The organism is Nonomuraea rubra (assembly GCF_014207985.1).
GTDB lineage: Bacteria > Actinomycetota > Actinomycetes > Streptosporangiales > Streptosporangiaceae > Nonomuraea > Nonomuraea rubra.
In genome coordinates this window covers 7,281,830-7,337,457 of the sequence record NZ_JACHMI010000001.1, presented here as the reverse complement: position 1 = coordinate 7,337,457, position 55,628 = coordinate 7,281,830, and the positions used below count along the sequence as shown (strand labels likewise).

Sequence of the window (55,628 nt, the reverse complement as noted above, 5' to 3'; positions counted from 1 at the left end):
GTGTGGGCGGCGTTCGGCGTGAGCGCCGCGGTGGCCCCCGAGGACGCCCCCGACGCGCTGCCCGCCGACCTGCTGCGCGAGAGCCCGTACCTGACCCACCCGGTCTTCCACAGCCACCGCTCCGAGACCGCGATGCTGCGCTACCTGCGCAAGCTGCAGGACAAGGACATCGCGCTGGACCGCTCGATGATCCCGCTCGGCTCGTGCACGATGAAGCTGAACGCGACCACCGAGATGGAGCCGATCACCTGGCCCGAGTTCGCCGCGATCCACCCGTACGCGCCGGACGACCAGTCCGAGGGCTACCGCGAGCTGATCGGCACGCTGGAGGGCTGGCTGGCCGAGGTGACCGGCTACGACGCCGTCTCCATCCAGCCGAACGCCGGCTCGCAGGGCGAGTTCGCCGGGCTGCTGGCCATCCGCGCCTACCACCGCGCCAACGGCCACGGCGAGCGCGACGTGTGCCTCATCCCGTCCTCCGCCCACGGCACGAACGCCGCCAGCGCCATCATGGCCGGCATGCGGGTCGTGGTCGTGGCCTGCGACAGCGACGGCAACGTGGACCTGGCCGACCTGGACGCCAAGATCGACAAGCACCGCGACGCGCTGGCGGCGATCATGGTGACGTACCCGTCCACGCACGGCGTGTACGAGGAGACGATCACCGAGGTGTGCGCCAAGGTGCACGAGGCCGGCGGCCAGGTGTACGTGGACGGCGCCAACCTCAACGCCCTGGTCGGGCTGGCCAAGCCGGGCGAGTTCGGCGCCGACGTGTCCCACCTGAACCTGCACAAGACGTTCTGCATCCCGCACGGCGGCGGCGGCCCCGGCGTCGGCCCGGTCGCGGTCCGCGCCCACCTGGCCGGCTACCTGCCCGGCCACCCGCTCCACAACGGCACCCCGGTCGGCCCCGTCTCGGCCGCCCCGTACGGCTCGGCGGGCATCCTGCCGATCTCGTGGGCGTACGTCAGGATGATGGGCGCCGACGGCCTCACGGCGGCCACCGAGCAGGCCATCCTGTCGGCCAACTACCTGGCCAGGCGCCTGGCCCCGCACTATCCCGTGCTCTACACGGGCCGCGGCGGCCTGGTGGCGCACGAGTGCATCGTCGACCTGCGGCAGATCACCAAGGAGACCGGCGTCACCGTGGACGACGTGGCCAAGCGCCTCATCGACTACGGCTTCCACGCGCCGACCATGTCGTTCCCCGTGGCCGGCACCCTGATGATCGAGCCGACCGAGAGCGAGGACCTGAACGAGCTCGACCGGTTCGTCGACGCCATGATCGCCATCCGCGGCGAGATCGCCAAGGTGGCCTCCGGCGACTACGACAAGACGGACAACCCGCTGCGCAACGCGCCGCACACGGCCGAGGCCGTCACCGCCGACGAGTGGCCGCACCCGTACAGCCGCTCGGAGGCCGCCTACCCGCTGCCGTCGCTGCGTGACGGCAAGTACTGGGTGCCGGTGCGCCGCATCGACCAGGCCTACGGCGACCGCAACCTGGTGTGCTCGTGCCCGCCCCTGGAGGCGTACGAGGACTGAGGCCGACACGCGCGGGGCGCGGCATCGCGCCCCGCTTCGCCGGGCTTGTCCTGGAACGTGTTCGGGCAGGTCCGGGCGGGCACGGCGATCGGGGGCCTGGTGCGGGCCAGTCCTTCGGTGTCAAGTGAGCAGACATGATCGCCGTTAGTCGTTAGGCTCGGTGCGACCGCCGCCCCAAGGAGCTCTCTTGACGTCCTCAGAGCTGGAGACCCCGCCCCTCGACACCGCCCGCCTGCTGGCCGAGCGCGGTGACCTCGACGCCGCCGCCCGCATACTCGGCGAGCTGGCGGCGGACCCCGACGGGCCCGACAGGGCGCAGGCCGCGGTCGGCCTCGCCGTGGTGCTCGAACAGAGTGGCGACGTCGAGGGCGCCAGGGCCGCGGCCAGGACCGCGCTGGCCACCGGCCACCCCGAGTACGCCGCCCAGGCCGCCTGCCACCTGGCGCAGGGGTTCGAGCGGGAGGGCCGCGAGGAGCAGGCCAGGGGCGCCTGGCAGGCCGTGCTGGGGGTCGGGACGGCCGCGTACGTGCCGCTGGCCCACCTGGCGCTGGCCCGGCTGGCCACGCGGGCCGAGCACCTGGAGGAGGCGGAGAAGGAGTTCCGCGCCGCGATGGAGACCGGCGCGCACGGCGGTGAGGAACGGATCGGGGCGCAGGCCGCCGCCGAGCTGGCGGAGCTGATGATGGACCACGCCGAGCCCGGCGCGGCGGCCGAGGTGCTCCTGGACGCCCTGGAGTTCGCCCCCGGGGACGAGGTGCCGGGGCTGCGGGTCCAGCTCGGCATCGCGCATCTGGAGCTGGCCTGCGCCGAGTTCGCCGAGAGCGTCGAGGGCGGGGCCGACGCGGGGACCAGCGCGCTGGCGATCGAGCTGCTGGCCCGCACGCTGCCGCTGCGCGGGCGCGCCGAGGACGCCGGACGCGTCTGGTCGTACGGGCTGGAGCACGAGGACGAGACGCTGGCCGCCGAGGTGCGCCTGCGCTACCACCGCGACGCCTGAGCCGGGGGCTCAGGACCTGCGCATGATCGCGACGGCGGCGGCCACGTTGATCAGCACGATCGACAGCCACGCGACGAACAGCCCCTCGCCGCCCGCGCTGGCCGCGATGGCCGTCAGCGGCACGCCGATGCCCAGCGAGCCCAGCACGATCGGGACCATGGGCGCGGTCGGGTGACGGCGCTTGACCCGCACGGGGTCCGCATGGTCCAGCTCGGCCCGCACGCGCGCGGCGATCGTGGCGTCGAGGCGTTCCACGAACGAGTCGACGAGCGCGGTCTCGTACTCCGGCCCGAGGTCGCGGCGCGCGTCGAGCGTGGCCTGCAGATCATCCCGGAGGCGTTTGTCTGGCATAGGAAAATCATCCTCGCCGCGCGGCGCGCCGTCATCCGCCCTGAGGGCTAGGGGCCGATCCTCCCCAGGTACGGTGCTGCCATGCAGGTGATGACGCCGAGAGGGCCGGCGCTGGTCGAGTTCGACGAGGCCGCGGACCCGCGGCTGCTGCTGGTGCTGACCCACGGATCGGCCGGGGGAGTGGAGGCTCCCGACCTGCTGGCGGTCCGCGACGCCGCGCTCGCGGCCGGGGCCAGCGTGGCCAGGGTGACGCAGGCGTTCAGGGTGGCGGGGGCGCGGGCGCCCGGCTCGCCGGTCAAGCAGGACGAGGCCTGGGAGATCGTGCTGCGGGAGGTGCGCGCGGGCCGGTCCGGGCTGCCCCTCGTGCAGGGCGGGCGGAGCAACGGGGCGCGGGTGGCGTGCCGTACGGCCAGGGCGGTCGGCGCGGCGGCGGTGGTGGCGCTGGCCTTCCCGCTGCACCCGCCGGGGCGGCCGGAGCGTTCCAGGGCCGAGGAGCTGCGCGGGGCCGGGGTGGACGTGCTGGTCGTCAACGGGGATCGGGACCCGTTCGGGATCCCCGACGCGGCGGACGCCGCGGAGCTGGTGGTGCTGCGGGGGGAGAACCACGACCTGAAGCGCGACCCCGCCAGAGTGGGCGAGGTCGTCGCCGGATGGATCATGCGCTACGCGTGACCGGACGGCCCCGCGCAGGAACGCGGGCGGCGGTCAGGCGGCGCCGACCACGGGCCGGTGCGGTGCGATGGCGGTGCCGCTGGGCAGGAGCTCACCGGTGTCCTCGAACAGGACGACTCCGTTGCAGAGCAAACTCCACCCCTGCTCGGGGTGGCAGGCGAGGGTGCGTGCCGCCTCGCGGTCTGGCGCCTCGGCATCCGGACAGGCCGGGTCGTGCGGGCACATCGGCGTGCCTCCGATATCTCGTGGGATGCTCCCGTTCTGGAGGGGCGGGAGCCGGCTCGGGTAGTTGTGCTGGCAAGTGTGCGACGTGTGTCACTCGTTCCGACATAGCCCGTTCGGACTGTTACAGGAGGATCCCTGGATCGTGTGACCTTCGACACAGCGTGCCTTATGCAGGATAACGGTCCAAGCGCGACACGCGCATCACGTTTGCAATCCCTTGAGAAGAGCGTCGAGTCCGCGCTCGAAGTCCACATCCGCTCTTTCGTCCCGCCTGACCCATTCATCAACTTCCGGGTCGGCCCATCCCGAATGTTGCACCTCGACCGCCACGCTGCCGAACACGAAGGCCCGCAGCGCGCGTACGGCCTCGGCGGCGCCCTCCAGGCCCCCGTCGGAGAGCTGCTCGACCTGCTCCCTGATGGCCAGGGCGGTGGCGCCCTTGGGCGGCTTGGTCAGCGCCAGCGCCAGCACGCCCGGATGGTCGCGCAGCAGCTCCCTGCTGGCCCGGCACCACGCCTTGGCCGTCTCCTGCCAGGTGGGGCCCTGCTCCACCTGTACGGCCGTGACGTGCTCGGCCAGCGCGTCCATCAGCGCCTCCTTGCCGCGCGGCAGGTGGTGGTAGATGGCCATGGCCTCGACCTGCAGGGCATCGCCCAGCCGGCGCATGGTCAGGCGGCGCAGGCCCTGGCTGTCGGCGATGTGCAGCGCGGCCTCGATGATGCGCTCGCGGGACAGGGGCACGGGCGGTCTCTTGGCGGGCATGGAGATCATCTTACTATGTAAAGGCGCTCGCTCCGGGGCGATTTCCGCCCGTGTCGCGGGACGGCGTACTCTTGGCGGTTGAACGAGTACCGACAGCTTGTGAAGGGGCCGGGTCGATGGCGTTTTTCCGTCCGCGGGTGAGCCGGGAGGCAGAGGTCCGCTACCACGCGGACCAGGAGATCTCCAAGAGCTTCCCCGAGTTGCTCGAGAAGGCCAGGCAGGCCGAGCAGACGCTGCGCGAGCTGCGTGCCGCCGCGGCCGACGAGATCGAGCTGCTCGCCGCCGGGCGGGCGTTCGACAAGGCGCTCACGGAGGCGCTCAGGGCCGCCGAGGCGGGGCAGCGGGCCACGTTCGGGGTGAAGGCCTACGATGACCGGATCGCGCGGCGCAAGGCCAAGGCCACGCCCGCGGGGGCCATGTGGACGTCCGAGGTGGAGCGCCTGCGCACGCTGCGCGAGGACAACCGGATGTGGGGCATCCCGCGGGTCCCGCGCCCGCTGCCCGCCACCGCCTGAGCCGCGGATCGGACACGAAAAAAGCCCCGGCACCACGCGGTGCCGGGGCTTTCACGTTCAGCTGGCCCAGTCGAGCAGCGGGCGGGTGTTGCTCGGGTGACGCAGCTTGGACAGCGACTCCTTCTCCAGCTGGCGGATCCGCTCCCGGGTCAGCCCCAGGTGCTTGCCGATCTCGTCCAGCGTGTGCGGCTTGCCGTCCACCAGGCCGAAGCGCAGTGCCATGATCTTGGACTCGCGCGGCGACAGGTTGTCGAGCACGCCCCGGAGCTGGTCGCCCAGCAGCTGGCGGTCGACGATCTCCGACGCCTCGGGGGAGTCGACGTCCTCGATGAGGTCGCCGATCGTGGTCTCCCCGTCCTCGCCGATCGTCGCGTTCAGCGAGATCGGCTGGCGGCTGGTGCGCAGCAGCTCCTCGATCTGGTCCGGCGTCTTGTCGAGCTCGACGGCCAGCTCCTCGGGCGTGGGCTCGCGTCCCAGGCGCTGGTGCATGTCACGCTCGACCCGCGACAGCTTGGAGAGCATCTCCAGCACGTGCACGGGCAGCCGGATCGTCCGGGCCGAGTCGGCGAAGCCGCGCTGGATGGCCTGCCTGATCCACCACATGGCGTACGTCGAGAACTTGAAGCCCTTGGTGTAGTCGAACTTCTCCACGGCCCTGATCAGCCCCAGGTTGCCTTCCTGGACGACGTCCAGCAGGGACATCCCGCGGTCGGTGTACTTCTTGGCCACCGAGACCACGAGCCGCAGGTTGGCCTCCAGCATGTGGTCCTTGGCCTGCCTGCCGTCCTCGATGACCAGGTGCAGGTCCTCCTGGACGGACGGGGGCAGGTCGGGCTGGGTCTCCAGCTTGTACTCGGCGTACAGGCCGGCCTCGATCCGCCTGGCCAGCTCGACCTCCTGGGCGGCGGTGAGCAGGGTGCGGCGGCCGATGGACTTGAGGTAGGTGTGCACCGAGTCGCCCATGACGGACTGCGTGTCGTCCAGGTCGAGCGGCTCGTTCTCCAGCTCGGCGTCCTCGCTCAGCAGGACGTCGTCAGGCACGTCCTCCTCGTGCTCGGGCTTGGCCTCGGACGGCGTCACGGCCTTGGCGGCGGCCGAGGCGGAGGTTTTTGCCTCGTCGGCCTTGCGGCCGGTAGTCTTTGCCCGCGAGGTCGTCTTCTTGGCGGTGGACGTCTTCTTCTGGGTCTGGGTCTTCTTCGGGGCAGTGGCGGTGAGGGACGGCTCACCCTCGGCGGCCAGGCTCACGCCAGCCTCTGACAGTTCACGCAGGATCGTGCGGCCTTCAGAGGGGCTGATGCCGGCCTCGGCGAACGCGTCACGCAGCTCGGCCAGAGAAAGGTGACCCTGGGCTCGCCCTCGTTCAATCAGCTGGTCGAGAGTTGCGGGTGGGGTCGCCACGGCGGTTCTGGGCATGAGGACACCTCCTCCGTACGGAGTGGAAGCGATCAGGCAGGTTGTGGTGGGGCGGTTTCACGTCCGCACGGCGCACCAGTATCAATAACGCCAATCGCCGTCATTTGTTCCCGTACGCCCCTGCGGGAGGAAAAGGGGGCGGATCGCCCCATATGCCCAACCGACCTGGCAGTCGAACTATTCCGGCGGGGCCTGCCCCTGCTCCACCTGGCCCTGCTCAACCTGGCCCTGCTCCACCTGGCCGGGGCCGACCTCGACCTGTCCAGGTCCGACCTCGAACTGGCCCGGTGTCACCTCGGGCATCGGCATGGGCTGGGCGTCTTCCATCCGCTCGTCCGTCCAGTACTCGAGGACCTCGCGGGGATCGGGGTTGACCTCGGTGGAGACCACGATGTCGTCGTCCGACGTGGTCCCCGGGGCCGGAACCTGCCCCTCCTGCGGCTGACCGGACGGTGACGCCTTCTCCACCACGGCTCGGGTCTCCCTCGCGACCTGGTCGAGCTTGCCCGCCGAGGCGGCCGCCGCGACTGAGGCGCCCCCGACGACGATGACGCCGACGACGGCCGCGGATGCCCACATCTTGCGGGTCTGGTCCATGAAGGCTCCCTCCTTCTCCCCAATTTGACGCAGCCGCAACTCGTCAGGTTCCTGCCCTCAGGCGTACCAGATCGGTCTTGCCGTTCGGCAGCAGCGGCAGCCGGGAGACGAACCGCAGCTCGCGCGGGGCGGCATGAGGGGGAAGCCTATCGCGGCAGTACGCCCTCAATTGCTGAAGTGTGAGGGGTGTGTCGGGATTGGTGGGGACCACGATGGCGGTGACCAGCTCGCCCCATTCGGGGTCCGGCGTGCCGATCACGGCCGCGTCGGCGATCTCCGGATGGGCGCACAACACGTCGGTGACGGCGGCCGCCACGACCTTCTCGCCGCCGGTGTTGATCACGTCGTCGGCCCTGCCCAGCACGCGCAGCCGGCCCTCGCGCAGCTCGCCCAGGTCGGAGGTGACGAACCAGCCGCCGTCGAACGGGGCGGGCGGTACGCCGAACCGGTAGCCCGAGAACAGCACCGGGCCCGCGATCCTGATCAGGCCGTCCTCGCCGATCTTGACGTCCACGCCGTGCAGGGGCCGCCCGTCGTACACGCAGCCGCCGCTGGTCTCGCTCGACCCGTACGTCGTCACGATGCGCGCCCCGCGCCGCCTGGCACGCTCCAGCAGGCCCGGACGGGCCGCGGCGCCGCCGAGCACGATCGTCCTGAACACCGACAGGTCCGCCCCCGTCTCGACCAGCCGGTGGAGCTGGGTGGGCACGAGGGAGACGTGATCGGCGCCCGAATCGAGGACCGCGCGGGGGTCGAAGGCCGCGTGGATGATCGGCTCGCTGTCCGACAGCAGGGCGCGTACCAGGACCTGCAGGCCGGAGACGTGGGAGACGGGCAGGCAGCACAGCCAGCGCTCGCCCCTGGACGCCTCCACGCGCCGCAGCGAGGCCGCCGCGGAGGCGCGCAGCGCGCCGGCGGAGAGCAGCACGCCCTTGGGCGCGCCGGTGCTGCCGCTGGTGGCGATCACCACCGCCACGTCGCCGGGGACGCCCTCACCGCCGGCGAGCGGGGCGCCGCCGAGGTGCGTGGGGCGCAGCGCGGCCAGCGCGGGCTCCGCGTGGCCGGGGGACAGCGGGAGGACGGCGGGCCCATCACCGGACAGGGCGTCACGCACCGCCACGAACAGGGCAGGTCCCGGAGGCTGCACAATGGCATGCAGCGGACGGTCCGGATGCGACGGGTTCCTCCACATGCTCGTAAGGTTAATGGCGACAGGTCGGACAGCGGCGCAGGGGAGGGTCGTGACGCGTTCTCCCGGGGCTCCCGTGGTCTTCCGGATCCCGATGCGCACACGGTTCCGGGGGCAGACCGTCAGGGAAGGGGTGCTGCTGCACGGCCCGGCGGGGTGGGGCGAGTTCTCGCCGTTCCCCGGGTACGGCCCGCGCGAGTGCGCCCGCTGGCTGGCGTGCGCGCGCGAGGCGGCCTTCGAGGGCTGGCCCGAGCCGGTGCGCGACAGCGTGCCGGTCAACGCGACCGTGCCGGCCGTGGACCCGGAGCGCGCCCACGAGCTCGTACGGAGCTCCGGCTGCGCCACGGCGAAGGTCAAGGTGGCCGAGCCCGGGCAGGAGTTCGGCGACGACCTCGCCAGGGTGGAGGCCGTGCGCGACGCGCTCGGGCCCGCCGGGCGGCTGCGCGTCGACGCCAACGGCGCCTGGGACGCCGGCCAGGCCGTACGCCGGCTCAAGCGGCTCGACCGGTACGACCTGGAGTACGCCGAGCAGCCGTGCGCCACGCTGGAGGAGCTCGCCGCGGTGCGGCGGGCCTGCGACGTGCCGATCGCCGCCGACGAGTCGATCCGCAGGGCCGAGGACCCGCTGCGGGTGCGCGCGGCCGAGGCCGCCGACGTCGCGGTGGTCAAGGTGCAGCCGCTGGGCGGGGTGCGCGCCGCGCTGCGCGTGGTGGAGGCGTGCGGGCTGCCGGCCGTGGTGTCCAGCGCCGTGGAGACGTCCGTGGGGCTGGCGGCCGGGTTAGCACTGGCGGCGGCGCTGCCCGCGTTGCCGTACGCGTGCGGGCTCGGCACGAGGTCGCTGCTGTCGGGCGACGTCGTGGCGGACCCGCTGGTGCCGGTGGGCGGCCGGCTGGCGGTCCGGCGACCACCGGTAGATTTTCAGCATTTGTCGGATTTTGAGATTGAATCTCCCCAGTGGCTTCGCCGGATGCAGGAGGCGTCACGTTGAACCCCGCTACCGCGCTGGCCACCGTACTGGTCGACGAGCTGGTGCGCTGCGGCCTGACCGACGTGGTGCTGGCCCCCGGCTCCCGCTCCGCCCCGCTCGCGCTCGCCCTGCACGCCGAGTCCCGGGTGCGCCTGCACGTGCGCGTGGACGAGCGCTCGGCGTCGTACCTCGCGCTCGGCCTCGCCAAGCGCTCGGAACGGCCCGTCGCGCTGATCTGCTCCTCCGGCACCGCCACCGCGAACTTCCACCCGGCCGTCATCGAGGCGAGCGAGTCCGGCGTACCGCTGCTCGTCCTCACCGCCGACCGCCCGCCCGAGCTGCGCGGCACCGGCGCCAACCAGACGATCGACCAGATCAAGCTGTACGGCACCGCCACCCGCTGGTTCGCCGAGGTCGGCGTGCCCGAGGACCGGCCGGGGCAGGTCGCGTACTGGCGTTCCCTGGCCTGCCGCGCCTACCAGCGCGCCGCCGGCGCGGGCAACCCCGGCCCCGTGCATCTCAACCTGGCCTTCAGGGAGCCGCTGATCCCCGACGGCGACACCGGCTGGTGCGAACCCCTCGACACCGGGGCGGGCGGCCCCTGGGTGCGCGCCCGCGTCGCGCCCCCGCCGATCGCCCTGCACATCCCGCCCACCAGGCGTGGCGTGCTCGTGGTCGGCGACGGCGCCGCGAACGTGCGCCGCTACGTGGCGGCGGCGGGCATGGCCGGCTGGCCCGTCCTGTCCGAGCCGAACGGCGGCGGCCGCTACGGCGACCACGCCATCTCCGCCTACCACTACCTGCTGGGCACGCCCGAGTTCGCCGACGCGCACCGGCCCGACGTGGTCGTCACGCTGGGCCGTCCCGGGCTGTCGCGGCCGCTGCTGTCGTGGCTGCGGCGGGCCGGCGAGCACATCGTGGTGTCGCCCGACCTCGACCGCTGGCCCGACCCCACCCGGTCGGCCACGCAGGTGGCCCAGGCCGTCGAGATCCCCGTCGCCTCCGGCGACGACTCCTGGCTGCACGCCTGGCGCCAGGCCGACCTCGCGGCCCGCGCGGCCATGGACGAGGTGCTCGACCTGTCGGGCACCAGCGAGCCGCGCCTGGCCCGGGACCTGGTGGACGCGCTGCCGAACGGGGCGCTGCTGTTCTGCGGCTCCTCCATGCCGATCCGCGACCTCGACCAGGCGATGCGGCCCCGGCGCGGGATCCGGCTGATGGCGAACCGCGGGGCCTCCGGCATCGACGGGCTCGTCTCCACGGCCATGGGGGCCGCACTGGCGCACAACGGGCCGTCGTACGCGCTGCTGGGGGACCTGTCGTTCCTGCACGACCAGAACGGGCTCATCCTCGGGCCCCGCGAGCCGCGGCCCGACCTGTGCTTCGTGGTCGTCAACAACGACGGGGGCGGCATCTTCTCGCTGCTGCCGCAGTCGGCCGTGCGGGATCCGTTCGAGCGGGTCTTCGGGACGCCGCACGGGGTGGACCTGGGGTATGTGGCGGCGGCCACGGGGACGCCGTACACGCTGGTGGGGGATGTGGGGGAGTTGCCCAAGGCGTTGCGGGGGGAGGGGCCGCGGGTGGTCGAGGTGCGTACGGACCGGGAGGAGAACGTGCTGGTGCACGCCCGGTTGCGGGACGCGGCTCAGGACGCTGTGCGCGCTTACCTGGCGGGCTGAACGGGCCTGGCCCTGGCGTGCTCGGGTCCCGGTTGAGCGCCGCGATGTGCGCCGGGCCCCGCCGCACCACGTCTCGCCGACGCGGCGAGCCGGGAGCGCCGGTGCGGGTCGGGAGCCGGGTCAGCGGGCGAGGGTTTCCAGGAGGCGGTTGAGGGGGCTGTCGAGGCCGTAGCGGTCGGCGAGCTGGACGAGGGCCTCCGGGTCGCGGGGTTTGGCGGGGAGCGTGAGGTCGGCGGGCGGGAGCGGGGCGTCCGGGGCGACCTTGACGACGGCGGGGGCCGCCTCCAGGTAGTCGCGGGCGGCGGCCAGGCGGGTGCGGCTGCCGGCCGGGAAGCCGTCCGTGACGCCCGCGTCCAGGGCCTCCAGGAGGGCGGGCAGGGAGCCGAAGCGGGTGATCAGCGCGGCGGCGGTCTTCTCGCCGACCCCCGGCACGCCCGGCAGCCCGTCGCTGGGGTCGCCGCGCAGGGTGGCGAAGTCGGCGTAGGAGCGGCCCGGCACGCCGTACTTGGCGGCGACGAACGCCTCGTCCACGATCTGCAGGTTGCGGATGCCGCGCGCGGTGTAGAGGACGCGTACGGGACGGGAGTCGTCGACGAGCTGGAACAGGTCGCGGTCGCCGGTCACGATGTCCACGGCGCCGTCGCCGGCCTGATGGGTGAGGGTGCCGATGACGTCGTCGGCCTCGTAGCCGGGCGACTCCAGGCGGGCGATGCCGAGGGCGTCGAGGACGTCCTGGATGACCGCGATCTGCGGCACCAGCGCCTCCGGCACCTCTTCGGTGTCGCCGTGGGCGACGCGATGCGCCTTGTACGTCGGGATCGCCGCCACCCGGAACGCGGGCCGCCAGTCGGCGTCCATGGTGGCCGCGAGCGCCGTGGGGGAGTGCTGGCGCACGAGGGTGGCGATCATGTCGATGAGCCCGCGTACCGCGTTGACCGGCGAGCCGTCGGGAGCCTTGATCGACTCCGGGATGCCGAAGAAGGCGCGGAAGTAGAGGGATGGGGTGTCCAGAAGCATCAGCACCCGTCTATGGTCGCACTCCGCCGGGGTCCTCGCAGGTCCTCGTCGTGCCGGTTCATGACCGGCGCACCCGGTTGCGTCACTCCGGGCCGAGCACGCCCACCACCAGCAGGCACGCGTCGTCCTCCGGGTTGGGGCCGCCGATGTCGGCGAGCAGGCGGTCGAGGCCCGCGTCCAGGTCGTGGCCCTCCAGCTTGCGCGCCGCCGCCATGGCCAGGTCGAGGCCGACGTCGATGTCGCGGGTGCGCCGCTCCACCAGCCCGTCGGTGAACATCAGCAGCAGGTCCCCCGGCTGCAGCCGGGTGGTGGCCAGCTCGTACGGGCTGCCGGACGCGGCCCCGAGCAGCACCCCCCTGGGCTGGGGAAGCTGGCTGGCCATGCCGCCGCGGACCAGGATGGGCGCCAGGTTCCCCGCCTGCCCCCAGGCGAACACCCGGGTCTGCGGATCGAAGTGGCCGATGATCGCGGTGGCGGTGGTGTCCTTGAGCTGGTGCAGGACGAGCTCGTTCAGCCAGTCGAGCAGCCGGTTGGCGGCCTGCCCGGTCATGGCGAGGCCGACGAGGGCGTGACGGAGCTGGGCCATGCGGGAGATCGCGGGCAGGCCGTGGCCGGAGACGTCCCCGATGGCCAGGAGCTGGCGGCCGTCGGGGGCGGGTGCCGCCTCGAACCAGTCGCCGCCGAGGTTCGCGGTCTTCTCGGCTGGTACGTACCTGACGGCGATCCTGGTCTGCGGCAGGTCGAGGCAGCCGTCGGGCTCGGGCAGGATCGCCTCGCGCAGCGCGAGCATGACGTGGCGGTCCTCGGCGGCCCGCTCGCGGGCCTCCAGGAGCTGGCGGCGCGACTCCGAGACCATGCGTTCCGCGCGGCGGCGGCCGGTGATGTCCTGGATGACGCCGTGCATGCCGATCGTGCCGCCGGGCCCGGCCAGCGGCTCCAGGACGACGCGCAGGTCGCGCAGGTCGCTGGAGCCGCCGCCGCGGCGGATGCGGAACTCGGCCTGCACCGGCTCGACACCCTGCACGACCGACCACAGCAGGCGGTCGAGCGTGGCCACGTCGCCGGGCTCGACGTGCTCGGCCAGGTCGGGCAGGGCGATGGGGCCCTCGCCCGGGTCGCGGCCGAAGATCACGTACACCTGGTCCGACCAGATCGTCTCGCCCGTGTGCAGGTGCCATTCGGCCCAGCCCATGTTGCCGAGTCGCTGGGCGTGTGCCAGCCGTACGGCGAGCACCTCGGCGTCGCTCTCGTGCCCGAGCAGCTCGGCCCCGCCTATGACGTCGACCATGTGTCTCACTCTCGACGCGCGGTGGAATCCGACAATTGGCCCCACACTATGTGATCGACCGTGAACGGTGTGTAGTGGAAGCTTGGTGCGTGGTGAGACCTTTCCCCGGATTTTAGGAGGGGTGGCCCGGAGTAGATTGGGCCTGTGACGTCCTCAGACCTGTATCCCGTGTCCCGTCTCGCCGCCGTCCAGGAGGCCACCGCCAAGGCCGGCCTCGACGCCCTGCTGCTCACCCCCGGCCCCGACCTGCGTTACGTCAGCGGCTACGACGCCAAGCCGCTGGAGCGGCTGACGTGCCTGGTGGTGCCCGCGTCCGGGGAGGCGTACATGATGGTGCCCCGCCTGGAGCTGCCCGCCGCGCAGGCGTCGCCCGCCTCGCGGCTGGGGCTGGAGTTCGTGGCGTGGGACGAGACCGACGACCCGTACGCGGTCGCGGCGGCTCGGCTGGGCCGCGTGAGCAAGGTGGGGCTGGCCGACCGGATGTGGGCCATGTCGTCGCTGCGCTTCCGCGAGGTGCTGCCCGAGGCCGAGCAGGTGCTGGCCGGCAGCGTGCTGCGGGAGCTGCGGATGCGCAAGTCGCCCGCCGAGACGGCGGCGCTGCGCGAGGCCGGGCAGGCCATCGACTCCGTGCACCGGCAGGTGCCGGAGCTGCTGCGGGCCGGGCGCACCGAGCGCGAGGTGGCCAGGGACATCGCCGAGGCGATCCTGGCCTCCGGGCACGACACGGTGGACTTCGTGATCGTCGCCTCGGGGCCCAACGGCGCCAGCCCCCACCACGACGTGTCCGACCGGGTCATCCAGGCGGGCGAGCCGGTCGTGGTGGACATCGGCGGGCAGCTGCACAACGGCTACTGCTCCGACTCCACGCGCACGTACAGCGTGGGCGAGCCGCCGGCCGAGTTCGCCGCGTACTACGAGGTGCTGCGGCAGGCGCAGGAGGCGGCCTGCGCGGCGGTGCGGCCGGGGGTGTCGTGCGAGTCGATCGACGCGGCCGCCCGCGAGATCATCGCCGAGGCGGGCTACGGCGAGTACTTCATCCACCGCACCGGGCACGGCATCGGCATCGAGACGCACGAGGAGCCGTACATCGTCTCCGGCAACGGCGAGCCGCTGGAGCCCGGGTTCGCGTTCTCGGTGGAGCCGGGCATCTACCTGCCGGGCCGCCACGGCGCCAGGATCGAGGACATCGTGGTGTGCGCCGAGAGCGGCGGCGAGCGGATGAACGACACGCCCCGCGAGCTGGTGATCGTCTAGGCTCCCCGCCCGCCACCGGCGATCGGGTACGCGTTCTGGAAGGCCAGCCGGGCGTCTGCGCCGTCGGCGAGGCCGGTGAGCAGGTCGTCCAGCTCCATGAACACCTGCCAGCCGGGCGCCCGGCCGGCCAGCCGGTCCGCCACGAGCTGCTCCAGGTCCGGCACCCGGCGCGCCTTCCACACCTTGTCCGCCAGGCTCACCAGGTGGTCCTCGAACGTGGTGCCCTCCCGCGTCCAGGAGCCGTGCGTGCGGGCGAAGCGGGCCAGGCGTTCCGGCACGCCATGGGCCAGCAGCAGCCGGTGGCCGGCCGGCTCGTGGGCCGAGCCCGGGCCCGACAGCTCGCCCGGGTGCAGGACCTTGCCGATGTCGTGGGTGGCGGCGCCGTACAGGACGGCCTCCGCGTCCACCTCCACCGCCGGATGGCGGGCGGCCAGCCACTCCAGGACGCCGGCGGCCACGTCGTGGACGGCGCGCAGGTGGGCGGCCAGGCGCGGCGGCGCGTCCAGCGAACGCAGCAGCGCCTCGGCCGCGCCGGGCAGCAGGCGCGGGGGCGGGTCGGTCAGAGCACGCTCCAGAGGGGACACGCTGCCACGATAGGGCGTGCGGCTGTGACACAGTCGCTGTCATGTTCGCGGAGATCACGTACGCCACCAGGCCGGGCTCGCGGCGGCCGAACGAGGACCTGGTGATCGCCGGGCCCTCCTGGATCGTCGTCCTCGACGGGGCCACGGCCGCGGACGGGGTGGACAGCGGGTGCGTGCACGACGTCGCCTGGCTGGTGGGGCGGCTCGGGGGAGCGCTGGCCGCCCGCCTGGCGGCCGGTGACGGGGGGCCGCTGGCGGACGTCCTGGAGTCGGCCATCGAGGAGACGGGGGCCGCGCACGCGGGCGCCTGCGACCTCGGCAACCCCGACTCGCCGTCGGCGACGGTGGCCATGGTGCGGGTGGCGGATCGGGTCGAGTACCTGGTGCTGGGGGACTCGGCGGTGGTGCTCTCCGGGACCAGCGGAGCGGCCCGGGTGGTCAGCGACGACCGGCTGGAACGGCTGCCGGGCGGGCGGCCGTACAGCCTGGAGCTGGTGCGGCGGATGCGGAACGCGCCCGGCGGGTTCTGGGTGGCGGCCGCCAGGCCCGAGGCGGCCAGGCAGAGCGTGACCGGCGAGGCGGACGCCGGGGACGTGGCCGGGGTCGGGGTGTTCACCGACGGCGTGGCCCGGTTGTGCGACTGGTACGGGTGGAGCTGGGAGTCCGTGCTCGGCCTGCTCGCGGGACGCGGTCCCGAGGCGGTGATCGGGGCCGTGCGGGAGGTGGAGGCGGCGCGGGGGCCGGTACGGGGCAAGCGGCACGACGACGCCACGGCCGCCTGGGGGCGGCTGGTGCGCTGAATCGTGGAATGCCCGGGTCGGGGCGCTGCTGAGGTGTATCAGGCGCAGTCTGCGCCGCTCTGGAATGTCGAGGGCGGCGGAGGGAGCGCGGCATGTTCGTCGGCAGGACGGCGGAGCTCGCCTCACTGCGTGCGGAGCTGCGCGCGGCAGGCGGCGGATCCGTCAGGCGGGCGGTGGTCGAGGGGCCCGAGGGCATCGGCAAGACCGCGCTCATCCGCCACGCGCTCGACGGGGAGGCGGGCGTGCGGGTGCTGGCCGTCAGCGGCGAGGAGAGCGAGCGGGAGCTCGGGCTCGGCGTCGTACGGCAGCTCATGGACGAGGCGGCCCTGCTGGGGCTGGGGCTGGGGCTGGGGACGGACGAGCGCGCGGGCGGGGGGAGCGCGGCGGCCTTCCCGCAGGACGCTGCCCGGGGCGGGGGGATCCGGGCGGCGGACGAGGCGGATTCCTGCGCGGCCGGGCAGGCGGTGTGCGAGCTCGTGGCGCGGTCGCCGGTGCCGGGGACGCTGGCGGTGGTCGTCGATGACGCGCAGTGGGCCGACAGGGCGTCGCTGGGTGCTCTGAGCTACGTGCTGCGGCACGTGCGGGCGGGCCGCGTGCTCCTCCTGGTCGCCTGCCGCGACCTTGCCGACCCCTGGCTGCCGGACGGCCTGCGGCGGCAGCTCGCCGGTGACGGCACGCTGCTCATCACGCTCGGCGGGCTGAGCGCGGGCGACCTGGCCGAGCTGGCCACCGATCCCGCGCTGACGGCCGCACGCCGGGAACGCGGCACGTACGGGTCGCCGGCGGACGCGGCAAGAGAGGCCCTGGCGGCACTGCGGTCGGACGCGTCCCGGTGGGGTGCCGCGGCGCGGCGGTTGCGGGAGCACACGCTGGGCAACCCGCTGCACGCCCGCGCCCTGCTGGCCGTCCTGGCCCCGGCGGTCCTCGCCGATCCCGGCGTGCGGCTGCCGGCGCCGGAGACCTACCGGCGCCCCTTCGCCCGCCGCCTGCACGCCTGCGCCCCCGCCACCCGGCGGCTCGTCGCGGCCTGCGCCGTCCTGGGCGGGAGCTGCCCGCTGCACGTGGCGGCGGCCGTGGCCACCGGGATCGACGAGCCGCTGAACACCCTGGAGGAGGCCGTCACGGCCGGGCTGCTGCGCGAGCTGCCCGGCCGACTGATCGACTTCCCCGAGCCGCTGGCCAGGGCCGCCGCCTACGACGGGATCGGCGCGGGCGCCCGGGCGCGGCTGCACCTGGCCGCCGCCCGGCTGGCCGACGACGACGGCGCGGCGCTGCGGCACCGGGCCGCCGCGGCGGACGGGCCTGACGAGGCGCTGGCGGAGGAGCTGGCGAGGTTCGCGGCCAAGGCCGCACAACACGGGCTGTGGCAGGAGGCCGCCGCCCACCTGGAGCTGGCCGCCGGTCTCACGCAGTCGCCGGCGCGCCGCGACGAGCTGCGCACGGCCGTTCTGGAACACGTCCTCATCGGGGGCGACGTGATCCGCGCGGCCGAGCTCGCCGCCGTGCGCAACGCCGACCCACGGCCGGTGCGCCGCTACGTGCTGGGCCGCCTCGCGCTGGCCGCCGGGCGCTTCGACGACGCGTCCGAGCTGCTGGCGGAGGCGTGGCGGCACGCGGAGCCCGGGTTCGCCGCCGACGTGGCGGAGCAGCTGTCCTGGCTGCGGCTGGTCACGGGGGACCGCGCGGAGGCGGCGAACTGGGCGCGCCTGTCGGCCGGGCAGCCCATCGCGGGGCCGGTCGCCAGGCCGTACGACGTGCTGGCGCTGGGAGGGGCATCCGGCGCCGGCGCGCCACCCGGCAGCCTCGCCGAGGCGGTGGCGCACCTGGAACGCGACGAGGCGGGCCAGGCGTGCGCCGTGCTGAAGCGGGCCGTGACCGCCGCGGAGGCGGCGGGGCTGCCGCACCACCGGCTGCTGGCGACCGCGCTGCTGTCCGTCGCCGAGCACGGCCTGGCGCGCTGGGACGAGGCCGTGGCCCACGCGGAGGCCGCCCTCGCCGAGGCGTACGCCCTGGGGCAGCGCTGGCTGCTGCCGTGGCTGGAGGCCGCCTGCGTGGCGCCGCTGGCCGCCAGGGGCGATCGCGAACGGGCCCTCGCCCACGCCACGGCCGCCGGCGTGGCCGCCCGCAGGATGCGGCACGCGGCGGGGGAGCACCAGGCGGACCTGGCCATGGCACTGCTCGGCGCGGGCGACCTTCCCGCCCGGCCCGGCGCCGGTGCTCTTCCCGACGGGCGGTGGTCCGGCGCGAGCGATCTCGCGGACGGGCGGTTCTGCGCGGGCACCGGGGGCGTGGTGCCGGATCCGCGGCCCGCGCGCATCGAGGCGCTGGTCGCCGATGGGCGGCTGGAGGAGGCGGAGCGGGTGCTGGCCGCGTACGAGCGGGCCGGGCCCAGCAGCAGGCCCGACGGCGGGCAGAGCAGCGGGCACAGCGGCGGGGATGGCTGCGGGCACAGCGGCGGGGATGGCTGCGGGCACAGCGGCGGGGATGGCTGCGGGCACAGCGGCGGTCCCGGCGACGGACAGAGCGGTGGGCCGGGCGGCGGGCGGCGCTGGGAGGCGGAGCGGGTCAGGCTGGAGGGGCTGCTCCTGGCCGCTCGGAACGTTCCAACCAGGGCCGAGGAGGCGTTCGGGCGGGCGCTGGAGCTGGCCGGGGCGGGCGGGTGCCCGCTGGAGGAGGCGCGGGCGCTGCTGGACCTGGGCAGGCTGCTGCGCCGTACCGGCAGGCGCAGGGCGGCGGCCGAGCGGCTCGGGGCGGCACGCGCGATCTTCGACCGGCTGGGCGCCCGCCCGCTGGTGGAGCGCTGCGCCCAGGAGCTGGAGGCGTGCGGCCTGGAGCCGCCCGCGACCGTCAGGCTCGGTCTGACGCCGCAGGAGCTCAGCACGGCCACGCTGGTCGCCGGCGGCCTGACGAACCGGCAGATCGCCAGGGAGCTGCTCATCAGCGTCAAGACCGTCGAGTACCACATCGGCAAGATCTACACGAAGCTCGGCATCGGCTCCCGCGTGGCGCTGGCCGCCAAGCTCGCCGCGTACGGCCCGGAGGTGTCGTTCCCGGCGGGCGAACCAGGCTGATCGGCCACGCAGTGATACCTTGATCGGCAGATCATGATCATGAAACAATTCCCTCATAGGTGTATCTCCAGGTATGGGGGGACGTCGCCGATGGTCCGCGAGCCGATCGAGCGGCCCTAGGATGCGGGACGACGAGCTGGACGTGGCGTTCGAGCTCGGCAGGACGTGCGCGCTGGCCGCGGAGTGCGGCAGGGACCTGCGGCGGTGCGCCCAGATGTACGCCGACCTGTTCCCCGACACGGCCTTCGGCGCCGACTTCTTCAGCTCGCTCACCCTGGCCACCGCCTTCAGTGCCCCCTGGGCCCCCGCGGACCGGCTGAAGGCCGTCAACAGGGCCGCCCTGTGGGTGACGGCCGTGGACCGGCTCGTGGACCGCGGCGCGACCACCCGCGAGCAGGTCAACCGCCTGACGCGGGAGTGCGTGTCCGTCGCGGAGGGCGCGGTGCCGCGTTCGGCGATCACCCGGTTCCTGGCAGACCTGCGCGACGAGCTGGCCACCGTCGGGGACTTCGACGACCTGCAGGGCATCTGGCGCGACCAGCTCGCCCGGATGCTGGCGGGCATGGCCAGGGCCTGGGTGTGGCGCGACACCCACACGGTGCCCACGCTGGCCCGCTACGTCGACAACGCCGACAGCCGCGGCTCCTGCTTCGTCGACCTGTCGCACTGGATCTACACCGCCGACGACTGGGCCAGGGGCCACCTGGAGGAGCTGCGGGCCGTCAGCCGGCAGGTCCAGCGGTACCTGCACCTGCTCGGCGACGTCGCCTCCTATCGCAGGGACCTGAGCTGGGGCGACCTCAACGTGCTCGCGCTGGGCGTGGACGGCGCCGAGGTGACGGCCGCGATCGCGGACCTGGAGCGCCAGGCCGAGCAGCTCATCGGGCCGGTGTGCGAGCACAGCCCGCGTACGGCCTCCTACCTGCGAAGACGGCTCGGGTTCCAGGCGGGTGTCACCGGGATTTCGGACTATCAGCGCGCCATGTAAAGGGCTCGTCTGATTCCATGACAGACAAACTTGACACTAGCCCTGTTAGATTCGCGAAAAACGTGGCTTGGGACGACAAACCGTGACATTTTGTTTCTTGTAAAACATTGCGACTTGAGTGGAAAATGTGGCGTTGCTAGGGTGTCTCGATGCCAGGCATGTGGATCGACCCTCTCAGGTGAACCTTGACAGGTGCCACTGACCGGCACCTCAGGGGCGGGGTCGCGCATGCGCGGGATAGGTACGGGCGGTGCTGGATGGAATTCGGTCTCTCGGACCGTTGGCGGCTGCCGACTGCGATCAAGATCTTGATCGCGGGGGGATTCGGCGCGGGTAAGACCACGATGGTCGGCGCCGTCTCCGAGACCAGGCCGCTTCGCACCGAGGAGGCGCTCACCCAGGCGGGCACCCACGTCGACGACCTGTCGGGCGTCGAACGCAAGCTCACCACCACCGTCGCCATGGACTTCGGCCGCATCACGATCCGCAACGACTACATGCTCTACCTGTTCGGCACCCCGGGCCAGGAGCGGTTCTTCTTCGTGTGGGACGAGCTGGCCATGGGGGCGCTGGGCGCCGTCGTGCTGGCCGACACCCGCCGCCTGGACGACTGCTTCCCGTCCGTCGACTACTTCGAGAAGCGCGACCAGCCGTTCATCGTGGCGCTGAACTGCTTCGACGGCGTCTCGCCCTTCACCGTCGGCGAGGTGCGCTCGGCGATCGGCCTGGAGCCGGACATCCCCATCGTGCGCTGCGACGCCCGGCGCCGCGACTCCGGCAGGGAGGTCCTCATCACCCTGGTCGAGCACGCGATGCGCAGGGGAGCCACCCCGGTCGGGACCATGTCGTGACCATGACCGGCTACCTTTGATGCGATGGAGGAGATCGACCGCCGTATCGTCACGCTGCTGGCCCGCGACGGCCGCATGAGCTTCACCGACCTGGCCAGGGAGACGGGGCTCTCGGTGTCGGCGGTGCACCAGCGCGTACGCCGCCTGGAGAAACGCGGAGTGGTGCGCGGCTACGCCGCGATCATCGACCACGACGCGGTGGGGCTGCCGCTGACCGCGTTCGTGTCGATCAAGCCGATCGACCCCGCCGCGCCCGACGACGCGCCCGAGCGGCTGGCCCACCTGGCCGCCATCGAGGCCTGCCACAGCGTGGCCGGCGACGAGAGCTACATCCTCAAGGTGCGCGTGGCCTCACCGGCCGCGCTGGAGGACCTGCTGCAGCAGATCAGGGCCTCGGCCAACGTCTCCACCCGCACCACGGTCGTGCTGAGCACCCCGTACGAGCACCGCGCCCCCGACGTCGGGCCCGACGCGGTCGGCGAGCCCGCAGCCAGTCCAGACGGCCCCGCTTGAGCGCGGGCCGCCAGCCCCTGATCGGCTCGCCGGTCTCCAGGGCGCGGGCGGTGTCCTCCAGCAGCGCGAGATACGACGGCCACACCACCTCGGGGCGGTGGCTCAGGCCGTTCTCGTTGTAGTACTCGCCGGTCCTGCCGGTGCGGGTGTCGATGAACAGGTTGCCGCCGTCGTTGGCCGCCGCGGACGGGATCAGGTGCCCGTCCCACCAGTCCGGCGCCAGTTCCGCCTCGTCGAGGAGGATGTCGCAGAGCATCTGGCGGCGGACGACCGGCGCGACGAGGACGAGCGGGACGGCCAGCCGGAGGGCGGCGAACCACCTCATTCGCGGCACTTTACCGCGACCGGTCAGGACGGGACGGTCGAGCCGAACACCTCGTCGCGGGCGGTGGCGAGGGCCAGATCGAGGGCGCCCGCCAGCACCGGGTTGCCCTCGACGGTGGACAGCCGGACGGGCGGCCGGGGGATGGTCAGCGCGTGCAGCTCGTGCTCGACCAGCTCGCGCAGCATCTCCCCGCCCGGCAGCACGGCGCCGCCGGTCAGCACGATCAGCTCGGGATCGACGACGGCCGTGATCGCGGCCAGCCCCACGGCCAGCCGGGCGGCGACGTCCCGCAGGCCCGCCCTGGCGTCCTCGGCCTTCTGGCCGGTGCCCGCCGCCGCGCGTACGGCCGCGGCGACGGCGTGGCGGAAGTCGGTGCCGCGCACGCCGTACGAGCGCAGCAGCTTCAGCACCGCCTGACCGCCCGTCAGCGCCTGGTAGCCGTGGTCGGCGTAGCGGCCGGACTCGCGGGCGGTCGGCGCGCCGGGCGCGGGCATGTAGCCGACCTCGCCGGCCCCGCCGGTGGCGCCGCGGTGCACGCGCCCGCCCAGCACGATGGCCGAGCCGAGGCCCGCGTCGGCCCACAGCAGCACGAAGTCGCGGTGGCCGCGGGCCGCGCCGTGCGCCTGCTCCGCGACGGCGACCAGGTTGACGTTGTTCTCCACGGCCACGGGCACGCCGAGCGCGGAGCTGAGCGTGGGCACCAGGTCGGGGATGTGCCAGCCGGGCACGTCCTTGGCGGCGGCGTACCCGAGCCTGCCGGTGGACGGGTCGATCGCGGCCTGCACGCCGATGACGACGCGGCGCAGCTTGCCGGGCGGGCCCGCGCCGAGCAGGGCGGCGTTGAGCCGGTCGGCGAGCTCGCCGTGGGGGCGGCGCGGGGTCGGCAGGGTGTGCTCGCCCACGACGGTGCCGGTGATGTCGGCCACCCTGGCCTCGATGCGGTGCGGGGTGACGTCGAGCGCGCCCACGTACGCCGCGGCCGGGTTGATCCGGTAGACCTCCGCCGTACGGCCCGGCAGGCCCTCCCTGATGCCGTCCAGCACCACCAGGCCGGCCTGCTGCAGCCGGGACAGCAGTTGCGAGGCCGTGGGCTTGGACAGCCCCGTGAGCGTGCCGATCTGGGGCCGCGTCAGCGGGCCCCGTTCGAGCAGGACCCGCAGGGCGGCGCGATCATTGATGGCGCGTAGCAGACTGGGAGTCCCAGGAACCGGATCGTTCACCGCGGCCACCCCGTCATCGTGAGTTAGTAAAGTTTCCTAACTTATATGCCGTCCGGAGGTCACGGTCAAGAGGTGAAACCCATATGTGACCCGGCGGCGGAAGCGGGAAAGTGATGGGAGTGCCTCTACAGGCATGCTAATGTCGTCGTTTGTCGTAACAACAAGCAGAATGGCCCGGAGTGTCCCATTAACCACATTAATGGTCAGGCGGCAACTCGTCAAACCGAGCTCGCGAAGGAGCAGGCGTACGTCACCCGCCTGTACGACCGCCTCGACACGCTGCGCGAGCGTACCCAGCGGCAGCTCAAGGAGGTGCTGGCCGCGGGCGCCGTCGGCACGATGCAGAACAGGTCCGAGCGCGACACGTTCGCCGAGATGTACGCCACCCGCCTCGCGCGGCTCTGGGCGGTCGAGCGCGGCCTGGTTTTCGGACGGCTGGATCACCTCGACGAGGGCCGGCTGTACATCGGCAAGCTCGGCCTGACCGACGACGAGCAGTCGCGCCTGCTCATCGACTGGCGCGCGCCGGTGGCACAGCCGTTCTACCGCGCCACCCCGGCCGCCCCGATGGGCGTCACCAGACGCCGCCACCTGCAGACCAAGGGCCGCGCTGTCGTCGGCGTGGACGACGACCTGCTCGACCTCGACTCGCTCACCGACGACGACCGCGCCACGCTCAACGGCGAGGCCGCGCTGCTGGCGGCGCTCGACGAGCGGCGCACGGGCCGCATGCGCGACATCGTCGCCACCATCCAGTCCGAGCAGGACCGCGTCATCCGCAGCGACCTGAACGGCGTGCTCGTGGTGCAGGGCGGGCCCGGCACCGGCAAGACCGTCGTGGCCCTGCACCGGGCCGCGTACCTGCTCTACACCCACCGCGAGCGGCTGGAGCGCCGCGGCGTGCTCATCCTCGGGCCGAACCTCACGTTCCTGCGCTACATCGAGCAGGTGCTGCCCTCCCTCGGCGAGAACGACGTGCTGCTGTCCACCGTCGGCGAGCTCTACCCCGGCGTGAACGCCACCGCGCGCGAACGGCCCGAGGTGGCCGCGCTCAAGGGCGACCCGCGGATGGCCGAGGTGATCGCCAAGGCCGTACGCGACCGGCAGCGGGTGCCGCGCCAGCCCATCGAGCTGACCATCGGCCGCATCACCCTCACCATCGACCGCAACATGCTGGACGCCGCGAAGAACAAGGCCACCCGCTCCCGCCGCCCGCACAACCAGGCCCGCGCCGTGTTCGTCCGGTCGCTGCTCACCGCCCTGGCCAGGCAGCAGGCACGCAAGATCGGCAAGGGGCTCATCGACGAGGAGGACCTGGCCGACCTGCGGGAGGAGCTGCGGACCGAGCCGGTGGTCAAGTCCGCGCTGAACCGGCTGTGGCCGTACCTGACGCCGCAGCGCCTGCTGCTCGGCCTGTACGGCTCGCCCGAGCGTCTCGGCTACGCCGCCTCCGCCCTGACCCCGCAGGAACGGGCGCTGCTGCGCCGTTCGGGCGGCGAGTGGACCGAGTCCGACGTGCCGCTCCTCGACGAGGCCGCCGAGCTGCTCGGCGACATCGACGAGCAGGTGCTGCGCGCCAGTGCGCTGCAGGCCGAGGAGGAGCTGGCCGCCGCCCGGCAGGCCGAGGAGAGCCAGCGCGAGGCCGAGCTGGCCTACGCCCGCGAGGTGCTGGAGCTGACCGGGCTGTCGGACGTCATGGAGGCCGAGCGGCTGGCCGAGCGCCAGCGCGGCGAGGGCCCCTACCTCACCACCGCCGAACGCGCCGCCGCCGACCGCACCTGGGCCTACGGGCACGTGATCGTGGACGAGGCGCAGGAACTGTCGCCGATGGCCTGGCGGGCCGTCATGCGGCGGTGCCCGACCCGGTCGATGACCATCGTCGGCGACATCGCCCAGACCGGCTCGGCCGCCGGAGCCCGCTCGTGGGAGGAGGTGCTCGACCCGTACGTGGCCGGGCGCTGGCGCCAGGAGCGGCTGACCGTCAACTACCGTACCCCCGTCGAGCTGATGGAGGTGGCCGCCCGCGTCCTGGCGACCATCGACCCGGCCCTGCAGGCGCCCGCCTCCGTGCGCGAGGCCGGCGCCCGCCCGTGGGCGGCGCCGCTCTCCGCCCTGCCTGAACTGGCCAAGGAGGAGGCGGGCGAGGGCGGCAAGGTCGCCGTGGTGGTGCCGGACGCGCTGCTGTCCGGGCTCGGTACGGAGATCGCCGCGTACGTGCCCGGCACCGTCGTCGTCGCGCCGGGCGCCGGCCGTGCGCGCGGGGCGGAGGCCCTGGACGCGCCCGTCGCCGTGATGGGGGTGACCGACGCCAAGGGCCTCGAGTTCGACTCCGTCATCGTCGCCGAGCCCGACCTCATCGCCGTCCAGTCGCCACGAGGGCCCAGCGACCTGTATGTTGCTCTCACGCGTGCGACACAGCGGCTCGGGGTCGTCCACGAGCGGCCGCTGTCGCAGGCGCTGCGGGGCTTGCCAAGCCGCTCTCCGGCACCCGCAAATGGGCTTTGACCGGCTATGCGACCACCGGCCGAACATGTCCCACCTGCGGAAACTTGATGTTTCTGCTGATCGGGACACGGTTGACATCTGAGGTGGAGTCGGTAGTTTGCTGCGCAGTCCAGCACGGGACTTGGCCGGTTGGCCGTCTCTGACATCGCCGGATCCTGCGTCCGTGACGGAGCGTGACTTCGTCCACACAGCCAGGTGCAGGGCCGTCGGTCCGTCGAGTCGGGGCACCCCAACCGGGCGGGGGGTTGGACCCGGGACGGGTCCGGGAGCCCAGTAGACAACGGAATTCCGAGCTCGCCGCCGACGAGACGGGTCCGGTCCGAAGGGTTTCCGGGCCCTCTTCCCGCTCTCGTGCCATCGGACCGCCATCGCGCCGGGTGGTCCCGTTCAGCCGCGGGATCACCCTGCCGCCCCTCGTGAATTTTCCGGCGGTGTTCCGATCTTCCTCGCGCCTCGCCGGTCTGAGCGCGGCCGGGGAGCGGTAGCGTTTTCGCAAGCAAGCCGTTTGTGAGGTGGCGAGGAGACCCCGGAGTGGTTCAGGACAGAACGGGCCTATCGGCCGCGGCCGGGCAAGAACCCGGGGGTGCGGGCGTGCCGGCGTCGCCTGGTGACGGCACGCCGGAAACCGGCACCACGGTGACCGCCGCCCCGCCACCCGCTCCCTCTTCCCCTGAGAACGCCGCCGCCACCGACGCCGGAGCGGCGGCCGACTCCCTGACGGTGGCCGACGCCGCTGAGCAGGCCGCGCCGGAGGGCGTGCCCGCTGCTGAGTCGCCCGCCCCGGTGGCCGGGCCTGCTGATGAGCGGCACGAGGCGGCTGACGATCGTGAGGACGGGCGTGGCGCCGAGGGGCGGGCCGAGCCCGCGCCGACGGACGCGGACGCGCCCGGGCAGGGTGAGCCCGTGCAGGCCGGGCAGGGTGGGCACGCCGAGGGGCGGGTGGCCGGGGCGGTGGCGAAGCCGGAGCCGCGGTGGGTGCTGCTGGGCAGGGTCGTGGCCGCCGTCGCCGGAGGGCTGGCGCTGTTCGCCGCGTTCCCGCCGCTCGGCTGGTGGCTGTGCGCCCCGCTCGGCATCGGGCTCATCGCCGGCTCGCTCCACGGCGCCAGGCCCAGGCGGGCCGCCTGGATCGGTTACCTGGCCGCCGTGGTGTTCCTGCTGCCGGGGCTCGCCTGGGTGCGCAGCATCGGGGACGACGTCTGGTTCATGCTGGTCGGCACGGAGAGCCTGTTCTACGCCGCGATGGCCGCCCTGGCCGCGCTGGTGTTCCGGCTGCCCGCGTGGCCGTTGTGGTTCGGCGGGCTGTGGGTGCTCATGGAGTGGGCCCGCAGCCTGGTGCCGATCGGCGGGTTCCCGTGGGCACGGGCTGCCTTCAGCCAGGGTGAGTCGCTGTTCACCCCGTACGCGGCGCTCGGCGGCGTCCCGCTGGTGTCGTTCGCCGTCGCTCTGTGCGGCGCCCTGCTGGCCCAGGCCGTACTCAACGGACGGGCGGCGCTCGGTGGGCGTGCGGCGCTTGGCAGGAGGGCGGCGCTGGGCGGGAGGGCGGCGCTTGGCGGGAGGGCGGCGCTTGGCGGGAGGGCCGGGCTCGTGCGCGGGGCGGCGCCGCTGGCGCTGGCGCTGGCCGTGCCGCTGCTGGGCCTCGCCGTGCCCAGGCCCGGCGACGAGGGCCGCACCGTCAACGTCGGCATCGTGCAGGGCAACGTCCCCGGTGAGGGCATGTACGCGCTCGGCGACGAGCCCGCCGTCGTGCTGCGCAACCACGCCAACGAGACCAAGCGCCTGGCCCAGGCCGTCCGCGAGGGCAAGCTCCCCAAGCCCGACCTGGTCGTCCTGCCGGAGAACTCCACCGACATCGACCCCTACCGCGACGAGTACGCCCGCCAGATCATCCACGACTCGGTCCAGGACGTCGGCGTGCCCACGCTCGTCGGGGCCGTCGTGGCGATCGGCACCGAGCACCGCGCCACCCGCAGCCTCGTGTGGGACCCGGTGACCGGCCCCGGCGACTACTACGACAAGCAGCGCCTGGTGCCGTTCGGGGAGTACACCCCGTTCAAGGAGATCGTGCTGGCGCTGTGGGAGCGGGCCGGCCTCGTCGGCAGGCAGTCGGTCCCCGGCGACCAGCCGGGCGACCTCAAGCTGGGCCCGGTCACGATCGGCGCGGTCAACTGCTACGAGGTCGCCTACGACGACACGGTGCGCGAGACCGTGCGCGCCGGTGGCACCCCGCTCGTCGTGCAGACCAACAACGCCTCCTACGCCCTGTCCAACCTGCCGCCCCAGCAGCTCGCCATGTCCCAGCTGCGCGCCGTCGAGCACAACCGGGCCGTCGTCACCGCCGCCACCACCGGGATCTCGGCCTACGTCACACCTGACGGTAAGGTCTCCTGGCAGACCCGCGAGCGTGTCGCTGACATGAACGTGGTCCAGGTGCCCGTACGCACGGAGCAAACGCTTGCCACCAAGGTGGGCGCGCTTCCCGAATGGGCATTGATGGTGATGGGAGCCGCGGCGGCCGTGTTCGCCGCGTGGCGTGGCAGGCGGCGGGGCGATCGGATGGGCGATCGGATGGGCGATCGGATGGGCGATCGGATGGGCGATCGGATGAGGAACGACGGATGATGGAGACTCTCGGCAGGGTGCTCGTCGTCGTGCCCACCTACAACGAGCGCGACAACCTGCCGGCGATCGTCGACCGCGTGCGGGCCGCCGTCCCCGACGCCCACGTGCTGGTGGCCGACGACAACAGCCCCGACGGCACCGGGGAGGTCGCCGACGAGCTCGCCGCCGGCGACGACCACGTGCACGTCCTGCACCGGCCCGGCAAGCAGGGGCTCGGCGCCGCGTACATCGCCGGGTTCCGCTGGGGCCTGGAGGAGGGGTACGACGTCCTGGTCGAGATGGACGCCGACGGCTCCCACCAGCCCGAGGAGCTGCCCAAGCTGCTGGCGGCGCTGGCCGACGGCGCCGACCTGGCGATCGGCTCGCGCTACGTGCCGGGCGGCAAGGTCGTCAACTGGCCCCAGCGCCGCGAGCTGCTGTCGAAGGGCGCCAACATCTACACCCGGGTGATGCTCGGCCTCCCCGTACGCGATGCGACCGCCGGCTTCCGCGCCTACCGGGCCGCCACGCTGGAGAAGGTCGGGCTGTCCGGGGTGGAGTCACAGGGGTACTGCTTCCAGGTCGATCTCACGCTGCGTACGTCCCGGCACGGGCTGCGGGTGGTGGAGGTGCCGATCACGTTCGTGGAGCGTACGGTCGGCAAGAGCAAGATGAGCGGCAAGGTCATGTCCGAGGCGCTGTGGCGGATCGGCATGTGGGGCGTCGCCGGGCTGCCCAAGCGACTCAAGGGCCCGGCCCGCGACTAGGCGCGCCGTTGAGCAGGACAGTGCCGGTGATCTCCGGCGGCGCGATGTTCTGGGCCTATGACGTGGCACTCGGCGTGCTCTTCCTCGAAGCGGCGCGAGCCGGTGCGCAGGCTCCGGCGGACCTCCGGCCCCCGTGGTGGCCGGAGCTGGAGCGGGATCTCCGCACACACGCGCTGGTGGGCGGCAGCTCCGCAGTCCTGCTGGACGACTTCGGCGAGGAACGGCGGCAGCTGCTCCTGCGCTGTGTCGTGGAGGCGGCTCGCCGGATCGAGGCCCGCGGCGGCGTGGACCGGGCCGAGGTCTCGGCCTGGCCCGAGCTGGAGGAGAGCGCGGCCGGCTTCCTGCGCGGTGCGGAGCACCTCGACGCGGCTCCGCTCGTCGAGCTGGCGGAGGCCCTGGTCGAGCTGGCCGCCGGCACCCTCCCTCCCGCTCCGGCCGGGCGGCACTGGTACTACGGGACTCCGGAGGGCCGGATCGTGCAAGGTGGATAGGGAAGGGACGCGAGGCCTCCGCATCGGCCGGCAGACCCGCTCCTGGGCGGGCCGTGCGCCCCGCCGCCGATGGCGCCATCCGGCCTGCGGGAGGCATCCGGGCTGCGGAGGCCATCCCGGCTGCGGGAGGCATCCGGGCTGAGGGCGGCATCCGGGACATCCCTGAATTGCCGCCGTCCGTGGAACGCCCGGCGGACTCCCAGCGTTGTTCCTGCTGTAACGCGCGTGCGAATCGAGGAAACGATGCGGCTCCTGCTCTTCCTGGCCTTCCTGGTCGTGCCCGTCCTGGAGATCTGGCTGCTGATCCAGGTCGGATCGGTGATCGGCGCGCCCGCGACCGTCGCCCTGCTCATCGCCGACAGCCTCCTGGGCGCCTGGCTGGTACGCCGCGAGGGCCGCCGCGCCTGGCGGGCCCTGCAGACGGCGCTGCAGTCCGGCCGCATGCCCGACAGGGAGCTGGCCGACGGCGGCATCATCCTGGTGGGCGGCACGCTGCTGCTGACGCCGGGGTTCTTCACCGACGTGTTCGGGTTCCTGTGCCTGATCCCGTTCACCCGGCCGATGATGCGCCGGCTGGGCTCGTGGTTCTTCGAGCGCCGGATCAAGAACATGGCCGCCGCGTCGCCGTACGCGAACCTGTTCCCGCCGTCCCCGTCCTCGGGCTTCCCCGGCGCGGACGTGCCGCCGCAGGGCGGCGGCCGGGTGGTTCACGGCGAGGTCATCCGCGAGGACCGCGACTCGTAGGCCCCGCGACTCGTAGGCCCCGCGACCCCCTAGGCCCCGCGACTCGTCGGCATCGCAAAGAAAAACCCCCGGGCTGTGTGCCCGGGGGTTTCACCGTGAGAGAAGGTCAGGCGCTCTTACGACGCTGTGCTCGCAATACCGCGAGCCGCTCGTTGAGCACCTCCTCAAGATCCTCGATGGACCGCCGCTCCAGAAGCATGTCCCAGTGTGTCCGTGGGGGCTTGGTCTTCTTGGATTCCGGCTGCTCGCCGTCCACCCGCACCGCGGTGGCGCCGCACATGCGGCACTCCCAGGTAGCGGGGATCTCGGCCTCGGCGGCAAGCGGAACCTCGAAGCGATGGCCCTTAGGACAGGTGTAGGACACCTCCTGGCGCGGGGCCAGATCCGTGTTACGGTCGTTCTCGTAGCTGGTTGCCCCGAGCCGGGTGCCACGAAGCGCGCGCTCGCCCATGTCTAAATGCCTCCTACAGGGCCCCCTTGCGTGGGGGGTCTGTCTCCCACGGTGTCTAACGCTTGGTACCGTGATGGGATTCCCACCCTCGGGGTGATCCAATCGCGCTTGAGGCCTCGGTTCTTCACAAGATCGGCGATCAGGCGCGCTGCCTGCGGTGATGCGCCGCTTCTGGCTCGGGCGCGCGAAGCGGGGCCCATGATTCGGGCAAATCAGCGTACGCGTTGTCAGGTTCGCGCGGGCTGGAACAGCTCGACGAGGTTGCCGGCCGGGTCGGTGAGCAGGATCTGACGGCCGCCGGGGCCGGAGATCGCGTCGCCGAGGAAGGACAGGCCGGCGCCGCGGAGGCGGTCGATCTCGGTGTCGAGGTCGTCGACGATCAGGTGGATGCGGTTGCGGCCGGCGGCGGTGCCGTCGGGTGTGGCGCGGGCGCCGGAGCTGGCCGGGCCTGACAGCAGCAGCCGCAGCGGGCCGCGTACGACGTCGGCGAACGCGGGCGCGGCGTCCAGGCGCAGCGTGAAGCCGAAGTGGGTGGTGTAGAAGTCGACGGCGGCGGCCACGTCGTCGACGAGGTAACGCACGCTGGCGAACTGGTCGGGTGCGGTCATGACCGGGCCTCCTGTGACGTCAGGATGGGCAGCAGGTAGTGGATGCGGGTGTCGATCTCCGCGGCGGTGCGGGCGAAGGCGGACGTGGCCGACGCGGCCGACGCGGCCGGCATGGCGGACGTGGCGGGTGCGGATGCGGCCTGGCCGGCGCCGGAGCCGGTGGTGGGGTCGGCGGCCGGGTCGGGGATGCTCCAGTGGAGGTGGCGGGGGTTGCCGGGGAAGTGGGGGAAGACCTCGCGGACCCTGTCGCACAGGCTGATCACGTAGTCGAACCGGCGGCCGGACACGGTGTCCAGGTGCCTGGGGTGCCGGTCCCGCACGTCGAGGCCGTAGTGCTCGTGCAGGACGGCGACGGCGTCCGGGTGCAGCCGCTGCCTGGGATGGCTGCCGGCGCTGACCGCCTCGACCGTCCCGCCGGTGCGGTGGCGTAGCAGGGCCTCGGCGATCGGTGAGCGGGCGCTGTTCCCCGTGCAGGCGAACAGCACGCGGGGACGGCGCGCGGACGGTGACAGGGCTGGGACGGCGTGCGGTGCGTGTGAGCCCGGCTCGTGCGGGGGCGAGGCGGGGGAGCGGTCAAGGCCGGGTGGGCGCAGGGCGGGGTGGAGGGCGGGGTGGAGGGCGGCGCCGGTGGTGGCCAGGGCGTGGGCGCAGCGGTCCAGGTCGAGGTGGTAGTAGCTGTCGCGGGCGTCGTGGGTGCTGCGCCGGGGGGTGACCAGCCCGCCGTCGCGCAGCAGCCGCAGGTGGTAGGAGACCAGGTTCTGCGGCTGGCCCACCAGCTCGACGAGCTCCCGCACCCGGTAGTCGCCGGCGGCCAGCTCGGTCAGGAGCCGCCACCGCAGAGGGTGGGCGGCCAGCCGGAGGAAGACCGGGAGCGAGTTCGCCATGCCCCCGATATTACATCAAATTGATTTGATGCATCAGGAGCCGCCGGGGGACACCAGCCCGGACTCGTACGCCAGGATGACGAGCTGGGCGCGGTCCCGGGCGTGCAGCTTGGTCATGGCCCGGTTGACGTGGGTCTTCGCGGTCAGCGGGCTGATCACCATGTGGCCGGCGATCTCGTCGTTGGACAGCCCGCGCGCCACCAGGACCACGGCCTCGCGCTCGCGGTTGGTCAGCTCCCTCAGCCCCGGCCCGGTGGCGGTCCGGCGCGGCTGGGTGACGTACCTGTCGATGAGCCTGCGGGTGATGGACGGGGCGAGCAGCGCGTCCCCGCGGGCGGCGACGCGTACCGCGTGCAGGAAGTCCTCGGGCACGATGTCCTTGACGAGGAACCCGGCCGCGCCGGCCCGCAGCGCGTCGAAGACGTACTCGTCGAAGCCGTAGTTGGTCAGGATGACGACGTGCACCCCCGCCAGGGCGGGGTCCGCGGCGATGCGCCGGGTCGCCTCGATGCCGTCCACCACCGGCATCTGGATGTCGATCAGCGCGATGTCGGGCAGGTGCAGCCTGGCCAGCGCCAGGCCCTCCAGGCCGTCGCCTGCCTCGGCCACCACCTCGATGTCGTCCTCGAGGTCGAGCAGCGCCCGGAACCCGCTGCGCAGGAGCGGCTGGTCGTCGACCAGCAGGACCCGGATCACGACGCCCGGTCCACGGGCAGCTCGGCCTGGACGGTGAAGCCGCCCTCGCCGCGCGGCTCCGCGCGCAGCCGGCCGCCGAGGGCGGTGACGCGCTCGCGCATCCCGGTCAGCCCGACGCCGGGCGCCGGCGCGGCGTCCGGGGTGGCCCGGCCGTCGTCGTCGATGCGGATCGCCAGGACGTCCGGACGGCAGTCGATCCGCACCGACACGGACGCGGCGGCGGCATGCCGGGCGACATTGGTCAGCGACTCCTGGACGATCCGGTACACGGTACGGCTCACCGCGGCCGGCACCGGCCGCCGTTGCCCCTCGATCGTCAGCGTCGCGTCCAGGCCGGTCGTGCGAGCGCGTTCGACCAGCTCCGCGACGTGGTCCAGCCCGCGCGGCGGGCTCGTGTCGTCCTCGCGCAGCGCCTCCAGGGTGGCGCGCAGCTCCCGGGTCGCCTCCCGTCCCGCCTCCTGGATCGCCAGCAGGGCCTCCGGGACCTGTTCGCCGCGCCTGCGGGCCACGTGCACGGCGACCTCCGCCTGCACCTTGATGATCGAGATCTGGTGGGTCAGCGAGTCGTGCAACTCCCGCGCGATGCGCAGCCGCTCCTCGTCCGCGCGGCGCCTGGCCGTCTCCTCCCGCGTGCGCTCGGCCTCCTCCGCCCGCCGCTCCGCCTGCCGCAGCGCCTCTCCCGCGGCGCCGGCCGCCACCAGCCAGGCCAGCTCCAGAGCGCCTCTGGCCTGCGCGAACGCCTCTCCCGTGTCATGCAGGCCCGCGGCCATGGCCGCCAGCGGGAGAGCGGCCAGCACGATCACGCTCGCCACCACCGTGGCCACGCGGTGTCCCGCCCGTACGGCGGCGTACACCGCGAACAGGTACGCGACCGCGGGCACGTCGAAACCGGCCGCCTGGTAACCCACCGCGCACAGCCCCGTGACGGCCAGGACGACCAGCGGAGCCCGCCTCCGCGCGGCCAGCGCCAGGCCGCCGGCGGCCAGCAGCGTGTACCCGAGCAGGCCGGGGCCCGTCGAGGAAGGCTCCCCGGACAGCCCGGTGACCAGCAGCGCCGCCGCCACGCAGGCGGCGATCGCCCAGTCGAAGACATCGGCCCGCATCCCGGACCGTCCTGCGTTCATGCGCGCACCATAGCGGGACATCCGTGCGGGACGAATCCTGCGCCGGGACCATCGGCCCGCTACCACGACCGCGGTACTGGCGCCGCTCCAGCGGGGGGGATGGTCGGCGTTCGTCATCGGGGCGGTGCGCCGGGGTCGCTCCGGCATGAGGACGCTCGGCCGGGTACCGCGGTCGCGGTAGCGGGGGTGGTTCTGCCGCGTTCGCGGTAGGTCGCTGCTGCGCGCATGGCAGTGCGGAATGCATGCCTGCGCCCGACGACCGGCGGCAGCCCCGGCGGACATCATCGGGGTCAGGTCCAGTAGGAGGAGGAACACCCCCATGTCAGTCCGAGATCTGCTCGCAGCGCACGTCCTGGCCCAGCCTGATCCCGTCAGCGCCTACAGCCTGACCACCGGGCGCCTGTGGTCCGTGGTGGCCGCGCTGGTGGGGCTCGTCGGCGTGGCCGCCGGTGGGTTCGCCCTGGTCCGTTCCCGTGCGGGTCGTACGGGCGGTGGCGCCGCGCGCAAGGGGGCCGTCACGGCCCTGGTGACCGGCGCGGCCGGTGCGGTCATCGGCGGGTGGGTCGTGGCCGCCGCAGAAGGCGGTCCCGGCACCGGGTACGGCATCGTCGGCGGCTACCTCGCCCTGGTGGTGGGGCTGGGCGCCGTGGCCGTCGGCGGGCTGGCCGTGGCCCGGCTGCGCCGCCAGCCCGCCCCGCCGCCCCGTTCCTGATCACCCGCCCGGGCGGGGAACGCGGCGGCGGCCCGGCGCCCGGGCCGTCATGAGGAGTCGCGGACGACCAGCGACGGCTCGAAGATGATCGAGGTGGGGCGGTGCCCGGGCTGCCCGATGTGCTCCAGCAGCAGCCGGGCCAGCTCCGCCGCCATGTCCTCCACCGGATGCCGTACGGTCGTCAGCGCGGGCCGGCACGCGGTGGCCGCGCTGCTGTCGTCGAAGCCGACCACCGCCACGTCGTCCGGCACCGCGCGGCCGTGGTGCCGCAGCACCAGCAGCGCCCCCTGCGCCATCAGGTCGTTGGCCACGAAGACGCCGTCGAGGCCGGGGTGTTCGGCGAGCAGCCGTTCCATGGCCTGCACGCCGCTGTGGTAGGTGAAGCCGCCCTCGGCGCACGGCACGTACGGGTGGCCGTGCGCCGCCATCGCGTCGCGGAAGCCGGCCAGGCGGGCCTGGCTCGCCGGCACGTCCAGCGGCCCCGAGATGGTGACGATCTGCTTCCTGCCGCGCGCGACGAGGTGGTCGGCGGCGAGCTTGGCCCCGGCCCGGTGGTCGACGTCGACGTAGCTGATCGGCACGGGCTCGGCGGGCCTGGCGAACAGCACGGCGGGCAGCCCGGCCTCGGCCAGCAGCCGCGGCAGCGGGTCCTCGGCGTGGGTGGAGACCAGGACGGCCCCGTCGGCGTCGCCCTGCCGCAGCGAGGCGAGCACCTGCGCGCGGGCCGCGCCGGTCTCGGCGAACATCAGGACCGGGTGGATGCCGCGAGGACGCAGGAAGCCGACGATGCCGCCGGCGACCCGGCCGAAGAAGGGATCGGCGAACACCTGGACGGGGAACGAGTCGTCGTCGCCGCCCGCGCCGGAGACGACCAGGGCGATGCTGCCCGTGCGGCGGGTGACGAGGGAGCGGGCCGCCCGGTTGGGCACGTATCCGGTGGTGGCGATGGCCTGCCTGACCGCCTCCTGGATCGCGGAGTCGACGTTGCGGATGCCGTTGATCACCCGGGAGACGGTGGCCCGGGAGACCCCCGCCGCCCTGGCGACGTCCTCCAGGGTGGGGGACGGCGGCGGGGGATCCTGCCTCATGGCGTCTTTATAGCACACCGGCTGGAGAGCGCTCTCCGTCCGTCATGACCCGGCGGGGAGCTCGAAGTCCGGGGTGAGCGCGGCGCCGCGGTGCGGTTTGTACTGGTCGTAGCCGCGGGGGTCGCACTGGAGGCCGCCGTTGATGCAGTGGGTCACCAGCGCGTCCAGGATCGCGGGGTCGTCCCAGGCGTTGAAGAAGTCGTAGTGCCAGGAGTAGCCCCGGCCGCTGGACAGCCGCGCCTGCGACAGGTCGCCGTCCGCGGGGAAGGCGATCTTGAACTCGAGCATCGGGACCGCCACCGGATGGCTCGCGGGGCAGTAGCCGCCGGTGGGGTAGGCCATGTGGCTCTTGTGGTCGGCGCTGTCGAGGCGGACGCCGTCCCAGCAGCTCGGGGCCTGGTAGCGGACGTTCACCTGGGTGCCCGCCGCGCAGGAGGCGGGGATGTCCCAGCTGCGGGACAGGTCGCCGCACTCGAAGCCCTCGACGGCGCCGGGGGAGTCGCGGAACTGCTCCAGCGTGGCGCCGGGGCTGCCGGCCACGAAGCGCAGGCCCTGCGGGAACGGCTGCACCCGCCAGTACTCCAGGATGCCGGACTTGTAGTAGACGACCTGATTCCCGGCCGGCTCGACGAGCCGGTCACCCTTGTGGAAGCTCGGGAACCAGTAGGCGGACCGGTCGTGCGGGTTCGTGCACGAGGTGCCGCCCGCCAGCAGCGAGGCGGTCGTGCTGTGCGCGTCGGTGGTGCGGTTGCCGATGAACGTGTGCAGGTGGGAGGCGCCGGGCAGGCCGGGGTAGACGATGGGGTCGTCGGGCCGGTTCGCCGTCACCGAGCAGTTGGCCTGGAACTCGTGGTGCGTCACCTCGTCGGTGAACGTCGGCCGTGGCCGCGGGGTGGTCGTGGCGCCGCCCGTGCCGTAGACCTGGAACTCCCACAGGGAGTAGCCGTAGCCGGTGCCCCGGGCGGTGCCGTAGAGGCGGACGTAGCGGCCGGACGCGCGCACGTCGAGGCTCTGGACGCCGCCGGTGCCGGTCGTGGTGGCGTACGCGTCGGTCCAGGTCGTGGCGTCGCCCGAGGTCTGGATCTTGAAGGACCTGCCGTACGCGGCCTCCCACTCCAGGACGACGCGGGAGATCTGCGCGGGAGCGCCGAGGTTGACCTGGAGCCACTGCGGGTCGGCGGCGGCGCTGGACCAGCGCGTGGTACGGGTGCCGTCGAAGGCGGCGCCCGCGCTGTGGCCCGCGCCCTCGACGGAGGAGGCCGTCGCGGGACGCCCCTCGGAGATCAGGGCGTCGGCCGCGAACGCGGGGGAGACGGCCGCGACGCAGGCCGCGAAGACGGCGGCCAGCGCGGTGGCGACCGGCCACAAGGGCAGCCTGCCGGGGCTTCTGGACGGGTGCATGGGATCTCTCCTTCGACGGGGGAAACGATCGGAGAGCGCTCTCCGAGGTTGACCCGTCCGCCGAGCGGCTGTCAAGGGGGCGGGACGAAACTGTTTCCCGGTCATGAGCAGCGGGTTTCGGACGAGTGAAGAGATGGGCCTTGACGCGCTTGCCCGGCTGGAGGAACCTCAGGGGTCGGAGAGCGCTCTCCCTGATCGTTGCGGCACCCGTACCTAGGAGAGGTCGTGCATCCAACTCGCAGCCCGGGCCGGTTCAGGAGGGGCACGGTCGTCGCCGCGCTGGCGGGCCTGCTCCTGTCCTGCCTGACACCCGCCGCCCCCGCTCAAGCACAACACACCGAGGCCCTGGCGGCGGACACCCTGCTCTCGCAGGGCAGGCCGGCGACGGCCTCGTCCTCGGAGGGCGCCGCGTGGAGCGCGGCGGCGGCCGTGGACGGCGACCGCACCGGCACCCGCTGGTCCAGCTCGTTCAGCGACCCGCAGTGGCTCCAGGTCGACCTCGGCGCTCCCGCGCGGATCTCCCGCGTGGTGCTCGACTGGGAGGCCGCCTACGCCACCGCCTTCAGGATCCAGACCTCGGCCGACGCCACCACCTGGACCGACGCCTACGCCACCACCACCGGCACCGGCGGCACCCAGACCATCGACCTCACCGCGACCGGCCGCTACGTCCGCATGTACGGCACCGCCCGGGCCACCGGCTACGGCTACTCCCTCTGGGAGTTCCAGGTGTACGGCCCAGCCGGCGACTCCTGGACGGACGTGTGGTCCGACGACTTCACCGGCCCCGCGGGCACCTCCCCGTCATCCGCGAACTGGATCCCGCGCACCGGCACCTCCTACCCGGGCGGCCCGGCGAACTGGGGCACCGGCGAGGTCGAGACCATGACCGCCGACCCCGCCAACCTCTCCCTGGACGGCGCCGGCCACCTCACGATCAAGGCCATCAAGGACGGCGCCGGCAACTGGACCTCCGCCCGCGTCGAGACCCAGCGCACCGACTTCGAGCCGCGGCCGGGCGAGCTGCTCAGGTTCAGCGCCCGTCTCAGGCAGCCCGGCGTGGCGAACCCGCTCGGCTACTGGCCCGGCTTCCGCGCCACCGGCGCCGCCTACCGCGGCGACCACACCAACTGGCCTGGCGTCGGCGAGACCGACATCATGACCGCCGTCAACGGCCGCGACCAGTACTCCGCCACCCTGCACTGCGGCACCGCCCCCGGCGGGGTGTGCAACGAGTACGACGGCCGCGGCAGCGGCCTGGCCACCTGCGCCGGCTGCCAGAGCGGCTACCACGAGTACACGCAGATCATCGACCGCACCAGGACCGACGAGGAGATCCGCTTCTACCTCGACGGCAGGCAGACCTGGGTGGTGCGCGAGAGCCAGGTCGGCGTGGCCGCCTGGAAGGCCGCCGTGCACCACGGCTTCTACCTCCGGCTCGACCTGGCCATCGGCGGCTCGCTGCCGGACGCCGTCGCCGGGCTCACCACCCCCGTCCCCGGCACCACGTCGGGCGGCGTGCTCAGCGTCGACTGGGTGAAGGTCTCCCGGCAGGCGGGTGCCGTCCCCGCCGCCATGACCGACCCGCCCGTCCCCGCCGGGCCGAGCGTCGTGCGCGTGGCCGGCACGCAGGGCGCCTGGCGGCTGGAGGTGAACGGCGCGCCGTTCGAGGTCAAGGGCCTGACGTACGGGCCGCCGCAGAACGCGGCCGACGGCTACATGCGGGACCTGGCTTCCATGGGCGTCAACACCATCCGCATCTGGGGCGTGGACGACACGCACACGCCGGCCCTGCTCGACACCGCCGCCAGGCACGGCATCAAGGTCATCGTGGGCCACTGGCTCAACCAGGGCGCGGACTACGTCAACGACACCGCGTACAAGACGAGCGTGAAGAACGAGATCGTGGCCCGCGTCAACGCGCTGAAGAACCGGCAGGGCGTGCTCATGTGGGACGTCGGCAACGAGGTCATCCTCACCATGCAGGACCACGGCCTGCCCGCCGACGTGGTGGAGCAGCGGCGGGTGGCGTACGCGAGGTTCGTCGACGAGGTGGCGCGGGCGATCCACGCCGCCGATCCGAACCACCCGGTCACCTCCACCGACGCCTACACCCACGCCTGGACCTACTACCGGGCCCACTCCCCGGCGCTCGACCTGCTCGCCGTCAACTCCTACGGCGCCATCGGCACCGTCAAGGACGACTGGATCAAGGGCGGCTACACCAGGCCGTACATCGTCACCGAGGCCGGCCCGGACGGCGAGTGGGAGGTGCCCGGCGACGTCAACGGCGTCCCCGACGAGCCGGGCGACCTGGCCAAGCGGGACATGTACACCGCGAGCTGGAACGCCGTGCGCGGCCACGCGGGCGTGGCGCTCGGCGCCACCGAGTTCCACTACGGGCTGGAGAACGACTTCGGCGGCGTCTGGCTCAACACCACGCCGGGAGGCTGGCGGCGGCACGGCTACCACGCGCTGAGGAAGGCGTACACCGGGCAGGACTCCCCGAACACGCCCCCGGAGATCACCTCCATGACGGTGGACTCGCGCACCGCCGTCCCGGCGGGCTCGGCGTTCGGCGTGGCGGTGGCCGCCACCGACAGGGACGGCGACCTGGTCCGCTACAACCTGATGTACAGCGACAAGCACATCACCGGCAACCGCGGCCTGTCGCACGTCACCTTCACCCAGACGGGGCCGGGCACGTTCACGGCGACGGCGCCGCAGCGGCTGGGCGTGTGGAAGGTGTACGTCTACGCCTACGACGGCCACGGCAACGTCGGCATCGAGCAGCGCTCGTTCCGCGTGGTGCCGCCGGTCGTCGCGGGCACGAACGTGGCGCGCGGCAAGCCGGCCACCGCCTCCACCCATCAGGCGACCGGCGACGGCGGCCCGTTCACCCCCGACCGGGCCACCGACGGCAGCTACGAGTCCCGCTGGGCCAGCGAGTGGTCCGATCCGCAGTGGCTGCGGGTGGATCTCGGCCAGGTCACCGCGATCAAGCACGTGCAGCTCGGATGGGAGGCCGCGTACGCCAGGGCGTACCAGGTGCAGACCTCGCTGAACGGCACGGACTGGACACCCGTGTTCACCACCACCACCACCGGTGACGGCGGCTTCGACGAGATCGCCGTGAACACCTCCGCCCGCTACGTCCGGCTGAACCTCACCCAGCGCGGCACCGCCTACGGCTACTCGCTCTGGGAGTTCGGCGTCTACGCCTAGAGCTGGTTCCTGATGGGGTCAGGCGTGTCCGGGACCGGCTGCGCCAGGTAGGCCGCCACCTCGGCGGGAGTCAGCAGCCGCGCCTCGCGCAGCAGGCCGAGCGACTCCCGCCAGGAGGCCCGGGCCTCCTCCGGCCGTCCGAGGTCGTGCAGGGCGTGGCCGAGCCACCAGGAGGACACGGCGGTGTAGAGCGTGAACCCCGTCTCACGCTGGAGCTCGACGGCGTGGCGGTAGTGCTCCACGGCCTCCTCGAGCAGGCCGGCGGCCCGGCAGGCGTCGCCCAGGGTGTCGCGGGCGACGCCGAGGCTGCCGGTGTCGTCCAGCTCCTCGGTCATGGCCAGGACGAGCCGTGCCTCCTCGACGGCTTCCTCGAATCTCCCCTGACGGTAGTAGACGTGCGCCCGGTTGTTGCGGACGTAGGACTGGTGATCCCGGCGGCCGGTGCGCTCGGTGATCGTGAGCGCGTGCTCCAGCGCGGCCAGGGCGTCGTCGTGGCGGCCCATCATGGTGTAGAGGGTCCCGAGGTCGTTGAGCATCCCCGCCTTGCGGTCCGGCAGCCCGGCCAGGTCCCAGCACGCCAGCCCCGCCTCCAGCTGGCGCAGGGACTCCGGGAAGCGGCCGAGCTGACTGTGGACGGAGGCGAGCCCCTGGTGCAGAACCGCCTTGCCTGCCCAGTCCGCCATCTCGTCGGCACCGCGCAGGGCCAGCTCGCTCACCTCGATCAGCTCGGAGAACCAGCCGCGCCGGTCGAACAGCCACTGGGTGGCGTTCGCGAGCACGGCCGCCGTGCGATCAGCGGAGTCACCGGCTGCCTGGCGGATCGCGGCCAGCAGGTTGTCCCGTTCGTGCTCGACCCACTCGTTGGCGGCCGCCACGGTGGCGAGCTCCTCCCCGGGCTGCTCGGCGGGGAAGTCGTCGTAGTCCCCGGTGCGGCCACTCACCAGGCATTCCGCCCGTACCGCCGTGGCCAGGTAGTGGTGCAGCGCGCGGCGGACCGCGGCTGCCCGCTCCTCCCCGGGGAGCTCCTGCTCCCTGGCGTAGAGGCGGACCAGGTCGTGGAACTGGTACCCGCGGGACCCGGCGGGTTCGAGGAGCCGGGCGTCCAGGAGGCGTTCCAGCGCCGCCTCGGCGCGCTGTTCCGGCCAGCCCGCCAGGGCGGCGGTGGCGGCGGGGGTGTGCGTGGGCAGTTCGAGCAGGCCGAGCAGGGTCAGCAGGCGCGCGGCGTCCCGCCCGGCCGGGTCCTCCCGCAGGTGCTGGTGGCTGACCGCGATGCCGGCGCGTACGGCCAGGTCGGCGTACTCCAGCAGGTCCAGGCGGCGGGTGGCGTCGGCGAGCCGTACCGCCAGGTCGGAGAGCGTCGCGCCGGGGCGGGCCGCCAGCCGGGCGCCCGCGATCCGGAGCGCGAGCGGGAAGCCGCCGCAGAGCCGGACGATCTCCGCGGCCGCCTCCGGCTCGGCGGCCACCCGGCCGGCGCCGACGAGGTGGGTGAGCAGCGCCGCAGCCTCGGGGCCGGCGAGCGTGCCGAGGTGCAGGTGGTGGGCGTTGTCCAGGACGGCGAGGGGCTCGCGGCTGGTGATGAGGACCCGGCAGCCCGCCCCGCCGGGGATGAGCGGGCGGACCTGGCGTACGTCGCGGGCGTTGTCGAGGATCACCAGCAGGTCGCACGCCGCGGTGAGCGAGCGGTAGCGGGCGGCGGCCTCCCCGGGGTCGGCGGGCACGGCGGTGCCGTCGAGGCCCAGCGAGCGCAGCAGGTGGCGGAGCGCTTCGAGGGGCGTCAGCGGGGCGAGCCCGGAGGTGGCGCCGTGCAGGTTGACGTAGACGACGCCGTCGGCGAAGCGGTCGCCGACGGCGTGCGCGACGTGGACGGCCAGGGCCGACTTGCCGATGCCGCCGGGACCGTCGATGACCGTGACGGCAGGACCGTCGCCGTCGACGAGGGCGGCCCGCAGCCGCTCGACCTCGGCGGCCCGCGCGGTGAACGCCTGGGTGTCGGCGGGCAGCTCGGCGGGCACGAGCGGCACGACCTGCGCGGGGGTGCCGAGGTCGAGCGCCGGGTCGCGGGCGAGGATGGCCTGCTGGAGGCGGCGCAGCTCGGAGCCGGGCTCGATGCCCAGCTCGGCGACCATGGCGCGGCGGGTGTCCTGGTAGACGGCCAGCGCCTCGGCGGATCGGGCGTCGCGGTACAGGGCCAGCATGAGCTGGGCGGCGGGCCGCTCGCGCAGCGGGTGCGCCTTGACGTGGCCGGCGAGCTCGCCGGCCACGGCGTGGTGGTCCCCCGCGGCGAGCCGCAGGTCGAGGTGCTCCTCCAGGGCGGACAGCCGCTCCTCCGCCAGCCTGCCGGCCTCGAGCCTCGCCCACGGCGCGTCCACCTCGGCCAGCGCCGGGCCCCGCCACAGCGCGAGCGCCTGGCGGAACAGCGTGTCGGCGGTCGCCGCGTCCTGCGCGCGGGCGCCGCGCGCCTGCCGGACCAGGCGGGTGAACAGATGCGCGTCGACCTGGTCGCGGTCGAGGGCGAGCCGGTAGCCGCCGGGCAGGGTCTCGATGAGGTCCTGACCGCAGTGGGCGGCCAGCGCCTCGCGCAGCTTGGAGATCACGATGTGGAGCTGCTTGGCCGGGGTCGACGCCGGGCTGTGCGCCCACACGTCGGCGAGGATGCGGTCGGCGTGCACGGCCTGGCCCGCGTCCACGGCGAGCCTGGCCAGGACCCCGATCCGCCGCTGTCCCGCCAGCTTGATCGCGTGACCGTCCGCAGTGATCTCCCACGGACCGAGGTATCCGATCTCCAGACCCATGCCGGGCAGCCCCTCTTCGTCGCCGGACTCAGCAGCGTAACGATCAGCCGCGAGGGCGGCGACCGGTTCGCGGGTGTCCGGAGGGATGGGCCCGTTAAGTCGTTTGCAAGCGGGTTCCCAGTGCCGATGGAGATCATTTGCCCGCGATGTGCACGGGGTCCCGACGGCCCCGGACGGCGGCGTCATCGCGACGGGAAACAGGAGGTGAGGAATGGCGACGACGACGGCGATCAGCGTTTCCACGCTCAACGGGCGCCACCACAAGGCAGCGCTCACGATCTTCATGGTCATCGTGGTGGCGCACTGGGCGGAGCACCTGGTCCAGGCCGTGCAGGTGTACGCGTGGGGCTGGCCGCTGGCCGACGCCCGGGGCGTGCTCGGCCTGCCGTTCCCGTGGCTGGTGACCTCCGAGTGGATGCACTACGGCTACGCGCTGATCATGCTCATCGGCCTCGTGCTGCTGCGCAAGGGCTTCACCGGCAGCTCGCGTACGTGGTGGAACATCTCCCTCGGCATCCAGGTGTGGCACCACATGGAGCACCTGCTGCTGCTCCTGCAGAAGCTCAGCGGCCTGTACCTGATGGGCCGCCCGGTCCCGACGAGCGTCCTGCAGCTCATCTGGCCCAGGATGGAGCTGCACCTGTTCTACAACGCGATCGTCTTCGCGCCGATGGTGGTGGCCATGCTGCTCCACCGCCGCGCCGGATCGCACGCCGGGGCCACCTGCACCTGCGCGGTCGCGCACTAGGCCATGCGGGTCGAGCGGCGCTTGAGCGCGTTCACGGTGGCGCTGGCCGGGCTGGGGCTGCTGCTGCTGTTCTGGTCGGTCCCGGAGCTGGGCCCCACCATCAAGGCCGCGCGGGCCGACGGGGTGAGCGGCGTGTTCACCGCCGGCGAGCTGCGGTGCGTCCAGCATCCCGGGCACGAGTCCTGCGTCTGGGCGGGGGACTTCGCCTCCGCCGACGGGCGGGTGCTGCGGCACGACGTCGAGTTGTACGGCAGCGACCGCGGCACGCTCGCCGCCGGGCGGACCACGCAGGCCGTGGACACCGGGCGGGCGAGCCGCGTCTACGGGCCTGACGGCTCGGGGGAGTGGCTGTTCACCAGCCTGCTCGCCCTGGCCGGAGCGGCCCTGCTGGCCGTGGCGGCCAGGCGCCTGTGGCGCCGCCCGGCACCGAAGCCCTCACCGGCCGCCGGCCTGGCGCCCTGACCGTCCCAGGCCGGGGCCCTCAGGCACCGGCGGGCCGGCGGGCGGAGCCGGCGGCCCGCCACAGCGCGGCCGCCGCCCACAGCCCGCCGGCCATCACCAGGACGCCGTGGGCGACACGCACCGGGTACGGCGTGAAGAACTGCGGCAGGAACAGCACGAACCCCAGCGCCAGCACCGTGCCGCTCCAGCGCGGCAGCGTGCCGGACCGCCGGACGGCCACCGCCGCCATGACCGTGCCCGCGGCCAGCAGCAGGAGCCCGGTGGCGAACATGGTGACCGCGACCGGCCCGTACCTGAACTCTTCGGCCAGCTCCATCAGCGCCGGCGCCCCGTCACGGAGGGAGCGCCGGGCGATGACGTTCAGGCCGAAGTCCTCGGCCCCGTAGTACGGCAGCGTCAGGCCCGCACCGACCCAGGTCACCGCCGCCGCCCGCAGCGACAGCCGGTCGCCGAGCACCTGGTGCAGCCCGAGGACCGCCAGGCCGAGCAGGATGAACCCGGCCATCGCGGCCGCGTGCCCGGCGACCCACGCGGTGGAGGCCATGGCGGCGGCGTCGTCGCCGGACGGGCGGACGGCGATGTAGACGAGGAAGAGGACGCCGGCGGCGGCGAAGGCCGCGGACGTGAGCCTGGGGGACATCAATGCTCCTTCAAGAGGGCGTTGCTCCGTTGTGTGAGCAATGCTCTCTATTTGGCGCACCGATGTCAAGAGCGGTGCTCTCTCTTTGGATCAGCGAGCACGGGTCACGAGCGGGACGAGCGTCCTGTCGCCCAGCGCGGTCATCGCGGCCAGCGGCTTGACCGCCGCCGCGACCAGCAGCGACACGGCCGGCCTGCCCGCGGCCCTGGCCAGCCCCGGACCGAGCGCGGCCATCAGCGCGGTCAGCGCCGGTAGCGGCCGGATCCACAGCGTGATCTCCCTGAGCAGCCCGTCCTCGCCGACCTCGACCATGGCGGCCTCGTGGATCTCCCTGTCGCCCAGCCTTGCGGTCGCCGTGAGCGCGCGCGTCCGGTCGTCGCCCACGTCGCTGTGGTACCGCAGGTCCGACAGCACGTCGAACACCACGGAGAACAGCTGGACCGCCTGCTCCTTGCCCCGGAACTCGGCCGTGGCGGACAGCGGCGAGTGGAAGACGACGTCCTCGGACAGGGTGGCGGCGAGCGCGGCGAGATCGTGCGCCTCGCCGGCCCGCCGGTACGCGAGCGCGGGTGAGTCCTGAATGTGAACTGTCATGAGTTCACTTTATCAACCCACTATCCTGGGTTCCGTGAACAGGTTCGGTGAGATGCACTGCTCCATCGCCCAGGCCGTCGGCGTCATCGGCGAGCCGTGGACGCCGCTGATCCTGCGGGACCTGTTCCTGGGCCTGCGCAGGTTCGACGACCTGGCGGAGGACCTGGGGATCTCCCGCAACCTGCTGACCCGCAGGCTGGAGCACCTGGTCGCGGCCGGGGTGGTGGAGAAGCGGCCCTACCAGGAACGGCCGCCACGCCACGAGTACGTCCTGACGCGGGCCGGGCGCGACATCGTGCCCGCCCTGATGACGCTGATGGCCTGGGGCGACCGCTGGGCCACCCCGCCCGGCGGGCCGCCCGCGCTGCTCGTGCACTCGTGCGGCGAGCAGTTCACGCCCGTCGTCACGTGCCCGCACTGCGGCGGCGAGGTCACGGCCGACACGGTGACGGCCGTGGCCGGGCCCGGGGCGGCGCAGGGGCCCGGCACGATGGTGCTGGCGGCAGGGGCCGGCGAGCCGGGCGCCTAGACGCGGGCGGGGACCTCGTTGCCGGCCGCGCGGATGGCCTTGGGCAGGTTCGTCATGGCCAGCAGCACGAAACCGAGCACGAAGAAGACGACCATCGACAGGATCGCGATCCGGTAGCTGTTGGTGAACTGCAGCGCCAGCGTGATCGTCAGCGAGCCGATGAACGCCGAGCCCTTGTCGCTGATCTGCAGCAGGCTGAAGTACTCCGCCTCCCGCCCCTTCGGGATCACCTGCGAGAACAGCGAGCGCGACAGCGCCTGCGTGCCGCCCAGCACGATCGCGATCGCGAACGCCATCAGGTAGAACTGCAGCGCCTGCCCCTCGGCCACGAACATGGCCATCGCCACGATCGCCGTCCACAACACCAGGCTCGCCAGCACCGTACGCTTCGTGCCGAAACTCCGCGCCAGCCGGCCGAGCAGCAGCGCCCCGAAGAACGCCACGAACTGCACCATCAGGATCGCCGTGATCTGCACCTCCTGCGGCAGCTTGAGCGCCTCGGAGGCGAACGCCGCGCTGTTGCCGATGACCGTCTGCACGCCGTCGTTGTAGACCAGGTAGGCCACCAGGAACAGCAGCGTCAGCGGGTAGCGGCGCAGCTCGGACAGGGTGCGGCCGAGCTGGCGGAAGCTGCCGCCGACCGAGCGCAGCGCCGTCGTCTCGTGCGCCGGCACCGGCCGGTTGCGCAGCCGCAGCAGCGGGATGATCGTGAACGTGGCCCACCACAGGCCCGCCGACATCATGCAGATGCGCACCGCCATGCCCTGGGTCAGCCCCAGGCTCTCGTACTGCAGGTAGAGCACCAGGTTGAGGGCCAGCAGCAGGCCGCCGCCCAGGTAACCGATGGCCCAGCCGCGCGAGGAGACCCCGTCGCGCTCCTCCGGAGTGGAGATCTGCGGCAGGAACGAGTCGTAGACCACGATGGAGGCGCCGTAGGCCAGGTTGGCCAGGATGAACAGCACGCCGCCGAGCAGGTACCGGTCGCCCTCGACGAAGAACAGGCACAGCGCGGCCAGCGCTCCGGCGTAGGCGAAGACGCCGAGCATCTCCTTCTTGCGGCCGGTGTGGTCGGCCAGCGCGCCCACGATCGGCAGGATCACGATCTGCAGGAACACCGCGACCGTGGTGATCAGGCCGAAGTACGCGGCCGGCCTGATGTCGGCGCCCAGCACGTCCACGTACCCGAGCCCGGGGCTGGCGGCGGCGAGCTGGTCGAAGGTGTCCACGCACCTGCCGGGCTCCACGGACGGGAAGTCCTTGGCGCAGGCCGCGGTCTTGGCGACCGGGATGAGGTACGGGCCGAGGAAGACCGAGATGACCACCGTGTAGAAGGCGGAGTTGGCCCAGTCGTAGAAGTACCAGCCGCGCTGCTCGCGCCGGCGCGCTCCGGGGGAGTCGTCGAGAACCGCGGGGGGTGCGGGTACGGGCATGGTGACGGATCGCTCCTCTTACGGCGTAGGGGGATGCCGCTGTCAGGCGGCCAGGCTGCCGGGATGCCACAGCTCCCGGCGCTCCAGCACGTCACGCAGGCCGGTGACGTTGTCGGTCATGATGCCGTCCACGCCCAGGTCGAGCAGCTGCTCCATGCGGGCGGGGTCGTTGATGGTCCACACGTGCACCTGCATGCCGATGGCGTGTGCCGTACGGATGAGGCGGCGGGTGGTGACCCGCAGGCCGCGGAAGCCCACCGGCACCTGCGCGCACGGCACCCCGGCGCGCGACAGCCGGGCCAGCAGGCGGCCGTAACCCGAGGTGGTCGCGGCGGCCCGCAGCGCGGCCACGGCGCGCGGCCCGAGCGCCGAGCACACCTCCCTGCCGATCGCCGCCCTGGCCAGCACCAGCCGCTCGTCGGAGAACGAGGTCAGGCAGATCCGGTCGTAGGCGTTGGTGCGCCTGACCGCCTCGGCCAGCGGGGCGATGGCGGCCGCCTCCTTGACGTCGATGTTGAACCGGATCTCCGGCCAGGTGCCGAGCAGGTCCTCCAGCAGCGGGATCTCGTGCACGCCGCCGATGCGGGCCCGCCTGACCGCCCGGTAGGGCAGCTCCGAGATGCGGCCGCGCTGGTCGGTCACCCGGTCGAGCGTGTGGTCGTGGAAGGCCAGCAGCACGCCGTCGGAGGTGGCGTGCGCGTCGGTCTCCAGGTAGGTGTAGCCGAGCGCGACCGCCCGTTCGAACGCGGCGGCGGTGTTCTCCGCGCCCTCCGCCGCCCCGCCGCGGTGGGCGAAGGCCAGCGGGCCCGGATGGTCGAGGAAGGCGAATCGGCGGCTCAGCACGTCCTGAAGTATGCCCTTCCCGAGTGAACGGTTCGGTTACGAATCAGGGAGATTCTGCCACTCCTGGCGGCGCGCCTCCGCAAGCGCGATCGCCGCGGCCACCGCCACGTTGAACGAGCCGACCCGCCCGACCTGCGGGATGTAGCAGGCGCCGTCGACGGCGTCGAGCAGGGCGGGGGAGCAACCGTGGTCCTCGCTGCCGACCACCAGGCACACGTCGCGGGCCAGGTCCGCCCTGTGGAGTGGTCTGGCCTCGGCGGTCAGCTCGATCGCGAGCACCGCGTAGCCGGCCTCCCTGGCCGCCTTGACCGCCTCCACGGCCGGCACCGCCTCGTGCCAGGTGACCAGGCGCTCGGTGCCCAGCGCGGTCTTGCCCGCCTTGGGGTTGGTGGGCGGCGTGGCGTTGCCCGCAAGCCAGATCTCGTCCACGCCGAACGCGGCGGCGCTGCGGAAGATCGAGCCGATGTTGAACGGGCCGGTGACCGACTCGATGATCAGGCCGAGGCGATTCGCGGTGTTCCTGCGCCAGGTGCGGTTGAGCCGCTTGACGTCGGTGGGGCGCAGCTGCCTTCTCACGGGGTCACCTTCAAGATCCGGTAGGCGGCCCGGCTGGCCTCGCGGGAGGCCTGCCAGCCCTGCTCGCCGAGCCAGCGCTGCAGGGAGTCCGAGCCGAGGTGTTTCTGGACGACCAGGTAGGCCACGCCGTCGGGCGTCAGCCGGGTGAGCCACCTGGTGAGCATCTCGTGCAACGCCTGCTTCCCAATTCGGATCGCAGGATTAGACCAGATGGCCCGAAATTTCACTTCATCTGGCACTTCATCGACATGTACTGACCTTACTTTGTCAAGGGCGGCGGCCCGGGCGTTCCGCTCGGTCAGCTCCAGGCTGCGCCGGTTCACATCGACGGCCCACACCGTCGCGGCCGGCGCCCGCTTGGCCATGGTCAGCGCGATCGGCCCGTAGCCGCAGCCCAGGTCGAGCAGATCGCCCTCCTGTGGCGGCGGCGGAACGCTCTCCAGCAGCACGCGCGTGCCGACGTCCACCCGCTCGGGGGAGAACACGCCGCTGTCGGTCTCCAGCCGCAGGTGCAGATCGGGCAGGACGAGATCGACGGAGCCCGGCCTGCTCGCGGTGCTCGGCTGCTCGGAGAAATAGTGGGCCACGTCGCCAAACGTTACGGGATCCGCGAACCGAACAGGACCGCGGCGCCCGCCACCAGCAGTCCGGCCAGGATGGCGGCCACGATGAACCACTGGGTGATCTCCTGGTTGACCAGCTTGTAGCCGAGCGAGGTGCCGATCTGCTCGTAGACCTCGCGCAGCTCGCTGCCGGACTCGGCGGCGTAGGCACGGCCGCTGGTGCCGTCGGACAGCGACTGCAGGGTCTGCTTGTTGACCGGGACGTTCACGGGCCGCCCGTCGATGTTGACCGTGCCCTCCTGGGTGCCGTACGCGATGGTGGAGACCGGGACGCGGGCCTGCTGTGCGGCCTCGATGGCCTCGTTCACGGAGCGGCCGGAGGTGTTGTCTCCGTCGGAGAGCAGGACGATGGCGGCGGGGGGCGGGTCGGTGGCGGCCTGCTGGTCGAAGGAGCGCACCGACTCCAGCGCGTTGAAGACGGCCTCGCCGATGGCGGTGCCCGGGCGGGTGGTGAGGTTGCCGATGGCGGTGACGACGGCCTGGTGGTCGGTGGTGGGGGAGACGACGACGTTGGCGGAGCGGGCGAAGGCGACGACGCCGACGTTGAAGCGGTCGGGCAGCTCCCTGGCGAAGGCCTGGGCGGCGGCCTTGGCGGCGGCGATGCGGTTGGGCTGGACGTCGTCGGCGTCCATGGACAGGGAGACGTCCAGGGCGACGATGATGGTGGCGCGGTCGCGGGGCACGCGTACCTGGTCGGCGGGCTTGGCGGCGCCGATGACCAGCAGGGACATCATGGCGAGGAAGAGCGCGGGGGCGACGTGGCGGCGCCAGCCGGGGCCGGCGGGGGCGACGAGGTCGAGCAGGGCCAGGTTGGTGAAGCGCACGGTGTAGCGGCGGCGGGCGAACATCGCCAGGATGTAGCCGGCCACGAGCAGCAGCACCAGCACGAACAGCCACAACCAGCCCGGGGCGAGGAACGTCATGGGGTGGGCCTCCGGTGGGCGAGGTGGCTCATGCGGCGCTGGCGCAGCACGAACTGCGCGACGTCGAAGACCCAGTCGCGGTCGGTGCGGAGCACGAGGTGGGCGATGCCGGCGCGGCGCAGGGCCAGGCGGGTGCCCTCGCGCTGCAGGGCGGCGGCCTCCGCGTACGCGCGCCGAATCTTGGACGAAAGGTGCACTTCGCGTACTTTCCCGGTCTCGGGGTCGGCGAACGCGACGCGGCCCACGTCGGGGAGTTCGAGCTCGCGGGGGTCGATGACCTCGACGGCCAGCACCTGGTGGCGGGCCGCCAGCCGCCTGATGGGGCGTTCCCAGGGGCGTTCGGCGTCGAGGTCGAGGTCGGGGTGGGCGTCGAGGAAGTCGGAGACGACCAGCCGCATGCCGCGCCGCCTGCGGGAGGCCGAGAGGATCTCGAGTCCTTCGGCGAGGTCGGGCGGGTCGGGCACGACGCTGCCGCGGGGGGCGTCCATGAGGGAGTTCAGCAGGCCGTACAGGGCCGGGCGGCCGGTGCGGGCGGGCATGCGGTGCACGAACTCGTCGTGGATGACCAGCGCGCCGAACCGGTCGCCCATCCGGCTGGACAGGAACCCGATCGCGCCGACGGCGGCCACGACCAGGTCGCGCTTGTCGGTGTCGGCGGTGCCGAAGTCCATGCTGGGCGACAGGTCGGCCAGGGCCCAGGTCTCCAGCTCGCGGTCGGCGATGAGGTCGCGCACGTGCGGGATGGTGGTGCGGGCGGTGACGTTCCAGTCCATGCGGCGTACGTCGTCCTCGCCCGGCACGTAGACGCGGCTGTCGCCGGCCTCGCTGCCGGCGCCGGGCAGCAGCCCCTGGTGGGCGCCGTGCAGGAGGCCGTCGAGGCGCCGGGTGACGGTCAGCTCCAGGCGGCGCAGGGCCTGCTCTGCTGTGGAGGGGCTCAACGGTTCTGGTTCCAGACGACGAGGGGCGGGGGGACGGCCTGGAGGATCTGCTTGACGACGCTCTCGGGGTCGACGCCGTCGGCGAGGGCGTCGAAGGTGAGCATCAGGCGGTGGGACATGACGTCCACGGCGACGTCGCGTACGTCGTCGGGCAGCAGGTAGTCGCGGCCGCGCAGCAGGGCCAGGGCCCGGCCGGCGGAGACGAGGCCGAGGGTGGCCCGGGGGCTGACGCCGATCTCGATGGTCTCGGTGAGGTCGCTCAGGCCGTACTCGGCGGGGGCGCGAGTGGACATGACGAGCCGTACGACGTAGTCGGCGACGAGCTGGTGCACCGAGACCTGCTCGGCGGCCTCCTGCAGGGCCAGCAGCTTGTCGGGGTCGAGCACCCGCTCGGGGACGGGCGGCCTGACGCTCATCCGGTGCAGGATCTCCAGCTCCTCGTGGGCGCTGGGGTGCGGCACGCGCACCCGGAACAGGAACCGGTCGCGCTGCACCTCGGGCAGGGGGTAGACGCCCTCGGACTCGATGGGGTTCTGGGTGGCCAGCACGATGAACGGCCTGGGCAGGGGGTGGGTGACGCCGGCGAGGGTGACCTGGCGCTCGGCCATCACCTCCAGCAGCGCGGACTGGACCTTGGCGGGGGCGCGGTTGATCTCGTCGGCCAGCAGGAAGTTGACGAAGACGGGGCCGAGCTCGACGTCGAACTTCTCGTTGGAGGGGTGGTAGACGCGGGTGCCGACGATGTCGCTCGGCACGAGGTCGGGGGTGAACTGGATGCGGGCGAACGTGCCGCCCACGACGGTGGCCAGGGTGGCGGCCGCGAGGGTCTTGGCGACGCCTGGGACGCCTTCGAGCAGGCAGTGCCCGCGCGCCAGCAGGGCCACGAGCAGCCTTTCGACCATGTGGTCCTGCCCGACGATGACACGCCGGACCTCGTCGAGACTCTGACGCAGCATGGCCGCGTCGGTTCCGCCTGGCAACTCTTCGGCGACGCTCATGACGCCATTCCACCAAACGCGCCGCAAACGTGCACGACGCCACGTCTGTGCTTTCATGGCAAACGTGGCAAGTCCCCTGCAGTTCGGTGATCCTCCCCGGCTGGGGCCCTACGTGGTGCAGGCGCGCCTGCACACGGCGCCGGCCGGGTTCGTCTACCTGGGCCAGGCGCCCGACGGGCGTGCCGTGTCGCTGGCGGTGCTCACCCGGGGAGCGGCCTACGACGCCGCGGCGCGGGACCGGTTCGTCACGGCGGTGCGCGAGGCGGGCGGCAGGGAGCGGGCCGGGAGGCGGGGGTGGCTGGGGCTTCCCGGGCGGCCCAGGGGCGCGGTGCTGGAGGGTGCGCCCGAGGTGCTGGCGTTCGACGGGGGGCAGGCGCCGTGGGTGGCGGTGCCGTACGCGCCGGGGCGGCCGGGGGCCGAGCGGTTCCTGGAGCCCGTCATGGTGGGCGGGACGTTCATCGGGGAGGCGCACGGGCCGGACTTCGTGCCGTACTGGCTGACCGACCGGGCGCCGGCGCTGCCGGGGCCGACCCGGCGTCGGCTGCCGCCGACGGAGACGCGCAAGCGGGTGCTGCTGGCGGCGCTGGCGCTGGTGCTGCTGCTCGTGCTGGTGACGGTGATCCTGCTGTTGCTGCTGCTCGGGCGGCAGGACAGCGAGCAGCAGCCGCGGCAGTTGCCGCCGACGGTGTTCGTGCCGACGCCGCCGCCGACTCCGGAGACGCCGGTGCCGCAGCCGTCGCCCTCGCAGTCGCCGTCGCCGTCGGAGAGTGGGCAGAGCACGCCGGGACGTTCGCCTGGTGAGGACCCGGGCGACGAGTCGCCGCTGTGAGCCTGTCCGCTTGTGAGCCCGCTCAGCTGTGAGGCCGCTCGGCTGTGAGGCCGCTCGGTTGTGAGGCCGCTCGGTTGTGAGGCCGCTCGGCTGCGCGCCCGCTCGGCTGCGCGCCCGTTTGGCTGTGAGTCCGTTTGGCCGTGAGCCGTTAATCGCTTGAGTCTCACGTAACGTGAGGCTTTAGCGTCCACGGCATGGAAATCATCATTCACGACACGCTTGCCGAGATGGCCGCCATGCTGGAGGGGCCGCTGGACAAGCGGCCCGACGCGCTGCGGGAGATGATGGCGCCGACGCGGGCGATCATCCCGATCCCGGGCGATCTCGTCGACATCCACCACAACGGCGGCGGCTTCCGCGTGGACGCCGAGGACCCGCGCTACCTGCCGGCCGTGCGCCGCATGATCGAGCAGGACGTGCTCGGTCAGGTGCGGCGCGAGCTGGAGCGGGCCTCGCAGCGGCTGGCCGAGGTGGGGGCCGCGCAGCCGGACGTGGTGAAGGTCATGTTCGCGATGGGCGATCCCGGCAACGAGCACCTGATGACCACGTCCGGCGGCTACTACGGCATGGGCGGCGGCTCGGAGTGGCTGTACCTGCTGGCCTGGCCGTTGGACGAGGTGATCGGGCGGATCGGGCACCTGGCGGTGCACGAGTTCCACCACAAGGTCCGCTTCACCAACGTGGAGTGGAACCCGGTGACCGTGACGGTCGGCGAGCATGTGATCGCCGAAGGGCTGGCCGAGGCGTTCGTACGCGAGCTGTCGGGGCCGGAGGCGATGGGGCCGTGGTCGGCGATGGTGGCCGGGGAGGCGTACGAGCGGGCCTACGAGAAGATCACGGCGAACTTCTGGCTGGAGGGGATGCAGCACACGAGCGCGTACGTGCTGGGCGACGGCCCCATGCAGAGGTTCGGCCAGGAGCCGCGCGGCATTCCCGACATGGCGGGATACGCGGTGGGGCTGAACCTGGTCGATCGCGCGCTGGCCGGTGCCGGCCTGACCGCCGCCGAGGCGACCGTGCTGCCGGCCGCCGAGCTGCTGCGGAGGGGAGGGGTGAGCCTCTAGCCCGGCTAGAGGTGTGAGCCCCCTTGCCCGGCTCTCTCTCGCGCCGGCTCGCGGGGCGCTTTCACCCCGCGGGGCGCCTTCACCCGCGGGGATCCTCTAGCCGGTGGGGGAGACGAAGCCGGACTCGTAGGCGGCGATCACCGCCTGGGTGCGGTCGCGCGCGCCCAGCTTGGCGAGCACGTTGCCCACGTGCGTCTTGACCGTCTCCGGGCTGACGACCAGCGCGGCGGCGATCTCGGGGTTGGACAGGCCCCTGGTCATCAGCCGCAGCACGTCGCCCTCGCGGCCGGTCAGCCGGTCGATGCCGGGCACCCGTACGGAGGGGCGGCCCGGGCGGCCCGCCAGGGCCCGGATCGCGGCGGGGAACAGCAGCGACTCGCCCGTCGCGACCAGCCGGACGGCCTGCACCAGGTCGTCCGGCCTGGTGCGTTTGAGCAGGAAGCCGCTGGCGCCCGCGCGCAGGGCGTCGTAGACGTGGTCGTCGTTCTCGAACGTGGTCACCACCAGGACCTTGGGCGGGTCGTCCAGGGCGAGCAGGCGCTCGGTGGCGCGGATGCCGTCGAGGGCGGGCATGCGGACGTCCATCAGCACGACATCGGGGCGCTCTCTGCGCACCACGGGCAGCACCGCGGCGCCGTCGGCGGCCTCGCCGACCACCTCCAGGTCCGGCTCGCTGTCGAGGATGATGCGCAGGCCGGTGCGGATGAGGTCCTCGTCGTCGGCGATCACCACTCTGAGCGTCATGGGGACGACCGTAGCGGGAGGCGGGCCGAGACCCGCCATCCGGTGTCGGTGGGGCCGGCCTCCAGCTCGCCGCGCAGCAGCCGGACGCGCTCGTGCATCCCGGCCACCCCCCTGCCGCCGGTGCGGGTCCGCTCCCGCCCGCGCGCCCGCGCGTCTCTCGAGCCCGTACGGTCGCCCGTACCCCTGGGGCCGCCGTTGGCGACCTCCAGGCGCAGGTCGTCACCCTCGACGGCGGCGGTCAGGCGGACGGGGCCGGTGCCGTGCTTGATCGCGTTCGTAAGGGCCTCCTGGAGGATGCGGTACGCCTCGCGGGAGACGACGGCGGGCACGCCGGCCAGGTCGCCCACCTCCTGCCGCACCGGCGCCCCGGAGGCGGCGACCAGGGCATCGAGGTCGGCCAGCGTCGCCTGCGGGGCGAGGGCAGCCCGGCTGGCCCGGCCGACGCGATCCGCGCGATCCGCGCGATCCGCGCGATCGGCACGGTCGGCGCGGTCGGCGAAGACGCGCCCGGTGCTTCCGGGTGAGTCGTGGCTACGACCGCTGCCAACGCCGCTGCCAGGGCTGTCACTGCCGCCGCCACCGCCGCCGCTGCGGTCGCTGCCGCTGTCGGCCTGGCTGCTGTCGGCCTGGCTGCTGTCGGCGCTGCCGCTGTTGCCGCGGCTGCGGTCGTGGCCATCGCGGTCACCCCGGTTGGTCCGCTCGTCGCGCTCGTCGCGGTCGTCACGCAGGACGCCCAGGACGTGGTCCAGGTCCTCCAGCGCGGTGCGGGCCGACTGCT

General features: G+C 73.1%; 53 protein-coding genes (2 of these 53 running past the window's edge). 24 read left to right on the top strand and 29 right to left on the bottom strand.

Going from position 1 to position 55,628, the window contains the following annotated elements; genetic code table 11:
* On the top strand, positions 1-1,545 hold the 3' portion of the coding sequence (gcvP, locus tag HD593_RS33440) for an aminomethyl-transferring glycine dehydrogenase (RefSeq protein ID WP_185105940.1). 1,284 nt of this gene lie to the left of the window's left edge; the window shows 1,545 of its 2,829 coding nt (coding positions 1,285-2,829); its start codon lies beyond the left edge, outside the window; the stop codon is at positions 1,543-1,545.
* 187 nt (positions 1,546-1,732) lie between these two features.
* Positions 1,733-2,542, top strand: a complete 810-nt coding sequence (locus HD593_RS33435; RefSeq protein WP_185105939.1) for a hypothetical protein — start codon at positions 1,733-1,735, stop codon at positions 2,540-2,542.
* A gap of 9 nt (positions 2,543-2,551) precedes the next feature.
* Here the strand turns inward: HD593_RS33435 and HD593_RS33430 are convergent, their stop codons facing one another.
* Positions 2,552-2,893: a hypothetical protein gene (locus tag HD593_RS33430; RefSeq protein ID WP_185105938.1), complete on the bottom strand. Its 342-nt coding sequence runs from the start codon at positions 2,891-2,893 to the stop codon at positions 2,552-2,554.
* Positions 2,894-2,974: 81 nt separating this feature from the next.
* Between HD593_RS33430 and HD593_RS33425 the strand changes: the two genes are divergently transcribed.
* Positions 2,975-3,565 carry an alpha/beta hydrolase family protein gene (locus HD593_RS33425; RefSeq protein ID WP_185105937.1) on the top strand — a complete coding sequence of 197 codons (591 nt, stop codon included), beginning with the start codon at positions 2,975-2,977 and terminating at the stop codon, positions 3,563-3,565.
* A 33-nt stretch (positions 3,566-3,598) separates the two neighbouring features.
* Here HD593_RS33425 and HD593_RS33420 read toward each other — a convergent pair whose 3' ends face one another.
* Complete coding sequence (locus HD593_RS33420) at positions 3,599-3,790, bottom strand: DUF5999 family protein (RefSeq protein WP_080040273.1); 192 nt, start codon at positions 3,788-3,790, stop codon at positions 3,599-3,601.
* A gap of 201 nt (positions 3,791-3,991) precedes the next feature.
* Positions 3,992-4,552, bottom strand: coding sequence for a TetR/AcrR family transcriptional regulator C-terminal domain-containing protein (locus tag HD593_RS33415; RefSeq protein ID WP_185105936.1), 561 nt, complete (start codon positions 4,550-4,552; stop codon positions 3,992-3,994).
* Between the two features lie 116 nt (positions 4,553-4,668).
* On the opposite strand from HD593_RS33415, the gene HD593_RS33410 reads away from it, so the two are divergent.
* Positions 4,669-5,067 carry a hypothetical protein gene (locus HD593_RS33410; protein ID WP_185105935.1) on the top strand — a complete coding sequence of 133 codons (399 nt, stop codon included), beginning with the start codon at positions 4,669-4,671 and terminating at the stop codon, positions 5,065-5,067.
* Between the two features lie 57 nt (positions 5,068-5,124).
* Here HD593_RS33410 and HD593_RS33405 read toward each other — a convergent pair whose 3' ends face one another.
* The 3 genes from HD593_RS33405 to HD593_RS33395 all read right to left on the bottom strand — a co-directional run bounded on the left by HD593_RS33405 (position 5,125) and on the right by HD593_RS33395 (position 8,269).
* Positions 5,125-6,480, bottom strand: coding sequence for an RNA polymerase sigma factor (locus HD593_RS33405; protein WP_185105934.1), 1,356 nt, complete (start codon positions 6,478-6,480; stop codon positions 5,125-5,127).
* A gap of 177 nt (positions 6,481-6,657) precedes the next feature.
* The gene (locus HD593_RS33400; protein WP_185105933.1) at positions 6,658-7,077 is read right to left on the bottom strand and encodes a hypothetical protein; all 420 of its coding nucleotides are present in this window, start codon (positions 7,075-7,077) and stop codon (positions 6,658-6,660) included.
* A gap of 43 nt (positions 7,078-7,120) precedes the next feature.
* Positions 7,121-8,269 (bottom strand): AMP-binding protein, encoded by a 1,149-nt coding sequence (locus HD593_RS33395; RefSeq protein WP_185105932.1) that lies wholly within the window; start codon positions 8,267-8,269, stop codon positions 7,121-7,123.
* Between the two features lie 91 nt (positions 8,270-8,360).
* On the opposite strand from HD593_RS33395, the gene HD593_RS33390 reads away from it, so the two are divergent.
* Both HD593_RS33390 and menD read left to right on the top strand, forming a co-directional pair.
* A complete protein-coding gene (locus HD593_RS33390; RefSeq protein ID WP_246548994.1) occupies positions 8,361-9,254 on the top strand; it encodes an o-succinylbenzoate synthase in 894 nt (297 codons plus the stop codon).
* Positions 9,251-10,912 (top strand): 2-succinyl-5-enolpyruvyl-6-hydroxy-3-cyclohexene-1-carboxylic-acid synthase, encoded by a 1,662-nt coding sequence (gene menD / locus HD593_RS33385; protein WP_185105930.1) that lies wholly within the window; start codon positions 9,251-9,253, stop codon positions 10,910-10,912. The genes HD593_RS33390 and menD overlap by 4 nt, the downstream gene beginning before the upstream one ends.
* Positions 10,913-11,032: 120 nt before the next feature.
* On the opposite strand, the gene HD593_RS33380 is transcribed toward menD, so the two are convergent.
* Both HD593_RS33380 and HD593_RS33375 read right to left on the bottom strand, forming a co-directional pair.
* Entirely contained in the window at positions 11,033-11,929 is an 897-nt protein-coding gene (locus HD593_RS33380) for a 5'-3' exonuclease (protein WP_185112279.1), read from the bottom strand.
* Positions 11,930-12,011: 82 nt separating this feature from the next.
* Positions 12,012-13,217: a PP2C family protein-serine/threonine phosphatase gene (locus tag HD593_RS33375; RefSeq protein WP_185105929.1), complete on the bottom strand. Its 1,206-nt coding sequence runs from the start codon at positions 13,215-13,217 to the stop codon at positions 12,012-12,014.
* 144 nt (positions 13,218-13,361) lie between these two features.
* Between HD593_RS33375 and HD593_RS33370 the strand changes: the two genes are divergently transcribed.
* Positions 13,362-14,471 (top strand): M24 family metallopeptidase, encoded by a 1,110-nt coding sequence (locus HD593_RS33370; protein ID WP_185105928.1) that lies wholly within the window; start codon positions 13,362-13,364, stop codon positions 14,469-14,471.
* Here the strand turns inward: HD593_RS33370 and HD593_RS33365 are convergent.
* On the bottom strand, positions 14,468-15,055 hold the full coding sequence (locus HD593_RS33365) for an HD domain-containing protein (protein ID WP_312903881.1): 588 nt from the start codon (positions 15,053-15,055) through the stop codon (positions 14,468-14,470). The two genes, HD593_RS33370 and HD593_RS33365, sit on opposite strands and share 4 nt — an antisense overlap.
* Before the next feature lie 41 nt (positions 15,056-15,096).
* Here HD593_RS33365 and HD593_RS33360 point away from each other — a divergent pair, with 41 nt between their 5' ends.
* The 5 genes from HD593_RS33360 (at position 15,097) to HD593_RS33340 (ending at position 21,278) form a co-directional block, all read left to right on the top strand.
* Complete coding sequence (locus HD593_RS33360; RefSeq protein ID WP_185105927.1) at positions 15,097-15,855, top strand: protein phosphatase 2C domain-containing protein; 759 nt, start codon at positions 15,097-15,099, stop codon at positions 15,853-15,855.
* 92 nt (positions 15,856-15,947) lie between these two features.
* On the top strand, positions 15,948-18,926 hold the full coding sequence (locus tag HD593_RS33355; protein WP_185105926.1) for a helix-turn-helix transcriptional regulator: 2,979 nt from the start codon (positions 15,948-15,950) through the stop codon (positions 18,924-18,926).
* A 121-nt stretch (positions 18,927-19,047) separates the two neighbouring features.
* On the top strand, positions 19,048-19,914 hold the full coding sequence (locus HD593_RS33350) for a terpene synthase family protein (protein ID WP_185105925.1): 867 nt from the start codon (positions 19,048-19,050) through the stop codon (positions 19,912-19,914).
* A gap of 257 nt (positions 19,915-20,171) precedes the next feature.
* On the top strand, positions 20,172-20,765 hold the full coding sequence (locus HD593_RS33345; protein WP_185105924.1) for a GTP-binding protein: 594 nt from the start codon (positions 20,172-20,174) through the stop codon (positions 20,763-20,765).
* Between the two features lie 24 nt (positions 20,766-20,789).
* Positions 20,790-21,278, top strand: a complete 489-nt coding sequence (locus tag HD593_RS33340; protein ID WP_185105923.1) for an Lrp/AsnC family transcriptional regulator — start codon at positions 20,790-20,792, stop codon at positions 21,276-21,278.
* Positions 21,279-21,626: 348 nt separating this feature from the next.
* Here the strand turns inward: HD593_RS33340 and HD593_RS33335 are convergent, their stop codons facing one another.
* Positions 21,627-22,823 (bottom strand): ROK family transcriptional regulator, encoded by a 1,197-nt coding sequence (locus tag HD593_RS33335; RefSeq protein WP_185105922.1) that lies wholly within the window; start codon positions 22,821-22,823, stop codon positions 21,627-21,629.
* A gap of 312 nt (positions 22,824-23,135) precedes the next feature.
* Here HD593_RS33335 and HD593_RS33330 point away from each other — a divergent pair, with 312 nt between their 5' ends.
* The 5 genes from HD593_RS33330 to HD593_RS33310 all read left to right on the top strand — a co-directional run bounded on the left by HD593_RS33330 (position 23,136) and on the right by HD593_RS33310 (position 29,928).
* Positions 23,136-25,328, top strand: a complete 2,193-nt coding sequence (locus HD593_RS33330; protein ID WP_312903879.1) for a HelD family protein — start codon at positions 23,136-23,138, stop codon at positions 25,326-25,328.
* Positions 25,329-25,919: 591 nt separating this feature from the next.
* Complete coding sequence (gene lnt, locus HD593_RS33325) at positions 25,920-27,947, top strand: apolipoprotein N-acyltransferase (RefSeq protein WP_312903877.1); 2,028 nt, start codon at positions 25,920-25,922, stop codon at positions 27,945-27,947.
* A complete protein-coding gene (locus tag HD593_RS33320) occupies positions 27,944-28,693 on the top strand; it encodes a polyprenol monophosphomannose synthase (RefSeq protein WP_185105921.1) in 750 nt (249 codons plus the stop codon). Before lnt ends, HD593_RS33320 begins: the two co-directional genes overlap by 4 nt.
* 8 nt (positions 28,694-28,701) lie before the next feature.
* Positions 28,702-29,184: a hypothetical protein gene (locus HD593_RS33315; RefSeq protein ID WP_185105920.1), complete on the top strand. Its 483-nt coding sequence runs from the start codon at positions 28,702-28,704 to the stop codon at positions 29,182-29,184.
* Between the two features lie 225 nt (positions 29,185-29,409).
* Positions 29,410-29,928 (top strand): FxsA family protein, encoded by a 519-nt coding sequence (locus tag HD593_RS33310; protein ID WP_312903875.1) that lies wholly within the window; start codon positions 29,410-29,412, stop codon positions 29,926-29,928.
* A 106-nt stretch (positions 29,929-30,034) separates the two neighbouring features.
* On the opposite strand, the gene HD593_RS33305 is transcribed toward HD593_RS33310, so the two are convergent.
* The 5 genes from HD593_RS33305 to HD593_RS33285 form a co-directional block, all read right to left on the bottom strand.
* The gene (locus tag HD593_RS33305) at positions 30,035-30,379 is read right to left on the bottom strand and encodes an RNA polymerase-binding protein RbpA (RefSeq protein WP_043625492.1); all 345 of its coding nucleotides are present in this window, start codon (positions 30,377-30,379) and stop codon (positions 30,035-30,037) included.
* Positions 30,380-30,606: 227 nt separating this feature from the next.
* On the bottom strand, positions 30,607-30,987 hold the full coding sequence (locus HD593_RS33300; protein ID WP_185105919.1) for a VOC family protein: 381 nt from the start codon (positions 30,985-30,987) through the stop codon (positions 30,607-30,609).
* The gene (locus tag HD593_RS33295; RefSeq protein WP_185105918.1) at positions 30,984-31,871 is read right to left on the bottom strand and encodes an arsenate reductase/protein-tyrosine-phosphatase family protein; all 888 of its coding nucleotides are present in this window, start codon (positions 31,869-31,871) and stop codon (positions 30,984-30,986) included. The genes HD593_RS33300 and HD593_RS33295 overlap by 4 nt, the downstream gene beginning before the upstream one ends.
* Before the next feature lie 33 nt (positions 31,872-31,904).
* Positions 31,905-32,567: a response regulator gene (locus HD593_RS33290; protein ID WP_185105917.1), complete on the bottom strand. Its 663-nt coding sequence runs from the start codon at positions 32,565-32,567 to the stop codon at positions 31,905-31,907.
* Positions 32,564-33,691 carry a sensor histidine kinase gene (locus tag HD593_RS33285; RefSeq protein WP_185105916.1) on the bottom strand — a complete coding sequence of 376 codons (1,128 nt, stop codon included), beginning with the start codon at positions 33,689-33,691 and terminating at the stop codon, positions 32,564-32,566. Before HD593_RS33285 ends, HD593_RS33290 begins: the two co-directional genes overlap by 4 nt.
* Positions 33,692-34,010: 319 nt before the next feature.
* Between HD593_RS33285 and HD593_RS33280 the strand changes: the two genes are divergently transcribed.
* A complete protein-coding gene (locus HD593_RS33280) occupies positions 34,011-34,403 on the top strand; it encodes a DUF6223 family protein (protein WP_185105915.1) in 393 nt (130 codons plus the stop codon).
* A gap of 47 nt (positions 34,404-34,450) precedes the next feature.
* Here the strand turns inward: HD593_RS33280 and HD593_RS33275 are convergent, their stop codons facing one another.
* A complete protein-coding gene (locus tag HD593_RS33275; RefSeq protein ID WP_185105914.1) occupies positions 34,451-35,491 on the bottom strand; it encodes a LacI family DNA-binding transcriptional regulator in 1,041 nt (346 codons plus the stop codon).
* 42 nt (positions 35,492-35,533) lie between these two features.
* On the bottom strand, positions 35,534-36,892 hold the full coding sequence (locus HD593_RS33270) for a DUF1996 domain-containing protein (protein ID WP_185105913.1): 1,359 nt from the start codon (positions 36,890-36,892) through the stop codon (positions 35,534-35,536).
* A gap of 225 nt (positions 36,893-37,117) precedes the next feature.
* On the opposite strand from HD593_RS33270, the gene HD593_RS33265 reads away from it, so the two are divergent.
* On the top strand, positions 37,118-40,117 hold the full coding sequence (locus tag HD593_RS33265) for a discoidin domain-containing protein (RefSeq protein WP_185105912.1): 3,000 nt from the start codon (positions 37,118-37,120) through the stop codon (positions 40,115-40,117).
* Here the strand turns inward: HD593_RS33265 and HD593_RS33260 are convergent.
* Positions 40,114-42,909: an AfsR/SARP family transcriptional regulator gene (locus HD593_RS33260; protein ID WP_185105911.1), complete on the bottom strand. Its 2,796-nt coding sequence runs from the start codon at positions 42,907-42,909 to the stop codon at positions 40,114-40,116. The genes HD593_RS33265 and HD593_RS33260 overlap by 4 nt on opposite strands.
* 211 nt (positions 42,910-43,120) lie before the next feature.
* Between HD593_RS33260 and HD593_RS33255 the strand changes: the two genes are divergently transcribed.
* Entirely contained in the window at positions 43,121-43,657 is a 537-nt protein-coding gene (locus HD593_RS33255) for a hypothetical protein (RefSeq protein ID WP_185105910.1), read from the top strand.
* Between the two features lie 21 nt (positions 43,658-43,678).
* Entirely contained in the window at positions 43,679-44,119 is a 441-nt protein-coding gene (locus HD593_RS33250) for a hypothetical protein (protein WP_221525121.1), read from the top strand.
* A gap of 19 nt (positions 44,120-44,138) precedes the next feature.
* Here the strand turns inward: HD593_RS33250 and HD593_RS33245 are convergent, their stop codons facing one another.
* Positions 44,139-44,759 carry a hypothetical protein gene (locus HD593_RS33245; protein ID WP_185105908.1) on the bottom strand — a complete coding sequence of 207 codons (621 nt, stop codon included), beginning with the start codon at positions 44,757-44,759 and terminating at the stop codon, positions 44,139-44,141.
* A gap of 90 nt (positions 44,760-44,849) precedes the next feature.
* Entirely contained in the window at positions 44,850-45,353 is a 504-nt protein-coding gene (locus tag HD593_RS33240) for a nuclear transport factor 2 family protein (RefSeq protein ID WP_185105907.1), read from the bottom strand.
* Positions 45,354-45,387: 34 nt separating this feature from the next.
* Between HD593_RS33240 and HD593_RS33235 the strand changes: the two genes are divergently transcribed.
* A complete protein-coding gene (locus HD593_RS33235; protein ID WP_312903873.1) occupies positions 45,388-45,882 on the top strand; it encodes a winged helix-turn-helix transcriptional regulator in 495 nt (164 codons plus the stop codon).
* On the opposite strand, the gene HD593_RS33230 is transcribed toward HD593_RS33235, so the two are convergent.
* The 7 genes from HD593_RS33230 to HD593_RS33200 are packed head-to-tail and all read right to left on the bottom strand — an operon-like array spanning position 45,879 to position 52,213.
* Positions 45,879-47,312, bottom strand: a complete 1,434-nt coding sequence (locus HD593_RS33230; protein WP_185105906.1) for an MFS transporter — start codon at positions 47,310-47,312, stop codon at positions 45,879-45,881. The genes HD593_RS33235 and HD593_RS33230 overlap by 4 nt on opposite strands.
* Positions 47,313-47,354: 42 nt before the next feature.
* Positions 47,355-48,152, bottom strand: coding sequence for a glycerophosphodiester phosphodiesterase family protein (locus tag HD593_RS33225; RefSeq protein WP_221526215.1), 798 nt, complete (start codon positions 48,150-48,152; stop codon positions 47,355-47,357).
* A 39-nt stretch (positions 48,153-48,191) separates the two neighbouring features.
* Positions 48,192-48,731, bottom strand: coding sequence for a TrmH family RNA methyltransferase (locus HD593_RS33220; protein ID WP_185105904.1), 540 nt, complete (start codon positions 48,729-48,731; stop codon positions 48,192-48,194).
* Positions 48,728-49,318, bottom strand: a complete 591-nt coding sequence (locus HD593_RS33215) for a class I SAM-dependent methyltransferase (RefSeq protein ID WP_185105903.1) — start codon at positions 49,316-49,318, stop codon at positions 48,728-48,730. The genes HD593_RS33220 and HD593_RS33215 overlap by 4 nt, the downstream gene beginning before the upstream one ends.
* Before the next feature lie 11 nt (positions 49,319-49,329).
* Positions 49,330-50,277: a VWA domain-containing protein gene (locus HD593_RS33210; RefSeq protein ID WP_185105902.1), complete on the bottom strand. Its 948-nt coding sequence runs from the start codon at positions 50,275-50,277 to the stop codon at positions 49,330-49,332.
* Complete coding sequence (locus tag HD593_RS33205) at positions 50,274-51,215, bottom strand: DUF58 domain-containing protein (protein ID WP_185105901.1); 942 nt, start codon at positions 51,213-51,215, stop codon at positions 50,274-50,276. The genes HD593_RS33210 and HD593_RS33205 overlap by 4 nt, the downstream gene beginning before the upstream one ends.
* Complete coding sequence (locus HD593_RS33200) at positions 51,212-52,213, bottom strand: AAA family ATPase (protein ID WP_185105900.1); 1,002 nt, start codon at positions 52,211-52,213, stop codon at positions 51,212-51,214. The genes HD593_RS33205 and HD593_RS33200 overlap by 4 nt, the downstream gene beginning before the upstream one ends.
* Positions 52,214-52,268: 55 nt before the next feature.
* Here HD593_RS33200 and HD593_RS33195 point away from each other — a divergent pair, with 55 nt between their 5' ends.
* Both HD593_RS33195 and HD593_RS33190 read left to right on the top strand, forming a co-directional pair.
* A complete protein-coding gene (locus HD593_RS33195) occupies positions 52,269-53,042 on the top strand; it encodes a hypothetical protein (protein ID WP_185105899.1) in 774 nt (257 codons plus the stop codon).
* A 194-nt stretch (positions 53,043-53,236) separates the two neighbouring features.
* Positions 53,237-54,106 carry a DUF2268 domain-containing putative Zn-dependent protease gene (locus HD593_RS33190; RefSeq protein WP_185105898.1) on the top strand — a complete coding sequence of 290 codons (870 nt, stop codon included), beginning with the start codon at positions 53,237-53,239 and terminating at the stop codon, positions 54,104-54,106.
* Between the two features lie 96 nt (positions 54,107-54,202).
* Here HD593_RS33190 and HD593_RS33185 read toward each other — a convergent pair whose 3' ends face one another.
* Entirely contained in the window at positions 54,203-54,850 is a 648-nt protein-coding gene (locus HD593_RS33185) for a response regulator transcription factor (RefSeq protein ID WP_185105897.1), read from the bottom strand.
* A protein-coding gene (locus HD593_RS33180) for a sensor histidine kinase (RefSeq protein WP_185105896.1) crosses the window boundary here: on the bottom strand, positions 54,847-55,628 show its 3' portion. Its footprint extends 739 nt past the window's final position; 782 of the gene's 1,521 nt are visible here — the last part of the coding sequence; its start codon lies beyond the right edge, outside the window; its stop codon occupies positions 54,847-54,849. The genes HD593_RS33185 and HD593_RS33180 overlap by 4 nt, the downstream gene beginning before the upstream one ends.

Excerpts from the sequence above, each read along its gene's own strand:
- HD593_RS33280 (WP_185105915.1), top strand. The coding sequence starts at position 34,011 with ATGTCAGTCCGAGATCTGCTCGCAGCGCACGTCCTGGCCCAGCCTGAT.
- HD593_RS33375 (WP_185105929.1), bottom strand. The coding sequence starts at position 13,217 with ATGGTCGACGTCATAGGCGGGGCCGAGCTGCTCGGGCACGAGAGCGAC.
- HD593_RS33390 (WP_246548994.1), top strand. The coding sequence starts at position 8,361 with ATGCGCACACGGTTCCGGGGGCAGACCGTCAGGGAAGGGGTGCTGCTG.
- HD593_RS33360 (WP_185105927.1), top strand. The coding sequence starts at position 15,097 with ATGTTCGCGGAGATCACGTACGCCACCAGGCCGGGCTCGCGGCGGCCG.
- HD593_RS33230 (WP_185105906.1), bottom strand. The coding sequence starts at position 47,312 with ATGCCCGTACCCGCACCCCCCGCGGTTCTCGACGACTCCCCCGGAGCG.
- HD593_RS33245 (WP_185105908.1), bottom strand. The coding sequence starts at position 44,759 with ATGTCCCCCAGGCTCACGTCCGCGGCCTTCGCCGCCGCCGGCGTCCTC.
- HD593_RS33300 (WP_185105919.1), bottom strand. The coding sequence starts at position 30,987 with ATGACCGCACCCGACCAGTTCGCCAGCGTGCGTTACCTCGTCGACGAC.
- HD593_RS33285 (WP_185105916.1), bottom strand. The coding sequence starts at position 33,691 with ATGAACGCAGGACGGTCCGGGATGCGGGCCGATGTCTTCGACTGGGCG.
- HD593_RS33255 (WP_185105910.1), top strand. The coding sequence starts at position 43,121 with ATGGCGACGACGACGGCGATCAGCGTTTCCACGCTCAACGGGCGCCAC.
- HD593_RS33345 (WP_185105924.1), top strand. The coding sequence starts at position 20,172 with ATGGAATTCGGTCTCTCGGACCGTTGGCGGCTGCCGACTGCGATCAAG.
- HD593_RS33415 (WP_185105936.1), bottom strand. The coding sequence starts at position 4,552 with ATGCCCGCCAAGAGACCGCCCGTGCCCCTGTCCCGCGAGCGCATCATC.
- HD593_RS33350 (WP_185105925.1), top strand. The coding sequence starts at position 19,048 with ATGCGGGACGACGAGCTGGACGTGGCGTTCGAGCTCGGCAGGACGTGC.
- HD593_RS33340 (WP_185105923.1), top strand. The coding sequence starts at position 20,790 with ATGGAGGAGATCGACCGCCGTATCGTCACGCTGCTGGCCCGCGACGGC.
- HD593_RS33380 (WP_185112279.1), bottom strand. The coding sequence starts at position 11,929 with ATGCTTCTGGACACCCCATCCCTCTACTTCCGCGCCTTCTTCGGCATC.
- HD593_RS33275 (WP_185105914.1), bottom strand. The coding sequence starts at position 35,491 with ATGAGGCAGGATCCCCCGCCGCCGTCCCCCACCCTGGAGGACGTCGCC.
- HD593_RS33410 (WP_185105935.1), top strand. The coding sequence starts at position 4,669 with ATGGCGTTTTTCCGTCCGCGGGTGAGCCGGGAGGCAGAGGTCCGCTAC.
- HD593_RS33430 (WP_185105938.1), bottom strand. The coding sequence starts at position 2,893 with ATGCCAGACAAACGCCTCCGGGATGATCTGCAGGCCACGCTCGACGCG.
- HD593_RS33400 (WP_185105933.1), bottom strand. The coding sequence starts at position 7,077 with ATGGACCAGACCCGCAAGATGTGGGCATCCGCGGCCGTCGTCGGCGTC.
- HD593_RS33305 (WP_043625492.1), bottom strand. The coding sequence starts at position 30,379 with ATGGGCGAGCGCGCGCTTCGTGGCACCCGGCTCGGGGCAACCAGCTAC.
- HD593_RS33405 (WP_185105934.1), bottom strand. The coding sequence starts at position 6,480 with ATGCCCAGAACCGCCGTGGCGACCCCACCCGCAACTCTCGACCAGCTG.
- HD593_RS33195 (WP_185105899.1), top strand. The coding sequence starts at position 52,269 with ATGGCAAACGTGGCAAGTCCCCTGCAGTTCGGTGATCCTCCCCGGCTG.
- HD593_RS33210 (WP_185105902.1), bottom strand. The coding sequence starts at position 50,277 with ATGACGTTCCTCGCCCCGGGCTGGTTGTGGCTGTTCGTGCTGGTGCTG.
- HD593_RS33185 (WP_185105897.1), bottom strand. The coding sequence starts at position 54,850 with ATGACGCTCAGAGTGGTGATCGCCGACGACGAGGACCTCATCCGCACC.
- HD593_RS33270 (WP_185105913.1), bottom strand. The coding sequence starts at position 36,892 with ATGCACCCGTCCAGAAGCCCCGGCAGGCTGCCCTTGTGGCCGGTCGCC.
- HD593_RS33425 (WP_185105937.1), top strand. The coding sequence starts at position 2,975 with ATGCAGGTGATGACGCCGAGAGGGCCGGCGCTGGTCGAGTTCGACGAG.
- HD593_RS33295 (WP_185105918.1), bottom strand. The coding sequence starts at position 31,871 with ATGGCGAACTCGCTCCCGGTCTTCCTCCGGCTGGCCGCCCACCCTCTG.
- HD593_RS33190 (WP_185105898.1), top strand. The coding sequence starts at position 53,237 with ATGGAAATCATCATTCACGACACGCTTGCCGAGATGGCCGCCATGCTG.
- HD593_RS33200 (WP_185105900.1), bottom strand. The coding sequence starts at position 52,213 with ATGAGCGTCGCCGAAGAGTTGCCAGGCGGAACCGACGCGGCCATGCTG.
- HD593_RS33260 (WP_185105911.1), bottom strand. The coding sequence starts at position 42,909 with ATGGGTCTGGAGATCGGATACCTCGGTCCGTGGGAGATCACTGCGGAC.
- HD593_RS33420 (WP_080040273.1), bottom strand. The coding sequence starts at position 3,790 with ATGTGCCCGCACGACCCGGCCTGTCCGGATGCCGAGGCGCCAGACCGC.
- HD593_RS33320 (WP_185105921.1), top strand. The coding sequence starts at position 27,944 with ATGATGGAGACTCTCGGCAGGGTGCTCGTCGTCGTGCCCACCTACAAC.
- HD593_RS33240 (WP_185105907.1), bottom strand. The coding sequence starts at position 45,353 with ATGACAGTTCACATTCAGGACTCACCCGCGCTCGCGTACCGGCGGGCC.
- HD593_RS33395 (WP_185105932.1), bottom strand. The coding sequence starts at position 8,269 with ATGTGGAGGAACCCGTCGCATCCGGACCGTCCGCTGCATGCCATTGTG.
- HD593_RS33355 (WP_185105926.1), top strand. The coding sequence starts at position 15,948 with ATGTTCGTCGGCAGGACGGCGGAGCTCGCCTCACTGCGTGCGGAGCTG.